The sequence below is a fragment of the Streptacidiphilus sp. EB103A genome (genome assembly GCF_041261405.1).
Lineage (GTDB): Bacteria > Actinomycetota > Actinomycetes > Streptomycetales > Streptomycetaceae > Streptacidiphilus.
This window is the reverse complement of the sequence record NZ_JBGCAQ010000011.1, coordinates 113,757-171,427: the sequence shown is the minus strand read 5'-3', so window position 1 is coordinate 171,427 and position 57,671 is coordinate 113,757. Positions and strand designations below refer to the sequence as shown.

Below are 57,671 nucleotides of genomic sequence, written 5' to 3'. Positions count from 1 at the left end.
TCGTCGTCCTCGTCGTCGCTGTCCGTGTAGTCGCCCTGCGCGCCCTGGACTGCCTCTTCCTGGGCGGAGGCGGCCGCGGGGGCTTCGAAGTCGTCGCCGTCACCGCGACGGCGACGACGGCCACCGCGACGGCGGCGGCGCGAGGGGCGGCCCTCGTCGTCACCGGCGAAGGAGCCCTGGGCGTCCTGCTCCTCGGCCGAGTCCTCGTCGAGTTCCTCGACGTCGAGGTCGGTCTCGTCCTCGGTCTCGTCCTCGTCCAGCACCGGCTGCGGGGCCTCGAGTGTCGCGGCCGGGGAGACCGCGCGGCGGCGGTTGCGGCGGCGGCCGGTCGGCGCGTCGTCCTCGGCGGACTGCTGCTCGGCCGGGGCCGGCTGGACGGCGGCCGGGGCGCGGCGCTCATCACTCAGCGGGGCGCGGCCGGAGGACAGCTGGAACACCGCCGGCGCGCTCGGCGGCGGCGGCGCGGAGGCGCGGCGGCTGCCGCGGCGGGCCGGCGCGGTCTCCTCGTCGGCTGCGGGGGTCTCGACCGGGGCGGTGTCCGCGGCAGGCGCGGCGACCGGTGCGGTGGCCCGGCGGCGGTTGCGGCGGCGCGGGTCCTCGGAACCTTCGGCGGACGTCTCGGCAGGCGTCACGGAGGCCGGCGCGGTGAACGCGGCCTGCGGCACCGCCGGGCGCGACGGGACCACGATCTCGGCGGGCTCCTGGAACACCGGAGCCTGGAAGACCGCTGTGGACGGCCGGACGGCCCGGCGGCGCGAGCGCGGAGCCGTCTCGACGACGGGCTCCTCAGCGGCGGGCGCGGACTCTTCCGCAACCGGCTCCTCGGTGACCGGGGCCGGCTCCGGCACGACGGCCACGCTCTCGGTCTCGGTCTCGACGACCGGCTCGGCCTTCTTGCGGGTACGGCGGGCACGCTTCACCGGCTCGGCGGCCGGGGCCGCCTCCTCGGCGGGGGTCTCGACCGTCGCAGCCTCGGCCACGGCCTCCACGATCGGCTCGGCCTCGGCCTTCTTGCGGGTACGGCGCACCCGCTTCACCGGCTCGGCGGCAGGGGCCGCCTCCTCGGCGGCAGGGGCCTCAGCGGCAGCGCCCTCGCCCTGCGGGGGTCCGGCCGGGCGGCTGGCCGCCCGGCGGCGGCGCGGTGCGGCCTTGGGGGCCGCACCCTCCGTGCCCACCGCTTCGTTTCGTTCGTTCTCTTCGTTCTGTTCGTTGATATCGAGCATCCGGGCGGTTCTCCCGTTCATGCCCCCGGGCGCCGCGCATGGTGAGCGGGCGCCGCACAGGGGCTTGCGTATGTCGATCGGTGCTCCGCTGTGCGGTGCGCCGATAAGTCTTTGGTCGTGCCTGTGGCAGTTCTCAGCGGGTTGTGTCCGGGGTCCCGGGTGGCTCCCAGGGGCCCTGGACGGGCTCCGACGACGCCGGACAGCCGACCGCCACTGCCTACGCGGGCTGCGGCTCGGCCGCCTCGGATGGGAGGGCCGGTGCCGCGCCACGGTCGGGCGCGAACGGGTCGGTCACCGTGCCGGACTCCTCGTCGAGCGGCCCCTGCGCCAGCCTGGTCACCCCAGCGGGGACCGGCAGCGCCAGGTCGGCCGTCACACGGAGACCGGACAGGACGTCATCAGGTCGCACGGCGGGTGTGGCGTGCCGAACAACCAGCCGCAGTATCGCACAGGCACGGCCTGCGGCGATATCGGTACTACTTTCAGGTAGGCCGGTCGCACCAGCGACGACCTGCGATTCGACCACCTGGAGGGCCACCACGGCGCCGCGCGCGTCGAAGGTGCGGACGCCGTTCTTGGTCTGCCGCTGCACCTCGACGCTCTCGGCGGCGAGGAACGCCGCCACAGCCGCCTCAGCCGCCTCCGGGGTCACTCCGTCCAGCCGCAGCTCCCAGACCGACGCCTCCAGCCGCTCCACGAAGTTCGGCGTCCGGACCTCGACCGCGTCGATCACGTCGAGCCCGGTCGGCAGCGACTCGTCCAGCTGCGCCCGCAGCTCCTCCGGGTCCCGCGGTGCGCTCAGGGCCAGCTCGACGTACTCGGCCTCACTGGCGGAGCCGGTGGGCGCCGCGTTGGCGAAACTGATCCTGGGGTGCGGCGAGAAGCCCGCCGAGTACGCCATCGGCACGGCCGAGCGGCGCAGCGCGCGCTCAAGGGCCCGCTGGAAGTCGCGGTGGCTGGTGAATCGCAGACGGCCGCGCTTGGTGTAGCGCAGTCGGATGCGCTGCACCACCGGTGCGGGCGGCGGACCGTCGGGCGTGCGGCGTGCCAGGGCGCTCAGTCCTTAGTGAGTAGTGGGGTACATCCGGACCCCACCAAGGGTACGCGGACCGGACAACGTGCTCTCACCCGCTGAATCCGGAGCAGCAAGGACGGCGACACCGCCCAACGCCTGCCGACAATCGGTAGAGCAAAGCCCCGCCTCCGGATATTCCGGGCGGGGCCGCCGCTGTGACGGTGTCTCAAGCGGCGTCGACACGGCACACTGTGCGCATCACGGTACCTTCACCAAAAGGACGATCGACGGATGATAACGCTCACCAAGGAAGACGGACCCGCGGATCTCGACGGGGTGACCCACCTGTCCATCGGAGCGTCCTGGGACGCCACCGCGGGGAGCAGCGGCAAGCTGGCGGGGATGGTCCGCCGCAAGGTCGGCACCGACCTCGACCTGATCGGCATCGCCATGCAGGGGGCCGACCCGGTGCGCCTGGCCGGTCTGGACTCGCTCAACCCGTTGGGGAACGGCTCCTTGGTCCACAGCGGCGACAACCACACCGGGCACGGGGACGGTGACGACGAGGTGCTGACGGTGGACTTCGCCAACGTCCCGGGCAACATCACCTCGATCGTGTTCGTCGCCGCCGCCTTCAAGAAGGGGAGCTCCTTCCAGAAGGCGCGCAACATCAGCTTCAAGGTCTACGACGCGACCGGGGGAAGCTCCCAGCAGGTCGCCGACATCTGGCCGAGCCTGCTGAGCACGGACAACGGCCTCGCCGTGGCCAAGGCCATCCGCGTGGGCAACGGCTGGAAGCTCCAGGTGGTCAATGAGACCGGCAACATCAAGCAGGGTGACGAGCAGTCCCTGATGCGCTTCGCCATCAGCAAGTAGCAGGCGACAAGACGTCCTGCGGCCGAGCCCGGCCGCAGGACGTTCCGGTCAGTGGCTGTGCCCGCTCCCGCTGGCCGCCGGTTGCTTCACCGTCAGCGGAAGCAGCTTCACCCCGGTCGGGCCGATCTGGATGTCGAGGTCGAGCTGAGGACAGACCCCGCAGTCGAAGCAGGGGGTCCAGCGGCAGTCGTCCACCTCGACCTCCTCCAGCGAGTCCTGCCAGTCCTCCCAGAGCCAGTCCTTGTCCAGGCCGGAGTCCAGGTGGTCCCAGGGGAGGACCTCCTCGTACTGGCGTTCGCGGGTGGTGTACCAGGCGACGTCGACGCCGGTGCCGGCGAAGCCCTTCTCGGCGGCGCGCATCCAGCGGTCGTAGGAGAAGTGCTCGCGCCAGCCGTCGAAGCGGCCGCCGTCCTCGTAGACGGCACGGATCACGGCGCCCACGCGGCGGTCGCCGCGGGAGAGCAGGCCCTCGACGATCCCGGGCTTGCCGTCGTGGTAGCGGTAGCCGATGTTGCGGCCGTACTTCCGGTCGTTGCGGATGGCGTCGCGCAGCTTCAGCAGCCGGGCGTCGGTCTCCTCGACGCCGAGCTGCGGCGCCCACTGGAAGGGGGTGTGCGGCTTGGGGACGAAACCGCCGATGGAGACGGTGCAGCGGATGTCGTTCTGCCCGGTGACCTCGCGGCCCTTGGCGATGACGTTCTTCGCCATCTCGGCGATCTGCAGCACGTCCTCGTCGGTCTCGGTGGGCAGACCGGCCATGAAGTAGAGCTTCACCTGGCGCCAGCCGTTGCCGTAGGCGGCCGCGACGGTGCGGATGAGGTCCTCCTCGGACACCATCTTGTTGATGACCTTGCGGATCCGCTCGCTGCCGCCCTCGGGGGCGAAGGTCAGCCCGGAACGGCGGCCGTTGCGGGTGAGCTCGTTGGCCAGGTCGATGTTGAAGGCGTCGACCCGGGTGGACGGGAGGGACAGGCCGACCTTGTCCTCCTCGTAGCGGTCGGCGAGCCCCTTGGCGATGTCCGCGATCTCGGTGTGGTCGGCCGAGGACAGCGACAGCAGGCCCACCTCCTCGAACCCGGTCGCCTTGAGGCCGCGGTCGACCATCTCGCCGATGCCGGTGATGCTTCGCTCCCGCACGGGGCGCGTGATCATGCCGGCCTGGCAGAAACGGCAGCCGCGGGTGCAGCCGCGGAAGATCTCCACGGACATCCGCTCGTGGACCGTCTCCGCAAGCGGAACCAGAGGCTGCTTGGGGTAGGGCCACTCGTCCAAGTCCATCACAGTGTGCTTGGACACCCGCCACGGCACGCCGGAGATGGTGGGGACGACCCGGCCGATCCGGCCGTCCGGCAGGTACTCCACGTCGTAGAACCGGGGGACGTAGAAGCCGCCGGTCCTGGCCAGCCGGAACAGCAGCTCGTCGCGGGGGCTGCGGCCCTCCGCGCCGGGGCGGCCCTCGGCCTTCCAGGCCCGGATGATCTCGGTCATGTCCAGTACGGCCTGCTCGCCGTCGCCGACCACGGCCGCGTCCAGGAAGTCCGCGACCGGCTCCGGGTTGAACGCGGCGTGCCCGCCGGCCAGCACGATCGGGTCGTCGATCGTCCGGTCCTTCGACTCCAGCGGGATGCCCGCCAGGTCCAGCGCGGTGAGCATGTTGGTGTAGCCGAGCTCGGTGGAGAAGCTCAGGCCGAACACGTCGAACGCCCTGACCGGGCGGTGCGCGTCCACGGTGAACTGGGGAACCCGCTGCTCGCGCATCAGCTTCTCCAGGTCCGGCCAGACGCTGTAGGTGCGCTCGGCGAGCACGCCCTCGCGCTCGTTCAGCACCTCGTACAGGATCATGACGCCCTGGTTGGGCAGCCCGACCTCGTAGGCGTCCGGGTACATCAGGGCCCAGCGCACATCGCACGCGTCCCAGTCCTTGACGGTGGAGTTCAGCTCGCCACCGACGTACTGGATCGGCTTCTGGACGTGCGGGAGGAGGGCCTCCAGGCGCGGGAAGACCGACTCGACAGGCATAGAGGGGACTTTCGTGAAGACGGCAGGGCGGACCCTTCAGGATAACGCGGAGGTGGAGGAGGTCCGGACCGGAAGCAGCCGTCGCAGCAGCGGGGAGGGGTCCAGACCCAGCTCGGACCAGAGCAGTCGGCGGTAGGACTGGTAGTGGCGCAGCGCCTCGGAGGCGTTGCCCTCGCGCAGGTGCACTTCGATGACGGCCCGGTGGGCGCTCTCCCGGAGCGGCTCCATGGCGACGGCGCCCAGGGCCATCTCCAGCGCGCCGGCGCAGTCGCCCTCTTCCAGCAGGGCGGCGGCGAGCCGGTCCAGGGCGTGCAGGCAGAGCTGGCGCAGCTGCTCCTGCTTGGGCAGGACCCAGTCGTCGTACCAGTCCGGCAGCAGGTCGCCGCCGGTGAGGTAGGCGGGCTCGGGGCGAGGCGGGTCGGGCGGGCAGAGCAGGAGGGCGTTGAGCTCGGCGAGGTCCAGCCGGACCTTCTTGAGGTCGAGCACCACCCAGTCGCCGCGGGTGATCAGCAGGGGTTGCAGGCAGCGTTTGATCCGCCACAGGGCCGACCGCAGACAGGCGTGCGCCTGGGCCTCGGGGGCTTCCGGCCAGAGTGCGCCCACCAGGTGCTGGCGGGTCGAGGGGCCCACGACGGCCGTGTACGCGACGATCCGGCGTCCGGCCTCGGGAAGGGCGACCGGCTGACCGTCAGCGGTCAGCCGCCAGCCGCCGAGCAGTGAGAGTTCGATCATTGCGACCTCCGTCCGGTACGTGCTCCGGGTGGCTGTGCTCCGGATTGCTTTCCTGTGGGTGGTTTTCCCGTGGGGGCTCGGCACTGTGCACCCTTGTCTCGCCCGGGGGATGTGTCAACGGTCCGACCGGGCCAGTGCGCGGACGGTGACGGAGCGGTGACGCGCGGGGCCGTAGGCAGGGAGGCGACAGTCGACTTCTCAGGAGGATCCCATGACCGTCGTCAACGATCGTGTGGCACTGATCGGCAGCGAACGGCACATCATGAAGGGGCAGAGCCTGATCGGGCCTGCCGACTCGCACGAGAAGATCACGGTGACCGTGCAGGTCCGCCGCCACCCCGGCGCGGCGCAGACCCCGGACCTGGAGGAGACCGGGCGGCAGCGTCCGAGCCGGCGCACTCCCCTGGACCGCAAGGCCGTGATGGCCTCCCTCGCCGCCGACCCCAAGGACCTGGAGCAGGTCAAGCAGTTCGCCCAGAGCCACAAGCTCAAGGCTGAGCACGCCGACCCGGCCCAGCGCAGCATTCGCCTCACCGGCACCGTGCAGCAGCTCAACCAGGCCTTCGGGGTGCAGCTGAAGCAGTACCGCGAGGGCGAGCACACCTACCGCAGCCGCCAGGGCAGCATCTACGTACCCCGCCAGCTGCACGGAATCGTCGAGCGGGTGTCCGGTCTGACGAACCGTCCGCTCGCCTCGGCGCACCACAAGATGACGCCCAAGGCCGCGCAGGGCGTCACCGCGCAGCAGGTGGCCAGGCTGTACGACTTCCCGCAGGGGGTGGACTGCTCGGACCAGACCATCGCCCTGATCGAGCTGGGCGGCGGCTACAACCAGAAGGACCTGGACAGCTACTTCGGCGCCATGAAGCAGCGCTCGCCCAAGGTCGTCCCGGTCTTCGTGGACGGCGCCTCCAACGGCTACGGCGACCCGAACGGGGCCGACGGCGAGGTGGAACTGGACATCGAGATCGCCGGGTCCATCGCCGAGGGCGCGACCCTCGCGGTCTACTTCGCGCCCAACACCGAGCAGGGCTTCATCGACGCCGTCCAGGCCGCGGCGCACAGCAGCCAGTACCCGCCGACCTGCATCTCCATCAGCTGGGGCGCACCCGAGGACGCGGGCTGGACCGCGGCCGGACGCGCCGGCATGGACTCGGCGCTGCACACGGCCGCGGCCATGGGCATCACCGTACTCGCCGCCTCCGGCGACAACGGCAGCAACGACGGCGTCTACGACGGGCTGGCGCACTGCGACTTCCCGGCCTCCGACCCGTATGTGCTGTCCTGCGGCGGCACCTCGCTGCAGCTCGACGCCAAGGCCCAGCTCAAGAACGAGGTGGTCTGGAACAACGGCAACGGCTGGGCCACCGGCGGCGGCGTCAGCGAGGACTTCCTGCTCCCCGGCTGGCAGTCCGCTGACGAGGTCCCGCGCCAGGTCGACAGCGGGCAGCAGGGTCGCGGCGTCCCGGACATCGCCGGCAACGCCGACGCTCTGCGCAGCCCGTACGAGGTCGTGGTGGACGGCTCCTGGATGTCGGTGGGCGGCACCAGCGCGGTCGCGCCGCTGTACGCGGGGCTGCTGGCCGTGATCGCGGCGAGCAGCGGGACCAGGCCGGGCTTCGTCAGCCCGTACCTCTACCAGCTGTCCTCGCAGCCGAACCTGTACTTCGACGTCGACAGCGGCAGCAACGTCGTGCAGCCGGCGCCGGGCTACTCGGCCGGCAAGGGCTGGGACGCGTGCTCCGGCATCGGCCGGATCAACGGGAACCTGCTGCTCCAGCAGATCTGACCCGATGCGGTCGGAGCGTCCCGGCACCCGGAAGTCACTCGGGTGCCGGGACGCTCATGCCGTTATGTCGCGGTGCATCTTCACCGACTGCAGCAGTCCGATGCCGACCCAGATGGCGAACATCGAGGAGCCGCCGTAGCTGACGAAGGGCAGCGGGATACCGGCCACCGGCATGATGCCCAGGGTCATCCCGATGTTCTCGAAGCCCTGGAAGCCGAACCAGGCGACCACCCCGGCGGCGACGACGGTGCTGTAGAGGTCGTTGGCCTGGCGGGCGATACGACAGGCCCGCCAGAGCACCACGCCGAGCAGCACGATGATCAGTCCGGCGCCGATGAAGCCCAGTTCCTCCCCGGCGACGGTGAAGACGAAGTCGGTCTGCTGCTCGGGAACGAACTGCCCGGTGGTCTGGGTGCCGTGGAACAGGCCCTTGCCGAGCAGGCCGCCGGAGCCGATGGCGATCCTGGCCTGGGCGGTGTTGTAGCCCACGCCGGAAGGGTCCAGGCCCGGGTCGGCGAAGGCCGCGAAGCGGGCGATCTGGTACTGCTTCAGCACATGCAGCTGGACGATGACGAAGGCGCCGGCTCCGCCGACCGCGATCAGGCCGAACAGCCAGCGCTTGGGCGCTCCCGAGGCCAGCAGCACGCCCAGGATGATCACGACCATGACCATGGTGGAGCCCAGGTCGGGCATCAGCAGGATGATCCCGATCGGGACCGCCGCCAGCGCCAGCGCCTGGACGATGGAGCGGCTGTCGGGGAAGGCCCGCTCCCCCGCGTCCACCCGGGCGGACAGCAGGGTGGCCATGCCCAGGATGATCGCGATCTTGCAGAACTCGGAGGGCTGCACCGAGAAGCCGCCGCCCAGCACGATCCAGGAGTGCGCCCCGTTGACGGTGGAGCCCAGCGGGCTGAGCACGGCGAGGACGCCGAGCACGGCCAGCCCGTACACCACCGGCGCGATGGTGCGCAGCCGCTGGTGGCCCAGCAGCACCACGCCGACGCACAGGCCGAGGCCGATGGCCAGGTTCATCAGATGGCGGATCAGGAAGTACTGCGGGTCGCCGTGGTTGATCTCGGTGCGGCTGCGGGTCGCCGACCACACCAGCAGGGCGCCGATGCCGGACAGGGCCAGCGCGGCGAAGGCCAGGATCCAGTCCATCCGGCGCAGCGGGGACTCCCGGGCCACCAGCCTGCTGACAGCGCCGCGCCTGGGCGCGTAGCGGGGCGCGCGGTAGCCGGCGCCCGCCCCGGCGCTCCAGTTTCCCTGGGCGGTCATGCGAGCACCCTCCGCTCCGGGGCGAGCGCGAAGGCAGCCGACAGGCCGGTGCCGGTGCCCGGCAGCGGGGTGGTCGGCGTCGGCGCCAACGGGCTCCCGGCGGCGCTCAGCGTGTAGGCCGTCTGCTGGGCCTGGGTGACGCTGCCATCGGCGTGGAAGGTCGGCAGGTTCTGCTGCGGGACGGGCAGCAGCGCCTTCTTGGGGTCGATGCTGTTGTCCGGCTGGATCCCGTACAGCGCGTTGTAGATGTTGCGGACCGCGGGCCCGGAGCCGCCCGATCCGGTACCACCCTGGGAGATGGTCATGACGACGGCGTAGTCCTTGGTGTAGGTGTCGAACCAGGACGTGGTCTGCTTGCCGACGACCTCCGCGGTACCGGTCTTGGCATGCAGGGCGATCTTGTCCTGCGGCCAGCCCTGGAACTTCCACGCGGCGGTGCCCGAGGTGATGACGTTGGCGGTGGCCTGGTCGATGTACTGGATGGTCCGCTGGGTGTCCGGCAGCTTGCCCTGGACCACCGGCGCGAGGTTCCTGACGACCTTTCCGGTCGGCGAGACCACGGCCTTGGCGATCTGCGGCTGGTACAGCGTCCCGCCGTTGGCCAGGGCCGAGTAGATCCGGGCCATCTGGATCGGGGTGACCAGGGTGTCGCCCTGGCCGATCGCGTAGTTGACCTCGTCACCGGCGCGCAGGGTGGCGAAGTCGGTGCAGTCCTCCTTGGCGATGGCGGTCGCGTAGTCGTTCTTGCCGCTCTGCGCCTGCTTGCACCAGGTGTCCTTCATGGCGTCGTAGTACGCCTGGTGCCAGGCCCGGTCCGGGACCCGCCCGGAGGCCTCGCTGGGCAGGTCGATGCCGGTCCTCTTGCCCAGGCCGAACTGGTGCGCCGTCTTGTAGAGCCAGTCCGCTGGCGCCTTCGGCTTGGTGCCGCCGTCCTTGAGCCACTGGCTGTAGGCGATGTTGTAGAAGACGGTGTCGCAGGACACCTCCAGGGCCTTCGACAGGTTGATGGCGCCGAAGTTCTCGCCCTCGAAGTTCTTGAACACCCGGCCGCCGATGGTCATCGAGGAGGTGCAGGGGAAGGTGTCGCTGTAGCTGTAGCCCGCGTTGAGGGCGCCCGAGGTGGTGACCACCTTGAAGGTCGAGCCCGGTGCGCTCTGACCCTGTATGGCCCGGTTCAGCAGCGGGAAGTCGGAGGAGTTGCTGGTCAGCGCCTTGTAGTCGGTGGCGGAGATCCCGCCGCTCCAGATGTTGGGGTCAAACGTCGGCGCGCTGGCCATGGCCACCACCCGTCCGGTGTGGACGTCCATGACCACGACCGCGCCGGAGTCGGCCTTGAAGTTCTGCTGGGTGACCTTGTCGTAGGTCTTGCGGAGCGTCTCCAGCGCCTGCTGGAGCTGCTTCTCGGCGATGCTCTGGATCCGGGCGTCGATGCTGGTCACCACATCGTCGCCGGGCTGGGCCGCGGTGCCGCCGGCGCTGCCCTGGACCCGGCCCAGGTTGTCGACCTCCAGGTCGTTGGTGCCGGGCTTGCCGCGCAGCGCGCTGTCGTACACCGACTCCAGGCCGGAGCGGCCGATCTGGTCGGAGGCGGCGTAGGCGGACTTGCCGTCGGCGCCGGTCGCGGCGGTGATCTCGTCCTGGGTGACCGGGGAGAGGTAGCCGAGGACCTGGGCCGCGTTGGCGCCGCTGGGCGCCGGGTAGGTGCGGACCGCGGTGGGGTCGGCGGTCACTCCGGGGAAGTCCTCGCGGCGCTCCATGATCTGCATGGCCTGCTGAGTGGTCGCCTTGTCGGTGACCGGGATCGGCTGGTAGGGCGAACCGTTCCAGCAGGGCTGCGGGGTCTTCGCGTCGCAGAGCCTGACCTTGTCGTGGACCTCCGCCGCCGGCATCCCGAGCACCTGGGCCAACCGGTTCAGCACCGCCTTGCCGCCGTCCTTCTGCTGCAGCAGCGAGGTCCGGCTGACCGAGACCACCAGCTGGGTCTCGTTGTCGGCCAGCGGCTTGCCGTTGGCGTCCAGGATCTCGCCGCGCACGGCCGGCACCAGCACCGTGCGGATGTGGTTGGACGAGGCCTGGTCCTGGTACTGCTGGCCGTTGCGGATCTGCAGGTACCAGAGCCGTCCGCCCAGGGTGGCCAGCAGTGACAGCACCAGGACCTGGAGGATCAGCAGGCGTCCGGTGACCCGGCCGGTGCGGCCGGTCTGCGGGATGTTGGTCATGGGTGTCGCTTCCCGCCCCTGGGGGCAACTACTTGCCGCTGGTCTTGACCTTGGTACGGCCGGAACGTGATCCGCCGAAACCGGAGACGGTGCCGAGGCCCGCGCTGCCGCCGCTGCGGCTGCCGCTCTGGCCGAACATCGAGCCGCGCCGGCCCAGGCCGACCTTGGCGGTCTTCTGCGGGCCGCCGCCGGAACCCGCGGTGCCGCCACCGCTGCTGACCGGCACCGCGATCGAGCGTCTGGCCAGCGCCATCACCCCCGGCACCACGAACGGGGCCAGCAGCACGTCGTAGATCACCGAGGTGACCAGCAGGCTGCCGACGCCGACATGCCGCGCCGCCGAGTCGCCGACCAGCGCGCCGACGCCGGCGTAGAGCAGGGTCGCGGTGAACGCCGCGGCGGCGACCACCAGCAGCGGCGTCAGCACCGAGCGGATCTGGCCGCTCTCCGGCCGCAGCAGACCCGCCGCGTAGCCGAGCAGGCAGAGCACCAGCGCGTAGCGGCCCACCGCGTGGTCCGAGGGCGGCGCCAGGTCGGCGAGCAGCCCGGCGCCGAAGCCGACCAGGCAGCCGCCCTGCGGCCCGTACACCAGGGCGAGCCCTATCACCACCAGCAGCATCAGGTCGGGCACGGCGCCGGGCAGCCCGAGCCTGGCGAACACGCTCACCTGGACGACCAGGGCGACGACGACCAGCACGGTGGAGAGCAGGATGCGGTGCAGCCACATGGGACTAGTGGGCCTTCCCGTTGGCGGACTTGCTGGCGGGCGTGCTGGTCGGCTTGGGCGGCAGCACGGCGTCCCTGGGGTCGGTGGCCGGCGGCTGGACCACCACGCCGACCAGGTCCAGGCTGGTGAAGTTGACGAAGGGTCGGACCAGGACGGTGCGGGTCAGCTGGCCCGGGTCGTTCTCCACCTTGATCACCGTGCCGACCGGGACACCGGGGACGAACGGGCGGTCGTTCTGCGAACCGAAGGTCACCATCCGGTCCCCCGCCTTGACGGTGGCCTGCGCGCTCAGCAGCTCCACCCGCAGCGGGCCGGTGCCCTCGCCGGTGGCAACGCCCACCTCGCCGCTGCCCTCCATCCGGGTGCCGACCGAGAAGCCCGGGTCGCTGGCCAGCAGCACGGTGGAGGTGGTGGGGCCCACCGTGGTGATCCGGCCGACCAGGCCGTCGCCGTTGATGACGGTCATGTCGCGCTTGATGCCGTCGTTGCTGCCGATGTCGATGGTGACCGTCCAGGAGAAGCCCTGGGCCGCGCCGATGGCCACCACCTGGGCGGCCTTGACGGTGTACTGGCCCGCTCCGGCGGCGCCCAGCATCCGGCTCAGCTCGGTGGACTGGCCGCGGGCCAGGTCGGAGCTGTTCAACTGCTGCTTGAGCTGCAGGTTCTGCTGCTCCAGCGCGCTGATGCGGTTGTGCTGCGCACTGGCGTCGGTGACGGAGTGGACGGTGTCGGCCACCGGGTTGACCAGACCGGACACCCCGCTCTCGACCGGCCCGAGGACGGAGGCGGCGACATTCCTCGGACCGTTCAGCGGGGAGGCGTCACCGCCCCGGATGTCCACGGTGATCAGCGCGAACGCCACCGCGATCAGCAGGACCAGCAGCAGCCGGCTCTCTCGTGTGTCCCTCACGGTCCTCGGCGGTGCCCTTCGCTGTCGTCGTGTGCGTCTTGGGTGCCCGGCGGACCGGTTGAGCCGGCGTCAGGTCCGGTACGTCAGGTCAGCGGCGCGGCTGGGCGTCCAGCACCTGCTGGAGCACCTCGAAGTCCTCGACCACCTGTCCCGAGCCAAGGGCCACCGAGTCCAGCGGGTTCTCCGCGATGTGGACCGGCATCCCGGTCTCCCGGCGCAGCCGCTCGTCCAGGCCGCGCAGCAGAGCGCCGCCCCCGGTGAGAACGATGCCGCGGTCCATGATGTCACCGGCGAGTTCCGGCGGGCACTGGTCCAGCGTGGTCTTGACGGCGTCGATGATCTGGTTGACCGGCTCCTCGATGGCCTGCCGGACCTCGGCCGCGGAGATCACGATGGTCTTCGGCAGCCCGCTGACCAGGTCCCGGCCGCGCAGCTCGCTGTGCTCCTCCTTGTCCCCGTCGACGGGGTGGGCGGAGCCGATGGTCATCTTGATGTTCTCGGCGCTGCGCTCGCCGAGCAGCAGCGAGTACTCCTTCTTGATGTGCTGGATGATCGCGTTGTCCAGCTCGTCCCCGGCCACCCGGATCGACTGCGCGGTGACGATGCCGCCCAGCGAGATCACGGCGACCTCGGTGGTGCCGCCGCCGATGTCGACCACCATGTTGCCGGTGGGCTCGTGCACCGGCAGGCCGGCGCCGATCGCCGCGGCCATCGGTTCCTCGATGATGTGCACCTGGCGCGCCCCGGCCTGGGCCGCCGCCTCGATCACGGCGCGCCGCTCGACCCCGGTGATGCCGCTGGGCACGCAGACGACGACGCGCGGGCGGGCCAGGTAGCGGCGCCGGTGGATCTTGAGGATGAAGTAGCGGAGCATCCGCTCGGTGATCTCGAAGTCGGCGATCACCCCGTCCTTCATCGGCCGGATGGCCACCACGTTGCCCGGGGTCCGCCCGATCATCCGCTTGGCCTCGGTGCCGACGGCCAGGATGCTGCCGGTGTTGGTGTTCACCGCGACGACCGACGGCTCGTTGAGGACGATCCCCCGGCCCCTGACGTACACCAGCGTGTTGGCGGTGCCGAGGTCGACAGCCATGTCACGACCGATGAACGACATGTTGTTCGCCATGGGTATGCGGGGCCTTCCCGAGGTCGAGGGGTTTGGGGCGGCGGGCCGTCCCCATGGTAGCCAAGTGCGCACTGAGGGTGACGACTGACCCTCTGCCATTGTCGGGGCAGACGATCACATTTCCTGCTATTGGGACGCTGGTGTCGGCTGCGCAGTTCCCAGAGAGTCCGGGGTCAGGAATATGATATTCCGTTTTGTGCATGATCCGACAGAAGCGGGGCCGGAGAAGACGGCGTGTCAGCTCAGACCGGGGAAGAAGATCTTGATCTCGCGCTCGGCCGAAGCCTCCGAGTCCGAGGCGTGGATCAGGTTCTCCCGGGTGATGGTGGCGAAGTCACCGCGGATGGTGCCGGGGCCCGCCTCCAGCGGATTGGTCTTGCCGGCCAGCGCGCGGACACCCTCGATCACGCTTTCGCCCTCCACGATCAGCGCCACCACCGGGCCCGAGGACATGAACTCCATCAGCGGCTCGTAGAACGGCTTGCCCAGGTGCTCGCCGTAGTGCTGCTCCAGCGTGGCGGTGTCCAGGGTGCGCAGTTCCATCGCGGCGAAGGTCCAGTTCGCCTTGCGCTCGATCCGGCTGATGATCTCACCGACGAGGCCACGTCGGGTGGCGTCGGGCTTCAGGAGGACGAGGGTGCGCTGCGGCATGGAGGAACTCCGAGGGGGTCGAGCCGAACGGGTGGGGAGGGTGAATGCGCGGGGGCGGGGCGCACAACCCGGAGGGTGTGCCGAGCCTACCCGAGACGGCCTGGGCACTCGAACGCCAGGTGGACATCAGCTCGCTTGTGCACGTGCTGTTTTGATGATGTCAATCTTTCGGCCGTAGTGGACCGAGGCCCACCAGAGCGCCGCAAAGATGACACCGAGTCCGTACATCATCCCCACCACCGCGCCGCTGGCGATCAGTGCGAGCTGCAGCACCCAGCCGACCGCGACCGCGCCCGGACGGGTGATGACGCCGCAGAGCAGCACGCACAGGGCCATCGCGGCGCCGCAGACCGACCACAGCGTGGTCGAGGAGACATCGGACAGGTGCATCGCGACCAGAGCGGCGAAGCCGACCACCATCGCCTCGGCGATGAGCGTGGACGAGCAGAGGGTGCGCACGGGAGGCCTTTCGGACCGGAAGGTACGGGACGTGGGTGTCAGCGGCGGTTGCGGCTGAGCAGGATGCGGGCCTCGCCCACGGTGATGATCGAGCCGGTGACCAGGACGCCGGAGCCGCCCAGGTCACCCTCCTCCTCCGCCAGGGTCACCGCCGCCTCGATGGCGTCGTCCAGACGGGTCTCCACCAGCACCCGGTCCGGGCCGAAGATCTCGACGGCCTGCTCGGCGAGGGTGTCGATGGAGGTGGCCCGCTGGGTCGAGTTCTGGGTGATCACGACCTCGGCGAGGACCGGCTCCAGCGCCTCCAGCAGCCCGCCGGAGTCCTTGTCACCGCTGGTGCCGATCACCCCGATCAGCCGGCTGAAGCCGAAGGACTCGCCGATGGCGTCGGCGGTGACCCGGGCCCCGGCCGGGTTGTGGGCGGCGTCCAGCACGATGGTCGGGCTGCGGCGGACCACCTCGAGCCGGCCCGGGGAGCTGACCCCGGAGAACGCCGCGCGGACCTTGTCGACGTCCAGCGGCTGCTGGTGCGCGGCGCCGACGCCGAAGAAGCCCTCGACCGCGGCCAGCGCCAGCGCGGCGTTCTGCGCCTGGTGGGCGCCGTGCAGCGGGATGAAGACCTCGGTGTACTCGTGCCCGGAGATGCCGCGCAGGGTCAGCAGCTGGCCGCCGACCGCGACGTCCCGGTGCACCACGCCGAACTCCATGCCCTCCCGGGCCACCACGGCGTCGTGCTCGACGGCGCGCCGCAGGATCACCTCGGCGGCGTCCAGCGGCTGCTGGGCCACCACCGCCAGCGCGCCCTTCTTGATGACCCCGGACTTCTCCACCGCGATCTCGCCGGGCGTGTCGCCGAGCTTGTCGGTGTGGTCCAGCGAGATCGGGGCGATCACCGAGACCGGGGCCTCGATGACATTGGTGGCGTCCCAGGAGCCGCCCATGCCGACCTCGATCACGGCGACGTCCACCGGCGCCTCGGCGAAGGCGGCGTAGGCCATCCCGGTGAGGATCTCGAAGAAGGACATCGGGATCGGCTGCGAGGCGTCCACCATGCCGATGTACGGCTCGATGTCGCGGTAGGTGTGGACGAACAGCTCGGGGCTGATCGGCTCCCCGTCCAGGCTGATCCGCTCGGTCACCGACTCCACGTGCGGGCTGGTGTAGCGGCCGGTGCGCAGCTCGAAGTGGCGCAGCAGCTGTTCGACCATCCGGGCCGTGCTGGTCTTGCCGTTGGTGCCGGTGATGTGGATCGAGGGGTAGGCGCGCTGGGGCTGGCCCAGGATGTCCATCAGCGCCGTGATCCGGTCCAGCGAGGGTTCGATCTTGGTCTCCGGCCAGCGCGCGGCCAGCTCCGCCTCGACGGCACGCAGCTGCGCGGCGGGATCGTTCGAGCTGCGGTCGTTCGAGGTCGCGTCGGCGTCGTTCGGCGGGGTGGTGCGGGATGCGTCGCTCACCCCGCCAGTCTACGGAGCGCGGGAGGGACCGGCCGACGGCGGGGCACGCACGGACGAGGGGGCGCCCCCGACTCGGGAGCGCCCCCTCTGCCTGTGCCTCAGCCGGCCGGCAGCGCCGCGATCTGGGCGGTCAGGCGGGTGATGTCGGACTCGGCCTTGGCCTGCCGGGCGTGGATCTTCTCGACCGCGGCCGGGGCCGCCTTGGCCAGGAATGCCTCGTTGGCGAGCTTGGCCCTGGCCTGGGTCAGCTCCTTCTCGGCGTTGGCGAGGTCCTTGCTCAGACGCTTGCGCTCGGCGGCGACGTCGATGGTGCCGGACAGGTCCAGCGCCACGGTGGCGTCGGCGACCGCGAGGGTCGCCGTCGCGCTGAAGTCCGCCCCGGCCGGCTGGAGCTTGGCCAGCGAGCGCAGCGCGCCCTCGTGCGCCGCCAGCGCGGTGCCGGACAGGTCCAGCCGGGCCGGGACCTTCTGGCCGTCCTTGAGTCCCTGGTCGGCGCGGAACCGGCGGATCTCGGTGATCACCTGCTGCAGCTGGGCGATCTCCGCCTCGGCGGCCGCGTCCGCGCGGGAGGCGTCCACGGTCGGCCACGCGGCGACCACCACGGACTCCCGGCCGGTCAGCGTCGTCCACAGGGCGTCGGTGACGAAGGGGATCACCGGGTGCACCAGCCGCAGGGTGACCTCCAGGACCTCGCCCAGCACCCGGCGCGAGGCGTCGGCCTGCGGACCGCCCTCGGCCAGCACCGACTTGGACAGCTCGACGTACCAGTCGAAGACCTCGTCCCAGGCGAAGTGGTAGAGGGCGTCGCTGAGCTTGGCGAACTGGTAGTCCTCGTAGAGGCCGTCGACCTCGGCGATGACCGTGTTGAGCCGGGACAGGATCCAGCGGTCGGTGGCGGTGAGCTGCTCGGCGGCCGGGAGCGGGCCCTCCAGGGTCGCGCCGTTCATCAGCGCGAAGCGGGTGGCGTTCCAGACCTTGTTGCAGAAGTTGCGGGAGGCCTTGACCCAGTCCTCGCCGATCGGCACGTCGGCGCCCGGGTTGGCGCCGCTGGCCAGGGTGAACCGGACCGCGTCGGCGCCGAACTCGTTCATCCAGTCCAGCGGGTCGACGGCAGTGCCGGAGGACTTGGACATCTTCTTGCCGAACTGGTCGCGGACCAGGCCGGTGAGGGCGATGGTGTGGAACGGCGCCTGGCCGTCCATCGCGTACAGGCCGAACATCATCATCCGGGCGACCCAGAAGAAGATGATGTCGTGGCCGGTCAGCAGGACGTCGGTCGGGTAGAACTTCTCCAGGTCACGGGTCTGCTCGGGCCAGCCCAGGGTGGAGAAGGGCCACAGCGCGCTGGAGAACCAGGTGTCCAGGACGTCGGGGTCCTGGTGCCAGCCCTCTCCGGTGGGCGGCTGCTCGTCCGGGCCGACGCAGACGACCTCGCCGTCCGGGCCGTACCAGACCGGGATCCGGTGGCCCCACCACAGCTGGCGCGAGATGCACCAGTCGTACATGTTGTCGACCCAGCTGAAGTAGCGGCCCTCCAGCTCCTTGGGGTGGATCTGGACCCGGCCGTCACGGACCGCCTCGGCGGCGGGCCCGGCCAGCGGGGCGACCTTGACCCACCACTGCAGCGACAGCCGCGGCTCCACCACGGTGTGACAGCGCGAGCAGTGCCCGACGGCGTGCATGTAGGGGCGCTTCTCGGCGACGATGCGGCCCTGCTCGCGCAGGGTACCGACGACGGCGTCCCGGGCCTCGAAGCGGTCCAGGCCGAGGAACGGGCCGTGCACGGTGATGACGCCGTGCTCGTCCAGCACGTTGATGTTGGGCAGGTTGTGCCGCTGGCCGATGGCGAAGTCATTGGGGTCGTGGGCCGGGGTGACCTTGACCGCGCCGGTGCCGAACTCCGGGTCGACGTGCTCGTCGGCGACGACCGGGATCCGACGGTCCGTCAGCGGCAGGGCGATGGCGCGGCCGACGAGGTGGGCGTAGCGCGGGTCGTCCGGGTGGACCGCGACCGCGGTGTCGCCGAGCAGGGTCTCGGCGCGGGTGGTGGCGACGACGACGGAGTCCTCGCCGTCCCCGTAGCGGATCGAGACCAGCTCGCCGGCCCGGTCCTCGTGCTCGACCTCGATGTCGGAGAGCGCGGTGAGGCAGCGGGGGCACCAGTTGATGATGCGTTCGGCGCGGTAGATCAGGCCGTCGTCGAACAGCTTCTTGAAGATGGTCTGGACGGCCTGGGAGAGGCCCTCGTCCATGGTGAAGCGCTCACGGGACCAGTCGACGCCGTCGCCGAGGCGACGCATCTGGCCGAGGATCCGGCCGCCGTACTGCTCCTTCCACTCCCAGACCTTCTCGACGAAGGCTTCCCGGCCGATGTCGTGCCGGGACAGGCCCTGCTCGGCGAGCTGTTGCTCGACCTTGTTCTGGGTGGCGATGCCGGCATGGTCCATGCCGGGAAGCCACAGGGCCTCGAAGCCGAGCATGCGCTTGCGCCGGGTCAGCGCGTCCATCAGCGTGTGCTGGAAGGCGTGTCCCAGGTGCAGGGCGCCGGTGACGTTGGGCGGCGGGATGACGATGGTGTACGGCGGCTTCTCGCTCTTGGCGTCGGCCTCGAAGTAGCCCCGCTCGATCCAGCGCTTGTACAGCGGGCCTTCTACCTCCGCCGGCGAGTACTGGGTCGGCAGGGTGTTCGGCTGGGCGCTGTGGTCCCCGGCGTTCGCGTCGTGCGCGTCAGGCTCGGGGCGCTGGTTCGTGTCGGTCACGACGCACAGTTTACGAGGCGTGGGGGCGTGGTAACGAACGGCTTACTCCAGCTTCCCGGGGCGCGACGCCCCGTACCCCTGCGGAGCCCCGGTCGGCGTTGATCCCCTCGCTCACCCCCACTCGGGTGCGGGGTCCGCTGGCTCGGCCGCGCCTCCCGCGCGGTGGGGCTGCGGCTGGATTCACTTGAGCACGGCGTGAACGACAGGAGGACTCAGGTGAGCAGCGGAGACGGCGGCAACGAAAGGGGCGGCGCTGCGGAGCGGAACGCGGCGCGGCGCCGGCGGATCGAGGAGCTTCGGGCCGCCGAGAAGGCGAAGCTCAAGAAGCGGCGGTCGCTGTTCGCGCTGGCCGGTGTGGTGGTGGTCGCGCTGGTCGCCGGCGGCATCGTCTGGGCGACGACCCGGCCGGTCTTCTGCGGTGACGCCGCCTCGGGCGGTCCCAACGGCAAGCAGTGGACGACCGCGCCGGCCATGTCGATCGACACCTCCGCCGCCTACTCCGCGACGCTGAAGACCTCCTGCGGCGACATCGGCATCAAATTGGACGCCAAGAACGCGCCGCAGACCGTCAACAGCTTCGTCCACCTGGCCCAGCAGGACTACTTCGACCACACCAAGTGCCACCGGCTAACCAGCAGCGGCATCTATGTGCTGCAGTGCGGCGACCCGACCGGCACCGGCAGCGGCGGCCCCGGCTACACCCTCCCCGACGAGTACCTCAAGGATCCGGCGATCCAGGGCGGTACCTACCCGGCCGGAACGGTCGCGATGGCCAACACCGGGGCCGCCCACACCGGCGGGAGCCAGTTCTTCCTGGTCTACCAGGCCAGCCAACTCGCCGCGAGCTACACGCCGTTCGGCACCATCACCTCGGGGCTGGACATCCTGCGGCACATCGCCAGGGACGGGGTCCAGGGCGGCGGCACCGACGGCAAGCCCAAGGACAATGTCGTGATCAACAGCGTTCCGGTGACCAAGGACTGACCCGGGATCAGACATGCGGGAACCCCGCCCGGACACACGGTCCGAGCGGGGTTCTGACCCACTGACGCAGACGGAAGACCGCGGCTACGCCGACTTCTCGCGGCGCTCCCGCTGGGTGCGCAGATCGCGCGGGACCAGCGTCGGGTTGACGTGCTCCAGGACGACGTCCTCGGTGACCACCACGCGGGCGACGTCCTTGCGCGAGGGCACCTCGTACATCACGGACATCAGCACCTCCTCCATGATGGCGCGCAGACCGCGGGCGCCGGTGGAGCGCTTGATGGCCTGGTCGGCGATGGCGTCCAGCGCGGTGTCGGAGAACTCCAGCTCGACGCCGTCCAGCTCGAACAGCCGCCGGTACTGCTTGACCAGGGCGTTCTTGGGCTCGGTGAGGATCTGCAGCAGCGCGTCCCGGTCCAGGTTGTGGACGCTGGTGATGACCGGCAGACGGCCGATGAACTCCGGGATCATCCCGAACTTCACCAGGTCCTCCGGCATGACCGCGCGGAACTGGTCGCTGGACTCGATCTCGTGCTTGGACCGGATCGTCGCGCCGAAGCCGATGCCCTTCTTGCCGGCCCGCGACTCGATGATGCGCTCCAGGCCGGAGAAGGCGCCGCCCACGATGAACAGCACGTTCGTCGTGTCGATCTGGATGAACTCCTGGTGCGGGTGCTTGCGGCCGCCCTGCGGGGGCACCGAGGCGGTGGTCCCCTCCAGGATCTTCAGCAGCGCCTGCTGCACGCCCTCGCCGGAGACGTCGCGGGTGATCGACGGGTTCTCGCTCTTACGGGCGACCTTGTCGATCTCGTCGATGTAGATGATGCCGGTCTCGGCCTTCTTGACGTCGTAGTCAGCGGCCTGGATCAGCTTCAGCAGGATGTTCTCGACGTCCTCGCCGACATAGCCGGCCTCGGTCAGCGCCGTGGCGTCCGCGATCGCGAAGGGCACGTTCAGCATCCGGGCCAGGGTCTGCGCCAGCAGGGTCTTGCCGGAGCCGGTCGGGCCCAGCAGCAGGATGTTGGACTTGGCCAGCTCGATGCCCTCGTCCCGGCCGTGCTTGCCGTTCTCACCCGCCTGCACGCGCTTGTAGTGGTTGTAGACGGCCACGGAGAGTGACTTCTTCGCCGCCTCCTGGCCCACCACGTACCCGTCGAGGAACTCGTAGATCTCGCGGGGCTTGGGCAGCTCCTCGAACCTCACCTCCGAGGTCTCCGCGAGCTCCTCTTCGATGATCTCGTTGCACAGGTCGATGCACTCGTCGCAGATGTACACGCCGGGCCCGGCAATGAGCTTCTTCACCTGCTTCTGGCTCTTTCCGCAGAACGAGCACTTGAGCAGGTCGCCACCGTCACCGATGCGTGCCACGAGGTGAATCCCCTTCGCCAAAGGCTCCGTGGGGCAGGAGCCTGGTGCTTGGTTTCCGACGGTACTCCGTCAGGAGCCCCGATCCGCCGACTTCGGCGGTCTTCCCTCTTCCGCCCTGGGCGAAGTGCCGTCAGGGTGAGCGATGCAGGGCGCGGCAATTTTGAGAGTGCCTGTCACCGATGGTGCCAGGCCGGGGCCCCCGCTCCAATAGCCGGGGGCCGACGGACTGCGTGGTACTCGTCTCAGTGACTGGACCGGAACCGGTCTCAGTCGTTGAGCGAGCTCTTTCGGGTCGAGGTGATCTGGTCGATCAGCCCGTACTCCAGCGCCTCGGCGGCAGTGAGGATCTTGTCGCGCTCGATGTCCTCGCTGATCTGCTGCGGGGACTGGTGCGAGTGCTTGGACAGCATCTCCTCCAGCTGCTCCCGCATCCGCTGGATCTCCGCGGCCTGGATCTCCAGGTCGGAGACCTGGCCGCGGCCGGTCTCGGTGTACGGCTGGTGGATCAGGATCCGGGCGTTCGGCAGCGCCAGGCGCTTGCCGGGGGCGCCGGCCGCCAGCAGCACCGCGGCGGCGGAGGCCGCCTGGCCCATGCAGACGGTCGCCACGTCGGGCTTCACGAACTGCATGGTGTCGTAGATCGCGGTCAGCGCCGTGAAGGAGCCGCCGGGCGAGTTGATGTACATGGAGATGTCCCGGTCCGGGTCCATCGACTCCAGGCAGATCAGCTGCGCCATGATGTCGTTCGCGGAGACGTCGTCCACCTGGGAGCCCAGGAAGATGATGCGCTCCTCGAAGAGCTTGGCGTACGGGTCGTACTCACGCACGCCCTGCGAGGTGCGCTCGACGAAGCGCGGGACGATGTAGCGGCCCTCGGCGCGCATGTCCTCGATGCGCCGCTCGGCGCTGGACAGGCTGGGGATGTTCATAACGGGTGTGGCCTCTCCGGAAGCGTACGGACTTGGTTCGTGGGCGGGGCGGTGCCGATCGGCTCGACGAGCCGGTCAGGCGCCGGTGCCGCCGCCGCCGGGGACGTCCGCGGCGCTGTGCATGATGCCGTCGATCAGGCCGTACTCCATGGCCTCCTGCGGCTGGAACCAGCGGTCGCGGTCGGAGTCCTTGGTGACCTGCTCGACGGTCTGACCGCTGTGCTCGGCGATCAGCTCGGCCATCCGGTGCTTCAGGCGGACCAGCTGCTGGGCCTGGATGCGGATGTCGGTGGCGGAGCCGCCGAGGCCGGCCGAGGGCTGGTGCATCAGGATCTCGGCGTTGGGGAGCGCGAAGCGCTTGCCCTTGGCGCCGGCCGTGAGCAGGAACTGCCCCATCGAGGCGGCCATGCCCATGGCGATGGTGACCACGTCGTTCTTGATGTACTGCATCGTGTCGTAGATCGCCATGCCCGCGGTGACCGAGCCGCCGGGCGAGTTGATGTACAGGAAGATGTCCCGGTCCGGGTCGGACGCGAGCAGCAGCAGCTGCGCGGTGATCTTGTTGGCGATCTCGTCGTCGACCTGCTGGCCGAGGAAGATGATGCGCTCGTTGAGCAGACGGTTGAAGACCTGGTCGCCGAGACCGCCGCCGCCGATGTCACCGGCTGCGGTGGGGGCCATCAGGCCGGGCATCTGGAACTGGGGAGTCATCACGTAATCCACCCGCTCATTGTGTTCGGACGGCTGATCGTCCACCGTCACTGCGTCTCTTACGAAGGCCGGTACGGAGGCCCGGTTGCACCGGGAAAGCCTGACGGACAGTCCTGATGGACCGACAGTCACCCTGCCCCTCGTACCAAGGACCCTAACGCGCAGGCAGGGCCTGGCCATCCCCTACACAGAACTGTTCGCTGTGAGCGCAGGGTGACCGGCGACGCCGGAAGGGCCCGGACGCATGCCGCGTCCGGGCCCTTCCGTGGGTGCTGCTGCAGGGCTCGGTGAGACTCAGGCCTCGGTCGTCCCGGTCACCTCGGCGACGGTCTCCGCGGCGGCCTCGACGATCTCGTCCTCGTCCTCATCGTCCTCGAAGTCGACGACCTCGCCGTTGGTGTCGACCACCTTGGCGGACTCCACGACGACCGCGAGGGCCTTTCCACGGACGACCTCGCCGACCAGCAGCGGGACCTGGCCGCCCTCGACGACCTGCTGGGCGAACTGGTCGGGCGTCATGCCCGAGCCGGCCGCGCGGCGCAGCAGGTGCTCGGTGAGCTCCTCCTGGTTGACCGCGAGCTCCTCCTTGGACGCGATGGCGTCCAGGACGAACTGGGTCTTGATGCCCTTCTGGGCCTGCTCCAGCAGCTCGGTCTCGAACTCCTCGGCGGTCTTGCCCTGGAGCTTGAGGTAGCCGTCCAGGTCGATGCCCATCTGCGGCAGCTGGTGGTGCTCCAGGTTGTGCTTGCGGGTCTCCAGCTCGTCCGCGAGCAGCTTCTCCGGGTACGGCATCTCGATGAGCTCCATGAGCTTGTCGAGCACGCGCTCCTGGGCCTGGGTGGCCTGGTCGAACTCCTTCATCCGGACCAGCCGCTTGCGGGAGTCGTCCTTGAGCTCCTCCAGGGTGTCGAACTCGCTGGCGAGCTGGGCGAACTCGTCGTCCAGGGCCGGGAGTTCCTTCTCCTGGACGGTGGTCAGGCTGACCGTGACCTCGGAGTCCTTGCCCTCGGCGCTGCCGCCCTTGAGCTCGGTGGTGAAGGTGGCGGTGCCGCCGGCCTCCAGGCCGGTCAGGGCCTCGTCGATGCCGTCGAGCAGGCGGCCGGAGCCGATCTCGTAGCTGACGCCGGTGGCGGTGCCGTCCTCGGGGACCTCACCGTCGACCTTGGCCTCCAGGTCGACGACCACGACATCGCCCTCGGCCGCGGCGCGCTCGACGGTCTTCAGCGAGGCGAAGCGGTCGCGGAGCTGGTTCAGGCTCTCCTCGACGTCCTCGTCGGACACGGCGATCGGGTCGACCTCGACCTCGATGGCGCTGTAGTCCGGGAGGGTGATCTCGGGGCGGATGTCCACCTCGGCGGTGAACTTCAGGTCGCCGCCGTCCGCGATCTTCTCGACGCCCTCGAGGCCGTCGATGTCGGGCTGGCCGAGGACATCGAGCTTGGACTCGTCGACGGCCTGGGTGTAGAAGCGCGGCAGGGCGTCGTTGACAGCCTCTTCCAGCACCGCGGCACGGCCGAAGCGCTGGTCGATGACGCGAGCCGGGATCTTGCCCTTACGGAAGCCCGGCACCGTGACCTGCTGGTTGATCTTCTTGTACGCCGCGTCGAGGCTGGGCTTGAGCTCCTCGAAGGGCACCTCGACGGTGAGTCGAACCCGGGTCGGGTTCAGAGTCTCCACGGCGCTCTTCACGGTTGGGTCTCCTTGGGGGCTTGCGGTCGGGGTGTCCGCCGCCCACCCCGTTTTCACCGGAGTACGGCGAGCACGGGGCGCACGGCGAGACGGGTGATGAGTCAGAGGCGACTTCGCCCGCCGGGGTGGGTGGACGGTGAGCTCGCTCCTCGCCCTCGGGCGAGTGTCCGCACCGCTTCTCCCTGCGGAGACGCGCACGTGGACAGCCGCCAGCGGTCCATCCTACCGGTACCACAATCTGCATTGGTCCCGCCGGGAGGGGTCAGCTGTCCCGGCTCTGCGCCGGGACCATCGCGGGACCCTTCGCCCGGGGCTTCCGCACCATGGTGGGGGCCGCGTCCCGGTCGGAGACGAACAGCGACAGCACGGCCGCGACCAGGGCGAGACCGGCCGCGACCAGGAACGCCGTGTGGTAGGCCGCCAGGTTCGCGCTCGGCGTACCGGCCGGGCCCGTGGTCACCGTCCCGACGGCGCTCAGGACGGTGCTGAGCAGGGCCACCCCCAGCGCCGGCCCGAGCCGGCTCTGGACGTTGAAGAGGGTGGAGGCCCGGCCGGTCGCGGCCGACGAGACGGTCGCGAAGGCGGCCGTCTGGGTCGGCATGAAGATGTGGGCCATGGAGAACCCGGTCGCGAACATCAGCGCGCGGGCCGCCCAGACGCTGGTCGCCGGGGTGAGCAGCGACAGCAGCCCGACGGCGACGGCGACCCCGACGGCGCCCGCGGCCATCAGTCGGCGTGGCCCGATCCGCGGATAGAGCCGGCTGACGATCTGCGAGGCCAGCATCACCCCGAGCGCCTCGGGGAAGGTGTTGAGGCCGGTCCGGAAGGCGGTCGCGCCGACGGCGTCCTGGTAGAAGAGGGGGAAGGTGAAGAGCGTGCCCAGGAACGCGGCACCGGAGACCAGGCTGACCAGGTTGGTGGCGCGGAACAGGCGGTCCTTGAAGAGCCGCAGGTCCAGCATCGGGTCGTCGGTCCGCAGTTCCACCACGACCAGCGCGGCCACGGCGGCGATGCCGACGACCGCGGGGAGCACGATCCCCGCGGTCCCCCAGCCCTTGTCCGCCCCCTCGGCGAGGGCGTAGGTGGCCGCACCGAAGCCGACGGCGGCCAGCAGAAAACCCGCGGCGTCGAAGCGGCCGGCCCGCTCGGAGCGGAAGTCCGGCAGGAACAGCAGCCCGAACACCATGGCGACGATGCCGATCGGGACGTTGACGATGAACACCCAGTGCCAGGAGGCGGCGTCCACCAGCCAGCCGCCCAGCACCGGCCCCAGCGCCGGGGCGACCGCGGTCGGCACCATCAGCACCCGGTTCGCCCGCATCCGCTCCTCCTGCGGGAAGGCGCGCAACAGCATCGTCATGCCGACCGGGTTGAGCATGCCGCCGCCGGCGCCCTGGAGGATCCGGTAGAGGCTGAGCTGCTGGAGGTCAGCGGCGGTCCCGCAGAGCAGTGACGCGAGAGTGAAGACGGCGAGCGCGGTGAGGAAGACCCTGCGGGTGCCGAAGCGGTCGCCGAGCCACCCGGAGAGCGGCACGAAGACCGCGAGGCTGACCAGGTAGCCCACATTGACGACGCCGATGGAGGCCGCGTCCACATGGAACTGGTCGCCGATGGAGGGGAGCGCCACATTGACGATCGTGGTGTCCATGATCGACATGAACAGCGCGGAGACGAAGACGACCGCGACGGCGGTCTTGGCGGCTATCCGCGGACGGCGTGGCTGCGCTGCTGCGGACATGGCTGGGGCACGCCTTCCGGGTCATCCGGGTACGACAGATACGTGGTCGGGGTGACCGGATTCGAACCGACGACCTTCCGCTCCCAAAGCGGACGCGCTACCAAACTGCGCCACACCCCGTACCGTCCGACGTGCCGAACGACACGTAGCGTACATGCAGATCCCCGGCGCTTCGCCCGCTTTTCCCCGCGCCGCCCCCATCCGGCCGACGTCCGGCCGCCACGCCGGACAACCGGTGTGCATCCGCCCGACCAGGTCCGCTAGGCTGTCCCCCGAACGCGCCGCACCGGTGCGCTCTGCGGGCGTAGCTCAATGGTAGAGCCCTAGTCTTCCAAACTAGCTACGCGGGTTCGATTCCCGTCGCCCGCTCCACACGGATCGGCCCCAGTTCAGCGAGATGATCGCTGGACCGGGGCCGATCTGTTTTGCACGCGTCAGAACTGGTGCGAGGGGCGGGCGGGGGCGGGTACGCTCCCGGAAGCGAGATGTTCACCCGGTTTCCCCCCACAATCTCCACAGGGCCTGCTCCGCCCAGGGGTTGTGCGGGCGGAGCAGGGGTTGCTCTCCGGAGCGTTCAGGTACGGCCCTCACACACACGGAGAGACCCTGTGCGCAGGCTCCAGGTCATACAGCGCAGCGTGGTGCGCGAAATGGCTTGCCTCGGGCGGGAGTTCCAGGCTGAGGAAGGCATCGTCCGCGGTCCCGGGACAACCGCCGTGGCGGTGCGGGAGCACGTCGGGCAGGGCGGCGGGCATGTCGACCTCGGGTATGTGCTGAGGATCGGCGAGGGCGGCGGGCCGGTGGTGTGGGACTGCGCCGCCGGGCTCGGGCGGACCGAGGAGGAGCAGCTCCAGAACGCCGTACGGATGTGGCGGACCACGACCGCGTCCGCGGTGGTGGAGATGCTGGACCGGCGTGGCGTCCACGGCGACCATGTGGCGCCGGGTGCGGCCGGGGGTGTCGCCGGGTGGCATGCCGTGCAGGGGCCTGCCTGTGTGTTCGGGTTCCGGAGCGGACCGCTGGGCGACTGGGTGGCGGAGCATCAACTGCTGCCCGCGGTCGCGGAGGTGGTGCTCCCCCATCTGAACGACCCGGTGCTGAACGGGGTGAAGTTCTTCTTCGGCGGGCGTTCCGGTGACGAGGTCGCCGAGGTTCGGGTGAACGGCGAGCCGGTCGCCGAGGCGTCGGCCGCGCTGCGGCGGCTGTCATGGCCGCGTGGCGAACGGCTGGCCTGGGCCCGCTGTTTTGTCCTGCTGGCAGCCGATCCGCTGAGCCTGCGCGGGGCGGAGGGTGGCGCGGAGCCCGCCGGCGCCGCCGTGGACGGGCGGCGCGCCGCGGCAGGGGCGCTGCTGCGGCGGTGGCGGGAACGCTGAAGCCGACTCTTGCTGAAAACCGTTACTTCGTCAGATTGTTGATGGTGGTGGCGATCTGGTTCAGGAAGGTCTGGATGGGCGCCGCCGCAGAGGTCTTGGCCAGAAAGAATCCGAAGAGCATCGCGAGGATGGCGTAGCCGATCTTCATGCTCCCGTTCCTGATGAACACGATCAACAGGATGCCCAGCAGGACAACTGCGGAGAAGGAGAAGGTTGTCACGCGGTTCCACTTCCTCGTTCATGACATGCTCGGGGCCCGGGCCACCCGGCAGGCCGGTCCGCCGCGCCGTGCATCGACACTGCCTCCCCCCTCCCCATGGCCGACAATCAGTGTCTCCGGAGCAGCAGGTTCCGTAAAGCATTTCCGGAAGACAGCTCCGCAAGTGATCACTATTCGGCCGAGATTGGCCGAACAGCACGTCGGAGCTCATGCGGGTGATGTTACAGGTGTGGCGAACTGGGCATCGGGGGACGGCTATTCGCGCCAGATCAGCAGCAGCGCGCGGTCGTCGTTGAGGTCCTTGGCGACGGTCTCGATGAGCCGCCAAGCCGTCCCGACGAAGGGCGAGCCGATCAGCCGATCCGCCTCACCCATCAGCCGGTCCATGCCCTCGGAGAGATCGCGGCCCGGGGCCTCGACCATGCCGTCGGTGCAGAGCATCAGGACGTCGCCGCGCTCCAGCCGGCCGCGCAGCCCGGTGAACTTGGCGCCCTCGAAGATGCCGAGGAGCGGGCCCTCGGCCTCCTTGGTCTCCCAGTGGCCCTTGCCCATGCAGCGCTGCATGCCGGGGAGGTGGCCGGCCGACAGCAGCTCGTACTCGCCGGTGTCCAGGTCCAGGACCAGGTGGACGGCGCTGGCGAAGCCCTCGTCCCACTCCTGGCGCAGCAGGTAGCCGTTGGCGGCCGGGAGGAAGTCGTGCGGCGGCAGAGAGCCGAGCAGCCCGCCGAAGGCGCCGGAGAGCAGCAGCGCCCGGGAGCCCGCGTCCATGCCCTTGCCGGAGACGTCGGCCAGCACCGCCTCCAGGACCCGGCTGCCGTCGCCGGTGCGGGCGGCGACCAGGAAGTCGCCGGAGAAGGACTGGCCGCCGGCCGGGCGCAGCGCCATCTCGGCGTGCCAGCCGTCGGGCAGCGCCGGGATCTGTGACTGCACCTTGAGGCGCTCGCGCAGGTCGAACAGCATGGTGCCGCCGCCGCGCCAGGGGACGCCGACGCGACTGCGGAGCTGGGCGACGAGCAGGCCGCCGGCCCCGACCGCGCCCACGACCAGCACACTGCCCGGGGTGACCCGGCCCGGACCGAGGTGGTACGGCCCCAGCATGGCCGCCTCCACGGCCAGCGCGGAGGCCGCGGCGGCGTAGAGCAGCACCAGGCTGCTGGGCCGCAGCAGCAGCGCCCCGGCGAGGACCGGCAGGACCAGGGCGGTCGGCGGGCACCAGATCGAGTCCAGCAGGGTGACCGCGGTGATGAGGGGCACCAGCAGGAACAGCACCCCGAAGGCGAACCAGTCCGAGGCGTCGCCGCGGAAGTAGTCGACGGCGGATCGGCGCAGCCGACGTCGGGCCCGGTAGAGCGCCCTGCGCCCCCGTGCCGACTTCGTATCCCGAGGTGGCGCCCCGGACGCTCCGTCCGTCATCCAGGTCGACCCTACCGAGCGGGCGCGGTCCGCGTCGACGCTCCCCGGGAACTACGGCCGGTAGTGGGGTGTGGAAGGCTGACAGGTGGGGCACCAGAACAGGTTGCGGCCGGCGTGGGTGGCGGCGCTGACCGGGGTCGCGCAGACCAGGCAGGGCTGGTCTGCGCGCCGGTAGACGTACACCTCACCGCCATGGGCGTCCTCGCGGGCCGGGCGGCCCATGGCCTGCGGGGTGTGCTCGGGGCGGACCGTGTCGATCCAGCCGTCGCGGACGCCGTCGGCCATCAGCAGGGTGAGGTCGGTCCAGACCGCGTCCCACTGGGCCCGGGTGAGGGCCCGGCCGGGCAGCCGCGGATCGATGCCCTGCCGGAACAGCACCTCGGCACGGTAGATGTTGCCGACGCCGGAGAGGACCTTCTGGTCCATCAGCAGGGCGGCGACGGTGGTGGTGCTGCGGCTGACCCGCTGCCAGGCCCGCTCCGGGACCGAGTCGCCGCGCAGCGGGTCGGGGCCCAGCCGCCGGTGCACCTCCTGCTTCTCCGGGTCGCTGATCAGGGCGCAGGTGGTGGGGCCGCGGAGGTCGGCGTGGGCGGTGTCGGCCGCGGTGCTCATCCGGAGCCGGATCTGGCCGGTGGGGGCCGGTGCCGGGCCCTCGCCGAAGCGGACCTTGCCGTAGAGGCCGAGGTGGATGTGGATCCAGTCGGCAGTTCCTGTGGGGCCGGAAGCGGACTCGGACGCGGTCGTGGGGCCGCCGAAGCCGAGGAAGAGGTGTTTGCCGTGGGCCTCGGTGCTGGTGAGCGGGCGTCCGTCGAGGCGGAGCGCGGCCTGGGCGAAGGGCCCCTGCGGGCTGGAGACGCGCACGGACTCGCCGCCGAACACCTGTCGGTATGCGGCGGCGAGTCGATGGAGGGTGTGGCCTTCGGGCATCTGAGGTGCGGTCAGCCCTGCGGGTGGTGGGCGGGGACCGGCGGGAGCTCGCCGGTGGTCTCGTACTCGCTGATCATGTCGATCCGGCGGATGTGGCGCGGGTCCTCGGAGAACGGGGTCGCCAGGAAGACCTCGACGAACTTGGTGGCCTCGTCCAGGGAGTGCATCCGGGCCCCGACGCTGATCACATTGGCGTTGTTGTGCTGACGGCCGAGGGTGGCCGTCTCGGTGCTCCAGGCCAGTGCCGCGCGGACGCCCTTGACCTTGTTCGCGGCGATGGCCTCACCGTTGCCGGAGCCGCCGATCACGATGCCCAGCGCCTGCGGGTCGGCCGCGGTGCGCTCGGCGGCGCGGAGGATGAACGGGGGGTAGTCGTCCACCGCGTCGTAGATGTGCGGCCCGCAGTCGACCGGTTCGTGACCGGCGGTGGTCAGCCACTCGACGAGGTGCTGCTTGAGTTCGTATCCGGCATGGTCGGATCCCAGGTACACGCGCATGGCGTCAGTGTGGCACGAGCCGGTGACGGTGCGCTGGTCAGCCCTGGCCGGGACCTAACGGCCGAGCAGCTTCCAGGAGGCGGGGAGCAGGCCCATGGCGAGGGCGACCTTGGCGGCGTCGCCCAGGAGGTAGGGGTAGAGGCCGAGCGAGGCGGCCTCGCCGAGGCCGATGTGGAGCGAGACGGCCAAGTAGGGGACGCCGACGGCGTAGATGGCCAGATTGCCCAGCACCATCGCACCGGCGGTGCGCAGCGGGCTGCGGTCGGCGCCGCGCCGGGCCAGCTCGCCGACGAGGGCTCCGGCGAGGACGAAGCCGATGATGTAGCCGAGGGTGACCCCGCTGCCAGAGCTGCCGGCCGCGAACCACGGCACGCCGGCCAGGCCGGCCACCAGGTAAAGGCCCATGGCGGCGACTCCGCGGCGGGTGCCGAGGGCGGTGCCGACCAGCAGCGCGGCCAGGGTCTGGCCGGTGACCGGGACGGGCGAGCCGGGGACGGGCACGGAGAGCTGTGCGGCTATGCCGGTGAGGGCGGCGCCGCCGAGGACCAGGGCGAGGTCGCGGGCCAGGGCGCGGGCGCGGGTGGCGGCGGGCAGCAGGTCGGCCAGGACGGCGGCGGGGCGGGTGGCCGCAGGGGCGGCGGTGGCGGCGAGGGCCATGGGGGTCTCCGGGCAGGGGGAGGGACGGAGTCTGTGTTAACGACTGTGAACCTATCCGCCTGGCGGGCTGTGCGGGTATGGCGTTCCCCACAAAAGGGCTGGTCAGTACGTTGGTGCCTCCGGGCAGTCGGGGCGCGGGGGACTGTGCGCGGTTGTGCGTGGCTGGTCGCGCAGTTCCTCGCGCCCCTGTCGGGGCCCGAGATCTACTCGAAGCTGGGGCCGGCGGTGCGGGTGCGCTTGATCTCGTAGAAGCCCGGGGTGGAGGCGACCAGGAGGGTGCCGTCCCAGAGGCGGGCCGCGGCCTCGCCGCGCGGGGTCGGGGTGACCACCGGGCCGAAGAAGGCGACGCGCTCGCCGTCCGCGCCGGGGACCGCTATCACCGGGGTGCCGACGTCCTGGCCGACCAGGTCGATGCCCTCCTTGTGGGAGGCGCGCAGGGCCTCGTCGTACTCGGTGGAGTCGGCGGCCTCCGCCAGCTCGACCGGCAGACCCGCGTCGGCCAGCGCCGCCGCGATGGTCTCCTTGGTGCGCGGCTCGGCCTGGTTGTGGAAACGGGTGCCGAGGGCGTTGTAGAGGTCGCCGAGGACCTTGTCGCCGTGCGCCTGGGCAGCCGCGATGCAGACCCGGACCGGGCCCCAGGCCTCGGTCAGGAACGCGCGGTACTCCTCGGGGATGTCCTTGTCCGCGTTGAGCACAGCGAGGCTCATCACATGCCAGCGCACCTGGACGGGACGCTGCTGCTCGACCTCCAGCATCCAGCGCGAGGTCATCCAGGCCCACGGGCAGAGCGGGTCGAACCAGAAGTCAGCGGTCACAGGGGTGGCGGTTGTTGCGGACATGGGTCCTCCGGTGCCAGGAACGTGCGGTCAACGTGGCGAACAGAGGGAAGCGCACGGGCATTCCCGCCTTCGCGGCCGCACACCGGTGTTGTCGGTGGACCGTGAAAGGATGCCGGGAACAGGTGACAGTCCGGGGTTCACACCTGACCGAACCGGACAGGCAGCCACAAGCTCGCACGCCACCGCATGCACCAGTAGGGAGTACCGCAGTGCCCGGGACCAATCTCACCCGTGACGAGGCCCGCGAGCGGGCCCGCATCCTCAGCGTGGACAGCTACGAGGTCGAGCTCGACCTCCGCTCGGCTGTGCTGCCCGTGGCCGAGGCGGAGGGTGCAGGCAGGTTCCGCTCGCGCACGGTGCTGCGCTTCCGCTGCTCCGAGCCGGGAGCGGACAGCTTCGCCGACCTGCTGGCACCAGAGGTGCGCAGCGTCGTCCTCAACGGCACCGCGGTCGACCCTGAGCAGGTGTTCGACGGGTCCAGGATCGCCCTGCCCGGTCTGGCCGAGAGCAACGAGCTGGTCGTCGAGGCCTTCTGTGCCTACAGCCGCACCGGCGAAGGGCTGCACCGCTTCACCGACCCGGTCGACGGCGAGACCTACCTCTACACCCAGTACGAACCGGCTGACGCGCGACGGGTGTTCACCACCTTCGAACAGCCCGACCTCAAGGCGCCGTTCAGCTTCACGGTCACCGCGCCCGCGCACTGGCAGGTGTTCTCCAACTCCCCCGCCGGCGGCGACCCGGTGGCCGTGGAGTCCGGCCTGACCTGGCAGTTCGCCCCCACCCCGCGGATCTCCAGCTACATCACCGCGGTGGTGGCCGGTCCGTACCACGTGGCCCGTGACCACTACACCCGGCTGCTGCCGGACGGCCGCCGGCTGGAGATCCCGCTGGGCGCGCTCTGCCGGGCCTCGCTGGCGCAGTACTTCGACTCCGACGAGATCTTCACGGTCACCAAGCAGGGCCTGGACTTCTTCCACCAGGAGTTCGACTACCCCTACCCCTTCGGCACGTACGACCAGGCGTTCGTGCCCGAGTACAACCTCGGCGCGATGGAGAACCCGGGCCTGGTCACCTTCCGCGAGGAGTACGTCTTCCGCTCCAAGGTCACCGAGGCCGCCTACGAGGGCCGGGCGAACGTGATCCTGCACGAGATGGCGCACATGTGGTTCGGCAACCTGGTCACCATGCAGTGGTGGGACGACCTGTGGCTGAAGGAGTCCTTCGCCGACTTCATGGGCGCGTTCGCACAGGTGGAGGTGACGAAGTACCAGGCGGGCTGGATCACCTTCGCCAACCGCAGGAAGACCTGGGCCTACCGGCAGGACCAGCTCCCCACCACGCACCCGGTCACCGCCGACATCCGCGACCTCGAGGACGCCAAGCTCAACTTCGACGGCATCACCTACGCCAAGGGCGCCGCGGTGCTCAAGCAGCTGGTGGCCTACGTGGGGCGCGACGCCTTCTTCGAGGGCGCGCGGCGCTACTTCAAGCGCCATGCGTTCGGCAACACCACGCTCGCGGACCTGCTCGCCGTTCTCGCGGAGACCTCCGGGCGGGGCGGGGAGGCCATGGCCGCGTGGTCGCGGGCCTGGCTGGAGACGGCAGGCGTCAACGCCCTGACGCCGCAGCTGGTCACGGACTCGACCGGGACCGTCACCGCGTTCACGGTGCTGCAGGAGGCCGCGGTCGAGACCCCGACGCTTCGGCCGCACCGGATCGCGGTGGGGCTGTTCGACCGGGACCCGGTCAGCGGGGCGCTGGTGCGAACGCACAAGGTCGAGCTGGACGTCACCGCCGGGGCCAGGACCGAGGTGCCGGAGCTGGTCGGGCTCCCCCGCCCGGCGCTGGTGCTGGTCAACGACGAGGACCTGACGTACTGCAAGATCCGTTTTGACGAGGCGTCACTGGCCACGCTGCGGGAGTCGCTGGGTGAGCTGGAGGATCGTCTGGCCCGGGCGCTGAGCTGGTCCGCGCTGTGGAACCTGACCAGGGACGGGCTGATGCCGGCCCGCGACTACCTGGAGATCGTGCTGCGGTTCGCCGGCCGCGAGAGCGACATCGGTGTGCTCCAGTCGCTGCACCAGCAGGCGCGCACGGCGCTCGACCTGTATGTCACGCCCGGCGCGCGGGACGAGTGGTCCGCGCGGCTCGCCGAGGGCGCGCTGCGCGAGCTGCGGGCCGCAGAGCCGGGCGGCGACCACCAGTTGGCGTGGGCGCGGTTCTTCGCGCAGACGGCCGGGTCGGAGTCCGACCTGCAACTGGTCCGGGGGCTGCTGGCCGGGACCGCGCGGATCGACGGCCTGGACGTCGACCAGGAGCTGCGCTGGACGCTGCTGCACACGCTGGCCGCAGCCGGGGCGGCCGACGAGGCGGCGCTGACCGCGGAGCTGGCCCGGGACGACACCGCCAGCGGCAAGCGGCTGCTGACGGTCTGTCTGGCAGCGCGGCCGACGCCGGAGGCCAAGGCGGCGGTGTGGCGGGAGGTCGTCGACTCGGACCAGCTGCCGAATGCGCTGGTCGAAGCGCAGATCACCGGGTTCCAGTCGGCGGCGGGCACGGGGCGGCGGGAGCTGGTGGCGCCGTACGCCGAGCCGTACTTCGAGGTGCTGGAGAAGGTCTGGAGCGAGCGGTCGATCGAGATCGCGCTGCGGATCGTCAGCGGGTTGTTCCCGAGGCTGGTGACGACGGAGGCGACGCTGGAGCGGGCGGACCTGTGGCTGCGGGAGCATGCGGCTGCGGCGCCGGCGTTGCGGAGGCTGGTGCTGGAGGGGCGGGATGATCTGGCGCGGGCGTTGCGGGCGCAACGGCGGGATGCGGCTCGGGGGTAGGGCGCGGGAGGGGAGTGGGGGTGCGGTGGATGGGCGAGTGACCGTGGGGGGTGGTTGCTCGCGCAGTTCCTCGCGCCCCTAGGGTGCTGCCTAGTTGAGGCGTCGAGGGAAGGGTGTACGGGGGAATGGCGGACAACGTGGCGGGGCCAGGGGCCGACGGTCGGGGTGTTGACGGTTCGTCGAACGTACCGCCGCCGCCTGGGTATGCGCCGACGCAGACCTATACGCCCGGGGTGCCCCAGCAGGCGCCGCCGGGCTCGGCGGATGGCGGGATGGCGTACGCGCCGACGCAGACGTACAACGCCGGTGGGGCCCCCGGGACTCCGCCGCAGCAGCCCGCGGCCTGGCCGGCCGGCGGGGCGACCGGGGCGTACCCGTCGGTGCAGCACGGGGGTTACGGCTATCCGCAGCCGCAGACGCCGCAGGCTCCTCCGCCCGTCTACCCACAGGGCTACCCGCCGCAACAGCAGGGATATCCGCCGCAGCAGGGCTATCCGCAGGGGTACCCGCAGCAGGGGTATCCCCCGTACGGCTACGCGCCGCCGCCCCCGCCGCCGCAGCGGAAGCTTGGTGGGGGTGCGATCGCCGGGATCGTCGCCGGTGTCGTCGTCCTCGCTTCCATCGCCGTGGTCGGGGTGATGATCGTCAACGGCGGCGGCAAGAAGAACGGCTCGACGCTGTCCAAGGCGTGGTCGGTGCCGGCCTTCGGCTCCGACGACAGGCTGATCGGCTCCTGGATGACCAGCACCGGGCTGGTGCGGGCCAGTTCGTCGGGCGGCGTCACCTCCTACGCCATCGCCGACGGCAGCAAGAGCTGGACGCTCACTCCGCCGTCCTCGGCCGCGACGCCCTGCGCCATGTCCCCGACCACGACCGCCGACGGCATCGGGACCATGGCCTTCGGCAGCGACGCCAACTCCTGCTCGGTCTTCGCCGGGGTCGACTCGCACACCGGGAAGATTCTCTGGACGTTCCCGCTCACCAGTGCGACCGACTCGGTCGCGATGGCGGCGAGCACCTACATCCAGGGCTCGGTGGCCACCATCGTCAGCGGCGACCGGGTCGGCGGGTTCGACACCGCGACCGGCAAGCAGGTCTGGGGGCTCAAGCCGCGCGGGAACTACTGCAACGAGTCGTCGGTGGCGACGACCGGCATCGTCCTGGTGGACGACTACTGCGCCGACGTCAGCCCGTCGTACACGCTGACCGCTGTCAACGCCGCCACCGGCGAGCAGATGTGGCGCAAGACCGAGAGCGACCACACCACCATCAGCAGCCTGCTCAACGGCTCGCCGCTGGTCAGCGTCCTCTCCACCAGCGGCGCCGCCTCGCTGCACGTGTACGACGGCAGCGGCAACAGCACCGCGACCCTGGCGGCCCCCAATCTGAGGCTGAACGAGTACCACGAGGTGACCGCGTCGCTGCCGGGGCAGCTCCTGGTGGTGCAGGGCGAGGAGGACCTGAGCTCCAGCAACGGCAGCACGGCCGGGAACATCGTCGCCTTCAACCTCGCCACCGGCGCCGAGGCGTGGACCTACGACGGCGAGAGCAACCACGGCGCGCTGCTGGCCCAGTCCACCGGGGACGGCAAGCTCTACGCCCTGTCCACCGGGACCTACAGCGGCTCACCGCACTTCGTCAGCCTCGATCCGGCGACCGGCAAGTCCACCGTGCTGGGCGCGCTGCCGTCCGACACCAACGGCTGGACCTTCTCGGGCGGGATGCTCTACGCGACCTCCGACGGCGGCCTCATCGCGCTGAGCAGCTACGGCGACGAGGCCGCGGTGTCCAAGTACCACAAGTAGCCCCTACTGGACCGTTCGCACCTCCGGGCCGAGCGCCCACTCCGCCACCGCGTCGGTGATCCGGGCCAGCAGCTGCTCTCCGCTTACCGGGGCCGACTTGAGGACGGCGAAGGAGTGGTTGCCGTAGGGGAGCGCAAGCAGCCGCTGGTGCGCCGGGAGCGGCGGGAAGTCGGCCCCGCCGCCGAAGGGGTCGGTGGCGCCCTGGACGACCAGGACCGGGCGCGGGCAGGAGAGCAGCTCCTCGGCCCGGCTGCGCTCCGGCTTGCCCGGGGGATGCAGCGGGAAGGCCAGCGCGAGGACGGCGTCCGCACCGGCCTGTTCGGCGGTGCGGCAGGCGACCCGGGCGCCGGCGCTGCGGCCGCCGCTGATCAGCGGGATGTCTGCGGCGGGGCCGGCCCGCAGGTGGGCGAGGACCGGCAGCCAGCCGGCGTCCAGGGTCTTCGGGGCCGGGGCGACCCGCTTGCCGGCCACCCGCCAGGGCTGCTCCACCAGCGCGATGGTCACGCCGAGCGGCGGCAGGGCGGCGGCCAGGGCCCGCAGGTCGGGTGCCTCGATCCCGCCTCCGGCGCCGTGCCCCAGCGCGAGCAGGGCCAGCGGGCGGGCGGTGCCCGCGGGGTGGGTGGTGATCCGGGCGTCCCCGGCGGGCGTGCTGACCAGGGTCTGGCTCACGGCGTTCATGGGGGAACCCTAGATCGACGGCGTTCGCCGTGCGCGGAGGCACGGTCGGCGGTCGGTGCGACATGGGAGGATGCCGGGCAGACACCCAGACGAAGGAGTCATGCAGCGTGCCTGGCACCAACCTGACCCGTGAGGAGGCCCGTACCCGGGCCCAGCTCCTCCATGTGGACGCGTACGAGATCGAGCTCGACCTGAGCACGGCCGCCGACGGGGGCACGTTCCGGTCCACCACCGTGGTCCGATTCAGCGCCACCACTCCGGGCGTTTCCAGCTTCATCGACCTGGTCGCACCCGGTGTGCGCGAGGTCGTCCTGAACGGCGCCGTGCTGGACCCCGCCGACGTCTTCCAGGACAGCCGGATCGCACTGCCGTCGCTCGCCGCCGAGAACGAGCTGCGCGTGGTCGCCGACTGCGCGTACTCCAACACCGGCGAGGGCCTGCACCGCTTTGTCGACCCGGTCGACAAGGAGACCTACCTCTACACCCAGTTCGAGGTGCCGGACGCCCGGCGCGTGTTCGCGTCGTTCGAGCAGCCCGACCTCAAGGCGACCTTCCGGTTCACCGTCACCGCCCCGACCGGGTGGAAGGTGATCAGCAACGAGGTCTCCCCCGAACCGGAGAAGGGCGCGACCGCGGGCACCGAGGTGCACCGCTTCGCGGCCACCCCCCGGATCTCCACCTACATCACCGCGCTGATCGCCGGCCCCTACACCGGTGTCTTCGACAGCTACCAGGGCGCGGGCGGCCAGAGCGTGCCGCTGGGCGTCTACTGCCGCCCCTCGCTGGCGCAGTACCTGGACGCCGAGGCGATCTTCGAGGTGACCAAGCAGGGCTTCACCTACTTCCAGGAGAAGTTCGACACGGTCTACCCGTTCAGCAAGTACGACCAGCTGTTCGTGCCGGAGTTCAACGCCGGCGCGATGGAGAACGCGGGCGCGGTCACCATTCGCGACCAGTACGTCTTCCGCTCCAAGGTGACCGACGCGGCCTACGAGGGACGCGCGGCGACGATCCTGCACGAGCTGGCGCACATGTGGTTCGGCGACCTGGTCACCATGGAGTGGTGGAACGACCTGTGGCTGAACGAGTCCTTCGCGACCTTCGCCGAGGGCATCTGCCTGGCCGAGGCGCCCGGGACCAAGTGGCCGAACTCGTGGACCACCTTCGCCAACCAGATGAAGACCTGGGCGTACCGGCAGGACCAGCTCCCGTCCACGCACCCGATCATGGCCGACATCAACGACCTGGAGGACGTCCAGGTCAACTTTGACGGCATCACCTACGCCAAGGGCGCCTCGGTGCTCAAGCAGCTGGTGGCGTACGTCGGCCAGGACGCCTTCTTCGCGGGCGTGCAGGCCTACATGAAGCGCCACGCCTGGGGCAACGCCCGGCTCAGCGACCTGCTGGGCGCGCTGGAGGAGACCTCGGGCCGCGACCTGGCCTCCTGGTCCAAGGCCTGGCTGGAGACGGCCGGGATCAACATCCTGCGACCCGAGCTGGAGGTGGACGCCGACGGCGTGCTGACCTCGTTCTCGATCCGCCAGGAGGCCCCGGCACTGCCCGCAGGCGCCAAGGGCGCTGTGCTCGATGATGCGGCTCCGCCGCGTGGCGTCCTGCGGCCGCACCGGATCGCGGTCGGCATGTACGACCTGGACGCGGACGGCGCGCTGGTGCGCGCCGAGCGGATCGAGCTGGACGTCGACGGCGAGCTCACGGCTGTGCCGGTGCAGGCCGGACGCAGGCGCCCCGCCGTGGTGCTGCTGAACGACGACGACCTGTCCTACGCCAAGGTGCGCCTGGACGCCGGGTCGCTGGCCAACGTCACCGCGCACATCGCCGACTTCACCGAGTCGCTGCCACGCGCCCTGTGCTGGGCCTCCGCCTGGGACATGACCCGCGACGGCGAGATGGCCACCCGGGACTACCTGACCCTGGTGCTCAGCGGCGTCGGCCGGGAGTCCGACATCGGCGTGGTCCAGTCGCTGCAGCGGCAGGCCAAGCTGGCCGTCGAGCTCTACGCCGACCCGGCCTGGCGGGCCGAGGGCCTGACCCGCTTCGCCGACACCGCGCTGGAGCTGCTGCGCTCCTCCGAGCCCGGCGGGGACCACCAGCTGTCCTGGGCGCGGACCTTCGCCGCGCTGGCGAGCACCGGCGAGCAGCTGGACCTGCTCGCCGGGCTGCTCGACGGCAGCGCCGGCGTCGAGGGCCTGACCGTCGACGACGAGCTGCGCTGGACGTTCCTGGAGCGGCTCTCCGCGACCGGCCGCGCCGGCGAGGACGCCATCGCGGACGAGCTGGTGCGCGACAACACCGCGGCCGGGTTGCAGCACGCGGCGACCTGCCGGGCCGCGCGCCCGACCGAGGCCGCCAAGGCGGCGGCCTGGGCCGCGGTGGTGGAGGCCGAGACGCTGACCAACACCGTCCAGGACGCGGTGATCGCCGGCTTCGAGCAGACCGACCAGCGGGAGCTGCTGGCCCCCTACACCGCGAAGTACTTCGCCGCGATCAAGGGCATCTTCGAGGAACGTTCGCACGAGATGGGCCAGCAGATCATCGTCGGGCTCTACCCGTCGCTGCAGGTCGAGCAGGCGACCCTGGACGCCACCGACGCCTGGCTGGCCTCCGCCGACCCGGCGCCGGCGCTGCGCCGGATGGTCGTCGAGTCCCGCGCCGGCGTGGAGCGCGCCCTGCGCGCCCAGGCCGTCGACCGTGCGGCGGGTCAGCGCTGAGCTGTCACAGTGACAGTTCCGAGCTGACGACTGCTCAGCTGTAGTTGGACTCCTGTCCCGGCCCCTGCTCCCCCACCGCTTCCCCAAGGCGGGGGGCGGGGGCCGGCTCGTTCATGACGGCGGTGAGGGCGTCGGTCCTGGGCGAGGCGGTGACCTGCTCCAGCGAGGCCGGACGGCCCTGGGCGTCGGCGAGCGGGAGGCGCCAGTTGGGGTACTCGCTGGAGGTGCCCGGCAGGTTCTGCGGACGGGGGTCGCCCAGGGTGTCCGGGAGCCAGACGCCCAGCAGCCGGGCCGGGGTGCGCAGCAGATAGCGGTGCAGCGCGGCGACCGCCTCGGGGACGACCTCGCCCTCGGCCGGCTCGGCGAGGTCGGCGGCCGGTCCTTCGCCGTACGGGGAGACCGAGAGCAGCCCCTCCCCCGCCAACTCGCCGAGCCACTCCTCGACGTCCGACTCGGCGTCGGCCTGCTCCTCCGCGAGCGGACGGGTGAGCAGGCCCAGCCGGTGCCGCAGCTCGACGTGCTCGCCGCTGAGCCGGGAGGCGGTGCTGGGGAGGTCGTGCGTGGTGAGGGTGGCCAGGCACTGCTCGCGCCACTGCTCCGGCGGCAGCGGGGTGCCCTTGGCGTCGTCGCTGTAGTCGCGCTCGAACCAGAGCACCGAGGTGCCGAGGATGCCCCGGTCAGCGAGCTGCTCGCGGACGCCCGGTTCGACCGTGCCCAGGTCCTCGCCGATGACGACCGCACCCGCGCGCTCGGCCTCCAGGGCCAGGACGCCCAGCATCGCCTCATGGTCGTAGCGGACATAGGTGCCCTCCGTCGGCGGGCGGCCCTCGGGCACCCACCAGAGCCGGAACAGGCCCATGACATGGTCGATCCGCAGCGCGCCCGCATGCCGGACCACGCCACGCAGCAGCGCCGCGAAGGGCTCGTAGGCGGCGTCGGCGAGGGCGTCGGGGCGCCAGGGCGGGAGGCCCCAGTCCTGGCCGCGGGCGTTGAAGGCGTCCGGGGGCGCGCCCACCGAGATGCCGGTGGCCAGGCAGCTCTGCAGGGCCCAGGCGTCGGCCCCCTCGGGGTGGCAGCCGACCGCGAGGTCGTGGATCAGGCCCACCGGCATCCCGGCGCCGCGGGCGACGGACTGGGCGGCGGCGAGCTGATCGTCCACCAGCCAGGCCAGCCAGCGGTGGAACTCGACGCGTCCGGAGAGATCGGACGCCGCCCGGCGGACCGCGGCCGAGCCCGGGTCGCGCAGCCCGGCGGGCCAGGAGCGCCAGGCCGGACCGTGCACCTCGGCCAGCGCGCACCAGGTGGCGTAGGCGTCCAGGCCGGCCCCCTCCCGGCGGAGGAAGGCCCGGTAGGCGGCCTCCCGACCGGGGCTGCGGCGGACCTGGTGCAGGAGTGTCAGTGCCTCGTGCTTGAGTGTCCAGGTGGCGTCGCGGTCGATCAGTCCGTCGCTGAGCAGCACCGCGTCGCGCAGGGCCGCGCCGTGCCGGGCCAGCTCGTGGACCCGGTCGCGGGCGGCCGCGTCGAGGTAGGGGTACTCGGGGACGGCCTCCACCCGCAGATGCACCGGGTCGGCGAAGCGACGGGAGGAAGGACGGTAGGGAGAGGGGTCGGTCATGGCCCCCGGAGTGGCGGGCAGGCCCGCGTGCAACGGGTTGACCTGGACGAACCCGGCGCCGTGGGCATGGCCGGCCCACTGCGCCAGATCGGCCAGGTCGCCCAGGTCGCCCATGCCCCAGGAGTGTTGCGAGAGCACGGAGTAGAGCTGGGCCAGGAAGCCCCAGCTGCGCTGCCGCACGCCCGGCAGCCGGGCCGGGGTGACCAGCAGCGGGGCCGCCGAGGCGCGGCCGTTGCGGCGGGCGCACAGGGTGTGGCGACCCGGGGGGAGGTCGCCGGGGATACGGCCGGTGGCGGGACGGTGGTCCAGGTTGCGCGGCGGGTGGCCGTCCGAGAACTCGATCCAGACCTCGGCGTCCATCGGGACGGTGAGGTCGTGCGGCTGGCCGACCCGGGTGACCACGACCCGCGGCAGCAGCCGGGACGCGGTGCGGCGGTGCAGCGCGTCCAGGGCCCGGGCGGCGGCGTCCGGGGTGGAGGCGTCGACGTCCAGCGCGGCCAGGACCGCGACCAGGGTGTCGCCGGAGACGGCGGCACGCCCCTCCGGGCCCTCCCGGACGGAGTCGACACCGTGCGCGCGGGCGAGCGCGAGCAGCGCGGGGCCGGCTGCGCCGGGCTCGGCGGATGCTGACGGCACGTCGGCGGGTACGGGGGCGGCAGTGGCCACGGAGGCTCCTCGGCGCAGGGAGGGAGGTGGGGCACGGGCGGGCGGGGTGCGGGTGAGCGGGTGCGGGCGGGCGGAGTGCGGGCGGGTCGGGCACGGGGGCGAGCACGCGAGTGCTGCTCAGCCTCCTACCCGGGTAAGGGGTACAACGACACCGGGTGCGACAGGGTTCACCCTCGGATCGCGGGCCGGTCGGAGGGAGGACGCGATCGTTGACAGTGGACACGGCTCTCTGATGGTCTTAGCCCCGCCCACCCACCGACCGCAGGCACCAGGAGACCGCGTGGACCACCGGCCTTCCCTCCCCGCCACCGTCGGCAGCGGCCTGCGGCGGCAGTTGGAGCAGAGCGCCGCGCTCCAGTCGGTGGTGTACTCGGGACCCGCCCTCAGCGCTCGGCGCACCGCGGCCCGGACCGCGCGGCGGCTGGCGCCGACCACGGCGGACCGACTGATCTCGGAGTTCAAGGGCACCGAACCGCTGCTCGACCGGGTGCGCGTCGCAGCGGGCCGGACCCGGCGACGCGGGGCGGCGCTGCGGGCCAGCGCGGCACTGACCGTGGCGGCCGTGGTGGGCGGGATGGTGGCGGCCGGACCGCAGACCGCACTCGCCGCGGCCCCGTCTGCGGGGGCGACCGCGGGTGCGGGTGCGGGTGCGGCGCGTACGGCGACGACGAGTGCGGCGGCAACGGTGAAGACCGGAACGCCGATCTACCCGCGCCCGCAGTCTCAGGAGTCCTACGGCGCGGCGGTGACCGTACCCGCGCGGGTCGAGCTCGTGGTCGCGCCGAAAGCCGACCCCGGCGCCCTGCAGCAGGTGCGCACCGCTCTGACGGCGGCCGGGGTGCGGCAGATCGACGAGTCGACCGCGACGGCCACGACCGACCCGGTGCCGGGCAGCCTCACCGTCTACGTCGGCGGGCTGGCCGAAGGAGCCGGCGGCGCCACCGACCGCGCCCTGCGCGGGATCGCGGCGTCCGGTGGCGTGGAGGAACCGCTGAGCCCGGCCGGGCTGCCCGCCGGCGGCTACGTCCTGGCAGTGGGTCAGCGGCAGGTGGCCGGGGGCACCGCGGGCACCGCCGTGCTGGCCGGGGTCGACGCCGACGGCACCTACAACGCGGCGCAGTCGCTGCGGCAGCTGTTCGTCACAACCGGAACGGGGACCGAACTCCCCGGCGTCCGGGTCAGCGACTGGCCGACGACACCGGTGCGCGGCACCGAGGAGGGCTTCTACGGCACTCCCTGGACGGCCAGGCAGACCCTGGACGAGGTGGACTTCCTCGGGCGCACCAAGCAGAACTACTTCCTCTACGCCCCCGGCGACGACCCGTTCCGCTCCTCGCGCTGGCGCGAGCAGTACCCCGCCGACCAGCAGCGACAGCTGCGGATGCTGGGGCAGGCGGCGTCGCTGAACCATGTGACCCTGGGCTACGGCCTCGCCCTGGGCGGCTCGGTCTGCTTCAGTTCGAAGCAGGACCAGGACGCGCTGATCAGCAAGCTGGAATCACTCTGGGCGCTGGGCTTCCGCTCGTTCCAGCTGCAGTTCCAGGACAGCAGCTTCAGCCACTGGCACTGCGAAGCGGATGTGGCACAGTACGGCCGGGGCGCGGCCGCGATGGCACAGGCCCAGAGCGACCTGGCCGCGGTGGTGCTCAAGCGCTTCCTCGCCGGGCATCCGGACGCGGCCCCGCTGACGCTGCTGCCGACCGAGTACTACCAGGACGGCGCGACGCCCTACCGCACGGCGCTGGCCAAGGACCTGGACCCGTCGGTACAGGTGGCCTGGACCGGCGTGGGGGTGCAGCCCACGACCATCACCAGCAGTCAGACGACCACCGCCGCCCAGGCGTTCGGGCACCCGCTGATCACCCAGGACAACTACCTGGCGAACGACTCCACCCCGGACCGCCTCTACCTCGGTCCCTACACCGGCCGGGACAGCGGTGTGGCCATCGGTTCGGCGGCGCTGCTGGTCAATGCGATGCAGCAGCCGGTCATCTCGCGGATACCGCTGTTCACGGCGGCCGACTTCGCCTGGAACCCGACCGCCTACGACGCCCAGGCGTCCTGGCGCGCAGCGGAGCAGGACCTGGCGTCGGGGCAGCCGAAGGCCGCGGCGGCGCTGGCGGCACTCGCCGGGAACAGCGCCTCGCCGGCGCAGAACCTCGCACCGCAGGCGGCGAAGACCGGCGACTTCCAGGCGAGTGGGACGCAGACGGATCTGACGCCGACTCCGGACCAGGAGGAATCGGCCTATCTGCGTCCGCTGCTCAGCGCCTTCTGGTCCACTCTGGGCGGCAAGGGCTCCGCCGCCGCGCTGCGGGCAGCCTTCACGACGATGGCGCAGGCGCCTGCCACTCTCACCGCCGACGCCCCGGCGGACTCGGGCGGCAGCGACGTCGCGGCCGAGGACGGCGACTGGCTGGCCCAGCTCGCGCTCTACGGCCAGGCCGGACAGACCGCCGTGGACATGCTCACGGCGCAGCGCTCCGGCGCCGGCGCCGCGGCCTGGGGGGACCAGCTGGCGCTACGTCAGCTGATGCAGCAGCTGGCCCAGTCGGACGCGACCATAGGGAGCGGGGTGCTCGACGCGTTCCTCAAGCGGGCCCTGGCGGCGTCCAACAGCTGGGCGGGGCTGGGCGGCTCCCCGGCGATCCCGACCGGCACCCTGGGCACCGCGCAGGACCACGACCCCTCGCTGATGGTCGACGGCGACCCGAGCACCTACTACTGGAGCGACGCGCCGCCGCAGGTCTCCGACACCATCGGCGTGGACCTGGGCAGCGCGCAGCGGGTCGGCACCGTCTCGGTGCAGATGGGCTCGGGCGACAGCGGCCCGGCGGCCGAGGACTACCTGCACGACGCGGTCCTGGAGTACTCGACCGGCGACGGCGGCTGGCACACCGTCGGCACCTACTACGACCAGAAGACCATCGAGGCGACCCTGCCGGCCGGCGCCACCGCGCGCTATGTGCGGCTGCGGGCGACGGCGACGCAGAGCAACGCGGTGGCGGTGCGCGAGTTCACCGTGACGGCGCCGAGCACCACGCTGACTGCGAGCGGCGGCCCGGTGGGCCAGCCCGGATTCGCGGTCTCGAATGTGACGGACGGTGATCTCACCACCGCGTACAAGGCGGTGGCCGCGCCGCAGGCGGGGGACGGGCTCACGGTGACCCTGGGCACCGCGCGGGCGCTGAACCGGGTCGTGGTGCTGACCGATCCGACGGTGGCGGCCAAGGGCTGGATCGAGGTGCACCAGCTGCCGACGAAGACGGCGACGGCTACGGCGGGCAAGGCTACGGCGGGCAAGGCTACGGCGGCGGGAAAGACTGCGGCGCCGGGGAAGACTGCGGCGCCGGGGAAGACCGCGAGTACCAAGGCTGTGACGCCGGCCGCGCCTGCGACCGGATGGGTCCGCCTCGGCCCGCTCAGTCCCGGCTACACCGAGCTGGCCACCGACCCCCGGGCCGACATCGACCAGATCCGCCTGGTCTGGGCCGCCGGCAGCCCCGCGCCGGTGGTCAACCAGGTGGTGCCCTGGTATGCGGGCACTCCGGCGGCCGCGCTGCAGCTGCCCGACCAGAGCGTCGACGTCGAGGCGGGCGGCGCCGCGGTCGACCTGACCGGCGACCTCCAGGCGCTGGGCTTCTCCGGAGCCTCCGGAACCCTCGCTGCCGAACTGCCCAAGGGCCTCAAGGGCCTGGCCGTGACCACGTCGGGAGCGGTGGTGCTGCCACGCGGCGGCACTGCGGCGACGGCCGTGCACATCACCGCAGCCGCCGGTACTCCGCTGGGCACGTACGCCGTGCCGGTGGTGTTCACCCCGACCGCGGGCAGTCAGAAGATCAGCAGGACCGTGCAGGTGCATGTGTATCCACGCACCTCCGGCCCCGATCTGGCACTCACCGCCACCGCTACCTCCTCCGGCGACGAGAGCTCGGCCTTCCCGGCGAGCAATGTCAACGACGGCGACGCGACCACCCGCTGGTTCTCCCCGGCCAAGGACGATGCCTGGGTCCAGCTGGAGCTTGCGCAGCCGGCCACGCTCGGCGCCGCGGTGCTGCACTGGCCGGACATCTTCCCGGCGCAGTACCGCATCGAGACCTCGACCGACGGCGTGACCTGGACCACGGCCGCCACCGTGCTGGACGGTCAGGGCGGCGACGAGACCGTCCACTTCAATGCCGCGAATGTCCGGTTCGTGCGGATGCAGGGAGTGCAACGGGCGACCCGCTTCGGCTACTCGCTCTTCGGTATCGAGCTCTACGCCGTCGACGGGAGCCAGTCCACGGGCGCCTCCGGATCCTCGCCGACCGGTCCCGGCGGAACCGCCTCCGTGGCACCGGGCGCCGGTGCGAGCACGACACCGTCCGCCTCGCCGACTGCGACGCCGTCGGCCGGCTCCTCGCCGACGCCCACGACCTCGACGCCGCCCACCACCAGCCCGACCGGGGCGGGCGGAGCGACGACCGGCGCGAGCCCCAGCGCGTCGGCCGGCACGCCGACTCCGGGAGCCGAGGGGTGACCCCCGTCCCCGGGCCGGTGCACGCGGTGAACGAGGGCCTTGCCTTCCTGCTGGAGCTGGCCGCCTTCGCGGTCCTGGCCTGGTGGGGTTTCAGCGCCGGGAGCGGGCTGCCGGTGCACCTGCTGCTCGGGCTCGGCACGCCTGTCGCGGCGATGGTGCTGTGGGGGCTGATCGCCGCGCCCAAGGCGAGGTTCCGGGTGCCGTTGGCCGGAGTGCTGCTGCTGAAGGCGGCGGTCTTCGGCGGCGCGACGGCCTGCCTCGCCGTGCTCGGTCACGGCGGGTGGGCGATCGCCTTCGGCGCCGTCGCCCTGGTCAACACCGTGTTGGCGACAGTGGACCGCAACGCGCTGTTCCACAGCCGGCGCGCCGACGTGTGACGGGACAGCAGCGAACCCTCCGTCACCGGCCTGGGCGGGTGACGAAGGGTTCGATGTGGGAGCCTCGCCGCTGCGACGGCTAGGCAGACAGTCGTTCGGTCGGTGCCTCCGGTTGAGGGACGTCGGGGGCGACGTGGGAGACCTCCTCACGGGAGCCGTAGGGCTCCAGATAAGGGCGCCAGCGGGGGTCCCGGTGGCCGGTGCCGATGATCCGCCAGGCGAGGCCGCTGGGCGGGGCCGGTGGTCGCTTCATCCGCCAACCGAGGTCGGCGAGGTGGCGGTCGGCCTTGACGTGGTTGCAGCGGCGGCAGGCCGCCACCACGTTGTCCCAGCGGTGCTGCCCGCCCCGGCTGCGCGGCACGACGTGGTCGACGCTGGTTGCGACGGCACCGCAGTACACGCACCGGCCCCCGTCGCGGGCGAAGAGCGCACGGCGGGTAAGCGGAACAGGACCACGAAAAGGGACCCGCACGAAGCGGGTCAGTCGAACGACGGACGGCGCCGAAATGGCGCTGGTGGCGCTATGCATAAGTACCCCGGAGTCCTCAAGGCTGACAGCCTTCTTGTCGAGGACCAGAACGAGGGCGCGGCGCATCGATACGACGCCGAGTGGCTCGTATGACGCGTTGAGGACCAGGACATGCGGCACGAGGGCCTCCCTTTACGCCGACGGCGCGTGGCTCGCGCCGGGACGAGCACGCAGTCCGGATGGACTCCGTACCGGTCACACATGGTTCACTTCACGATCTCCCCTCAGTGTCGCCGTAGGCCTCCCCGCAGCGCCACTAAACCGGAAGAACAAGGGCAGTGTGTCCTGCCCCACATCCTTCATGCCCCGGATCATCACTCGCTGCACTTCCTGCCTGACGGGGAGGCATCTTCGTACCTCCGAACGGCGTGCGGGAGGTTCGCTGAACGCTGCGGGAGGGCTGTGGGAGCGCTGCGGAAGGAGGGAGGGTGGGGTAACCCTCGGTAGGGTGTGGTGATGGCTACGCAGACTCCCTCTCCCACCCCGTCGGCTCCCACGATCGACGACGCGACGAAGAGCGCAGGTCAGGCCGTCGGCTACCTCAGCAGCCACTGGGAAGGCTGGGTCACCGGCGGAGTGAAGATCATCTTCATCCTGGTGATCGCACTGGTCGTGCGGGCGGTGATCCGCACCATGATCAGCAAGATGGTGACCCGGATGGCCCAGGCCCACCGCGAGAACCAGCCCGCGCTGATCACGAACCTGCTGGAGAACGCGGAGCGCCGCAAACAGCGCTCGCAGGCGATGGGGTCGGTGCTGCGCAGCGTCGCCTCATTCCTGGTCCTCGGCACCGCCGCGCTCACCGCGCTGTCCGTGCTGGGCATCAATCTGGCCCCGCTGCTGGCCAGCGCGGGCGTGGCCGGCGTCGCGATCGGTTTCGGCGCGCGCAACCTGGTCACCGACTTCCTCTCCGGCGTGTTCATGATCCTGGAGGACCAGTACGGCGTCGGAGACCAGATCGACACCGGCGTCGCGTCCGGGACGGTGCTTGAGGTCGGCCTGCGGGTGACCAAGCTGCGCGGCGACGGCGGCGAGATCTGGTACATCCGCAACGGCGAGGTGAAGCGGATCGCCAACATGAGCCAGGGATGGGCCACCGCGACGGTCGAGGTCCCGCTCGGCTACCACGAGGACCTGCACCGGGTGGAGGCGCTGATCCTGACCGCCTCGGAGGAGATGGCCAAGGACGACCCCTGGACCGAGCAGCTCTGGGAGCCGGTGAAGGTGCTCGGCGTGGACTCGCTGGGCTCGGACACGGTGGTCGTCAAGGTCGCCGCGAAGACCATGCCGGGCAAGGCCACCCCGGTGGCACGGGAGCTGCGCCGCCGGATCAAGACGGCGCTGGACGAGAACGGCATCCAGGTCGGGACGGTGTCCGTGCCTACGGCGAGGATCGGTGACACGGGGGCGGGATCAGCATCGGCATCGGCATCCGCATCGACGGACATCGCCGCCCCGTCGGCGCTGGGCGACCCCAACTCGGCCCAGTCACGCGCAACCGCTGCGATAGCGCCGACCCCGGCGACGGTCGCGCAGGCGGAAGCGAACACCCGGCAGCCAGGGCACGAGGACGGGCGGTAGCTGGGCGGGGCGCGCGGCGCGCCCGGGGGAGGCGGGGCGCCGCCGTGGGCTTCGGCGGGATCCCTCTCGCTGCCGAGCCCCCGTCCCGCCCCCGTCTCCGACGTGCGCGTTCGCTCCCGCTGAAGCACCGTCACCTCCCTGGGGCACGCCGATCCGTGCCTGGCTGGGGTGGCTCGGCTCCGCCTCGCGGCAACCACGAGGAGCGGGGGCGGTCGGCGGGGCGTGCGTTGCCGGGCGGCGCGCCGGTGCCGGGCTGCAGAAACGTTCATTCGGGCCGGATTGCCTGTGCTGGGGGGAGTTACAACCACACTGGGGTGAATTACACCCATATATGGTTGCTACGCCCCCCAGCGTGGGTGTAACTCCCCCCAGCTAACCCAAATGGGGGATACAGTCGCCCCGCCCCGCGCCCCTGGCGAGCGCTCCGCGCGGACCCAGGCCGCCCCCGGCCCCTGTCGCGCATGGGGTATCCCCTGCACGAAGTGCTTGGGGAGGGAGCCGCTTCGGTCCGGGCGCGAGCCCGGGAGGCGGCGCCCAGCACGCCCCACCACACGCTGCCGTTGCAACCGTGGAGCGCCACCCCCGCCCACCGCCAAACACTGCGCGCCAGAGCCCCCCACCCCCCGCCCCAGTTGCCGGCGCGAAGCGCCTTCCTTCCGGGCGGAGCCCGGGAGACGGTGGGCAAGGTCGCGGCACGGGGGTTGCCGTTGCAGGCGTGGGGCGGGGTCCCGCCCCCAGGTAACGCTTCGGTTTCCTGGGCGTTCGAGCGCCCTCGGGCCATTGACACGCTCTCGTCGGGGGCCGTACGTTCCTGCCCATAGTTAGGAAAGTTTCCTAATAGTTCATGCGTGGGTCGAAGTCGGCAGAGTGTGCGACGGGACGTAATTCTCCTCCGAACGCTGGAGTATGTCTCCCGTCCCCCGGTAGTTCGGTGTGAGGAGTGAAGAGGCAGATGTCCGCCACAGGCCACAGCAGCAGCAACGGCAACGGAGTGACCGGCGGCAGCAATCCCGGGCAGCCGGGGACTCCGAGCCTGCTGCGCGCCATCAACGACCGGGCCGCGCTGGAGCTGCTGCTGGAGCAGGGGCCGCTGTCGCGGAGCCAGCTCGGCGGGCTGACCGGGCTGTCGAAGCCGACCGCTTCGCAGTTGCTGGCGCGGCTGGAGAGCGCGGGGCTTGTGGTACCGGTCGGCACCACCGCGGGGCGGCCGGGGCCCGGGGCGCAGCTGTACGAGATCAACCCCGAGGCCGCCTTCGTCGCCGGGCTGCACGTCAACCCGTGGCGGATCCGCGCCTCGGTCGCGGACATCACCGGTCAGGTCGTCGGCGAGTACCGGCTGGCCACCCCGGGGCGGCATGCCGCCGGGACGGTCGAGCGGGTCCGCGAGGCCGTCTCGGGGGCCGCCGAGGCCGCCGGGCTGGATCCGGCGGTGCTCGGGCAGGTCGTGATCGGCACGCCCGGCGCGTTGGACCCGACCACCGGGAAGCTCCGCTACGCCCCCCACCTGCCGGGCTGGCACTCGCCGCGCCTGCTGGCGGAGCTGACCGAGGGGCTGGGCGTCCCGGTCGCGCTGGAGAACGACGTCAACCTGGCCGCGGTGGCCGAGCAGCGGGTCGGGCAGGCCCGCGGGGTGGACGACTTCGTCCTGCTGTGGGTCGAGGACGGGGTCGGCGCGGCGGTCGTGCTCGGCGGAAAGCTGCACCGGGGCCACACCGGGGGCGCGGGCGAGGTCGGCTACATGCCGCTTCCGGGCGCGCCGCTGGTCCGGAACGTCCGTCGGGAGAACGCCGGCGGATTCCAGATGCTGACCGGCGCCCCCGCCGTGCTGGCGCTGGCCAAGGAGCACGGCATCGGCGCACGGACCGCGGCGGAGGCCGTGGCCAGGGCCGTGGAGGCGGCGGAGCGGGGCGACGACGCCATGCTGGCCGCGCTGGCGCGGCGGCTGGCGACCGGTCTGGCCGCGATCGTCGCCGTGGTGGACCCGGAACTCGTCCTGCTCAGCGGTGACATTCCACAAGCGGGCGGGGAGCGCCTGCGCTTCCTGGTCCAGGAGGAGCTGACCGGTCTGGCCGTGTCCCGGCCGCGGCTGGGGATCAGCACCGTCGAAGGCTCACCGGTTGTCGTCGGGGCGCTGCAGTCGGCGCTCGCGACTGCCAGGGAGCGCGTTTTCAGTACCCATTGACCACTGGTAACCGACCAACCACCCCACCCCCACGAATTTCCTCGGACCGGCGCGCGGCGCCGGGGCCGTGGATCAGCACACCCAGACGCAGCACCAGCCAGGTCCACACAGCAGCACTGGAGGAAACCCGTGACGACCTCTCCCTCCGAGAGAATCCGCAGCGCCGGCTTCCGGCGTGCCACCGCCGCGTTCGCCTGTACCGCCGCCCTGACCCTGACCGCCGCGGCCTGTACCGGCAGCAGCAACGCCGGTTCGGCCGGCAATGTCGGCAGTTCGTCCGCCCCGGTGACCATCACCTTCTGGCACGGCTGGAGCGCCCCGAACGAGCTCAAGGCGATCAACACCAGCATCGCCGCGTTCGAGGCGGCCAACCCCACCATCAAGGTCAAGGCCGTCGGCAACGACACCGACGACAAGGTCAACCAGGCGCTGCGGGCCGGCGGCGACAACGCGCCCGACGTCGTTTCGACCTTCTCCACCAACAACGTCGGGCAGTACTGCAGCAGCCACGCCTTCGCGGACCTGACGCCGTTCATGAAGGCCGACGGTCTTGACCCGGCCAAGACGTTCCCCAAGTCGATGCTGGCCTACACGAACTACAAGGGTGACCAGTGCGCGCTGCCCGAACTGGGCGACGCCTACGGCCTCTACTACAACACCGACATGTTCAAGGCCGCCGGAATAGCCTCCCCGCCGAAGACCCTGAGCGAGTTCGACGCCGACGCGGTCAAGCTGACCAAGGTCAGCGGCAGCGGGTACAGCCAGCTCGGCTTCATGCCCAACTTCCACGGCTACGAGAACCAGTCCGAGCACCTGATGGGCCAGTGGGGCCCGACCTACTTCACCGCGGCCGGCAAGTCCAACGTCGCCGCCGACCCGGCCTTCACCCAGATGCTGACCTGGGAGCAGAGCCTGGCCCAGAAGCTGGGCGGTTTCACCAAGCTGGAGAAGTACCGCAACACCTTCGGTGACGAGTTCAGCGCCAAGAACCCCTTCGAGATCGGCAAGGTCGCGATGGCGATGGACGGTGAGTGGCGGGTCTCGATGATCAAGAGCGACGCCCCCGACCTGCACTACGCCACGGCGCCGTTCCCGGTCCCGGACGCGCTGGCCAGCACCTACGGGCGCGGCTACCAGACCGGCACCATCATCGGCATGAACGCCAAGAGCACCAAGCAGGCCGCTGCCTGGAAGTTCCTGAAGTTCATGACCACGGACACCAAGATGCTGGTCCAGTTCGCCAACGCGATCTCCAACGTCCCGAGCACCTTCGCGTCGCTCCAGGACCCGGGGCTGGACCACTCGGCGCAGTTCCAGACCTTCCTGAACGTCGCCAACAACCCCGACACCAACACCACTCCGGCCACCGTCAACGGCGGCAAGTACCTGACGTCCATTCAGAACTTCGAGTACGACTTCGAGTCCGGCAAGGCGTCCAACCTGCAGGCCGGGCTCAAGGGCCTGGACACCACCATCGACAACGACCTGGCGCAGGCCGGCCAGTAGGACGGAGGACACCGGGGCCGGTGTCCGCGAGGGCACCGGCCTCCTCCCCCACTGCTCCCCCAACCGTCCTGACCTGGTGGTGACACTCAGATGGCAACCGTCCTCGGAATCGGCAGGGGCTCGCGCGGCTCCGGCAGCGCAGCGAGCCTGCCGGTTCCGCCCGCCCTGCGCCGCAAGCGCCGCAAGGAGCTGTCGACCGCGGTCGGCTTCCTCTCCCCCTGGCTGATCGGCTTCGCGGTGTTCTTCGCGTATCCGCTGATCTCCACCGTGTACTTCTCCTTCACCCACTACGACGGCTTCAACGCGCCGACCTTCGTGGGCTTCAAGAACTACACCTACATCCTCACCAAGAACGCCGACTTCTGGCAGGCCGCCCGCAACACCGCCTGGCTGGTCGTGGTGATGGTCACGCTGCGCACCGTCTTCGGGCTCGGCATCGGGCAGTTGATCGTCAAGGTGCGCAGCGGGTCGGGGTTCTTCCGCACCGCGTTCTACCTGCCGTACCTGGCCCCGCCGGTGGCCGCGACCATCGGTTTCGCCTTCCTGTTCAACCCCGGTACCGGTCCGGTGAACCACTTCCTCGGCGACGTGGGCCTGCCGCAGCCGGGCTGGTTCACCAGTCCGACCTGGTCCAAGCCCTCGCTGGTGCTGCTCACGCTGTGGGGCATCGGCGACCTGATGGTCATCTTCATGGCCTCGCTGCTGGACGTGCCGACCGAGCAGTACGAGGCGGCGTCGCTGGACGGGGCCAACGCGTTCCAGCGCTGGCGCTACGTCACCCTGCCCAACATCACCCCGATCATCATGTTCGCGGTGGTCACCGGGGTGATCCAGACCATGCAGTTCTACACCCAGGCGATCGTCGCGGGGCAGGTCGCCTCGGGCGTGGTCGGCAACTCCGGGCAGCAGTTCCAGCCCGGCTACCCGAGCGGCTCCACCTGGACGCTGCCGCAACTGGTCTACAACATCGGCTTCCAGAACTTCGACTACGGCTCCGCCTGTGTCATCTCGATCATCCTCTTCGTGGTCGCGATGGCCTTCACCGCCCTGCTCATGCGCCGCCGGGCCGGTCTCGTGGGCGAGGACTGAGCTGTGTCCAGCAGAAGGCAGCTGTCCTCCCCGACGCCGCAGTTCACCGAGCCGCAGTTCCCCGAAAGGACGGGTCCCCCCACCATGAGCGACACAGCAGTCCAGACCCCGGGCGAGACCCCCGGGAGCGCCCCGGTCACCGTCCGGTCCCGCAGCGGGGTCCCGTCCAGCTCGGACGCGGCATGGCGCAAGGCCAAGCGGCAGCGGCGACTCGAGTGGATCGCGGTCCACTCGATCGCGATCACGGTGGCGCTGATCTTCATCCTGCCGTTCGTCTTCCTGTTCCTCACCTCGGTGATGACGGACAGTCAGGCGCTCACCACCAACTTCTGGCCGCAGCACTGGGTCTGGAGCAACTACCGGACCGTCTTCAACGTCCCCGGCTTCGGCACCTGGTGGAAGAACACCATCGAGTACGCGGTGCTGGGGACCGCGCTGACGGTGCTCTCCTCCGTGCCGGTGGCCTACGCGCTGGCCAAGTTCCGCTTCCCCGGCCGCCGTCTGGCGATGCTGCTGGTCATCTCGATGATGATGCTGCCGCCGCAGGTCATCATCATCCCGATGTACCTGTTCTGGGCGAAGCAGATGCACCTGGACGGCACCCTGTGGCCGCTGATCATCCCGATGGCCTTCGGGGACGCGTACTCCATCTTCCTGCTGCGCCAGTTCCTGCTGACCATCCCCAAGGAGTACCTGGACGCGGCCAAGGTCGACGGCTGCGGCGAGGTCCGCACCCTGCTCAGGGTGGTGCTGCCGATGGCCAGGCCGGCCATCTCGGCGGTCGCCCTGTTCCAGTTCTTCTCCTGCTGGAACGACTACTTCGGCCCGCAGATCTACGCCTCCGACAACCCCTCGGCCTGGACCCTCTCCTACGGGCTCCAGTCCTTCCACGGGGCGCACCAGACCAACTGGAACATGACCATGGCAGCCACCCTGCTGGTCATGGCACCGGTGATCGTCGTCTTCTTCTTCGCACAGAAAGCCTTCATCGAAGGCGTGACACTGACAGGGGTCAAGGGCTGATGAGCCGCACCACCACGACAAGCCCGCCCACCTCCGGCCTGCTCAAGCTCGTCGTCGTCGGCGGCGGGTCGACCTACACACCGGAGCTGATCGACGGGTTCGCCCGGCTCCGGGACACCCTGCCCATAGGCGAGTTGGTGCTGGTCGACCCGGCCGCGGACCGGCTGGAGCTGGTCGGCGGGCTGGCCAGGCGGATCTTCGCCAAGCAGGGGCACGCCGGCGCCATCACCACCAGCACCGACCTGGACGCCTCGGTGCAGGGCGCCGACGCCGTGCTGCTGCAGCTGCGGGTCGGCGGCCAGGCCGCGCGCAACCAGGACGAGACCTGGCCGCTGGAGTGCGGCTGCATCGGCCAGGAGACCACCGGCGCCGGCGGCCTCGCCAAGGCGCTGCGCACGGTGCCGGTGGTGCTGGACATCGCCGAGCGGGTCCGCCGGGCCAACCCGGACGCCTGGATCGTCGACTTCACCAACCCGGTCGGCATCGTCACCCGCGCCCTGCAGACCGCAGGCCACAAAGCCGTCGGACTGTGCAACGTCGCCATCGGCTTCCAGCGCAGGTTCGCCGGGCTGCTGGGCGTCGTGCCGGAGCGGATCAGGCTCGACCACGTCGGGCTGAACCACCTCACCTGGGAGCGCGGCGTCCATCTGCTCGACGAGCCGGGCGGCACTGCCGGCCGGGACGTGCTGCCCGAGCTGCTGCAGCGGTTCGGCCCGGAGATCGCCGAGGACCTGGAGCTTCCGCTGTCGCTGGTACGGCAGTTGGGCACGGTGCCGTCGTACTACCTGCGCTACTTCTACGAGCACGACCGGGTGGTGGACGAGCTCAGGGTCAAGGGCTCGCGCGCCTCCGAGGTCGCCGCGATCGAGCGGCAGCTGCTGGAGATGTACGGGGACCCGAACCTGGACGAGAAGCCCGAGCTGCTGGCCAAGCGCGGCGGCGCGTACTACTCCGAGGCGGCGGTGAACCTGGTCGCCTCGCTGCTCGGCACCGGGTCCCCGGCGGGGGCGGTGCAGGTGGTCAACGTCCCCAACAACGGCACCCTGCCGTTCCTGCCGGACGACGCCGTGATCGAGGTCCCCGCCACGGTCGACGCCACCGGTGCGACGCCGCTGCCCGTCCCCGCCGTCGAACCGCTGTACGCCGGGCTGATCGCCCATGTGACGGCCTATGAGCAGCTGGCACTGACTGCGGCGCTGCACGGCGGGCGGGACCGGGTCTTCCAGGCCCTGCTGGCGCACCCGCTGGTCGGCCAGATCGACCTCGCCGACGGACTGACGGACCGTCTGATCGCGCACAACCATGAGCATCTGGCATGGGCGTGACCACGATCGACGAGCGGCCGACTACCGGTACGGAGAGCGGAAACCCAGTGGGGCAGCAACAGGTGAGTGACGAGGAGAGCACCGTCGGCAACCCGCTGGGGGCCGGCAGCATCGGGGCGGTGGGGCGCGAGCTGGTCCCCGGGGTGCTCGCCGTCGACGCCGGGAACAGCAAGACGGACGTGGCCCTGGTCAGCGCCGACGGGCAGGTGCTGGGCACCGCCCGCGGCGGCGGTTTCGTCCCGCACATCGTCGGCAGCGAGGTCGCGGTGGCCGGCCTGGCGCCACTGGTCGCAGCGGCCGCCGCTGACGCCGGTTTCGACATCAGCTCAGGTCAGGGCCCGCTTGCCACGCATGTCTCGGCCTGTCTGGCCAACGCCGACCTGCCGGTCGAGGAGCAGCTCCTGCAGGAGCTCATCGCCGGCTACGGCTGGTCGCGGACCACCGTCGTCGCCAATGACACCTTCGCGCTGCTGCGCTCCGGCACGGACGCCCCGCGCGGCGTCGCCGTGGTCTGCGGCGCGGGCATCAACTGCGTGGGGCTGCTCCCGGACGGGCGCACCGCACGCTTCCCGGCCCTCGGCATGATCACCGGGGACTGGGGAGGCGGTGGCGGCCTGGCCAACGAGGTCATGTG

43 protein-coding genes and 2 tRNA genes (2 of these 45 cut by a window edge) are annotated in these 57,671 nt (G+C 71.0%); 17 read left to right on the top strand and 28 right to left on the bottom strand.

Going from position 1 to position 57,671, the window contains the following annotated elements; translation table 11 throughout:
* Both ABH941_RS19765 and ABH941_RS19760 read right to left on the bottom strand, forming a co-directional pair.
* Nucleotides 1-1,223, bottom strand: partial view of an Rne/Rng family ribonuclease gene (locus ABH941_RS19765; protein ID WP_370130735.1) — the 5' portion only. Its footprint begins 2,434 nt before the window's first position; the window shows 1,223 of its 3,657 coding nt (coding positions 1-1,223); it begins with the start codon at nucleotides 1,221-1,223; its stop codon lies beyond the left edge, outside the window.
* Nucleotides 1,224-1,440: 217 nt separating this feature from the next.
* A complete protein-coding gene (locus ABH941_RS19760) occupies nucleotides 1,441-2,232 on the bottom strand; it encodes a TIGR03936 family radical SAM-associated protein (RefSeq protein WP_370130734.1) in 792 nt (263 codons plus the stop codon).
* 297 nt (nucleotides 2,233-2,529) lie between these two features.
* Between ABH941_RS19760 and ABH941_RS19755 the strand changes: the two genes are divergently transcribed.
* A complete protein-coding gene (locus ABH941_RS19755) occupies nucleotides 2,530-3,114 on the top strand; it encodes a TerD family protein (protein WP_370130733.1) in 585 nt (194 codons plus the stop codon).
* A gap of 48 nt (nucleotides 3,115-3,162) precedes the next feature.
* Here ABH941_RS19755 and ABH941_RS19750 read toward each other — a convergent pair whose 3' ends face one another.
* Nucleotides 3,163-5,133, bottom strand: a complete 1,971-nt coding sequence (locus tag ABH941_RS19750; protein ID WP_370130732.1) for a TIGR03960 family B12-binding radical SAM protein — start codon at nucleotides 5,131-5,133, stop codon at nucleotides 3,163-3,165.
* 36 nt (nucleotides 5,134-5,169) lie between these two features.
* The gene (locus ABH941_RS19745; protein WP_370130731.1) at nucleotides 5,170-5,865 is read right to left on the bottom strand and encodes a BTAD domain-containing putative transcriptional regulator; all 696 of its coding nucleotides are present in this window, start codon (nucleotides 5,863-5,865) and stop codon (nucleotides 5,170-5,172) included.
* Nucleotides 5,866-6,076: 211 nt separating this feature from the next.
* Here ABH941_RS19745 and ABH941_RS19740 point away from each other — a divergent pair, with 211 nt between their 5' ends.
* On the top strand, nucleotides 6,077-7,654 hold the full coding sequence (locus ABH941_RS19740) for a protease pro-enzyme activation domain-containing protein (protein WP_370130730.1): 1,578 nt from the start codon (nucleotides 6,077-6,079) through the stop codon (nucleotides 7,652-7,654).
* A 54-nt stretch (nucleotides 7,655-7,708) separates the two neighbouring features.
* Here the strand turns inward: ABH941_RS19740 and rodA are convergent, their stop codons facing one another.
* The 9 genes from rodA to ABH941_RS19695 form a co-directional block, all read right to left on the bottom strand.
* Nucleotides 7,709-8,932, bottom strand: coding sequence for a rod shape-determining protein RodA (gene rodA, locus ABH941_RS19735; RefSeq protein WP_370130729.1), 1,224 nt, complete (start codon nucleotides 8,930-8,932; stop codon nucleotides 7,709-7,711).
* The gene (mrdA, locus tag ABH941_RS19730) at nucleotides 8,929-11,151 is read right to left on the bottom strand and encodes a penicillin-binding protein 2 (protein WP_370130728.1); all 2,223 of its coding nucleotides are present in this window, start codon (nucleotides 11,149-11,151) and stop codon (nucleotides 8,929-8,931) included. The genes rodA and mrdA overlap by 4 nt, the downstream gene beginning before the upstream one ends.
* Nucleotides 11,152-11,179: 28 nt before the next feature.
* Nucleotides 11,180-11,878 (bottom strand): rod shape-determining protein MreD, encoded by a 699-nt coding sequence (gene mreD, locus ABH941_RS19725; protein WP_370130727.1) that lies wholly within the window; start codon nucleotides 11,876-11,878, stop codon nucleotides 11,180-11,182.
* Nucleotides 11,879-11,882: 4 nt separating this feature from the next.
* The gene (gene mreC, locus ABH941_RS19720) at nucleotides 11,883-12,788 is read right to left on the bottom strand and encodes a rod shape-determining protein MreC (RefSeq protein WP_370130726.1); all 906 of its coding nucleotides are present in this window, start codon (nucleotides 12,786-12,788) and stop codon (nucleotides 11,883-11,885) included.
* A gap of 88 nt (nucleotides 12,789-12,876) precedes the next feature.
* On the bottom strand, nucleotides 12,877-13,902 hold the full coding sequence (locus ABH941_RS19715) for a rod shape-determining protein (protein WP_030250637.1): 1,026 nt from the start codon (nucleotides 13,900-13,902) through the stop codon (nucleotides 12,877-12,879).
* Nucleotides 13,903-14,151: 249 nt separating this feature from the next.
* Complete coding sequence (gene ndk / locus ABH941_RS19710) at nucleotides 14,152-14,565, bottom strand: nucleoside-diphosphate kinase (RefSeq protein ID WP_370130725.1); 414 nt, start codon at nucleotides 14,563-14,565, stop codon at nucleotides 14,152-14,154.
* 126 nt (nucleotides 14,566-14,691) lie between these two features.
* Entirely contained in the window at nucleotides 14,692-15,024 is a 333-nt protein-coding gene (locus ABH941_RS19705; protein ID WP_134005098.1) for a DUF4233 domain-containing protein, read from the bottom strand.
* A 38-nt stretch (nucleotides 15,025-15,062) separates the two neighbouring features.
* Entirely contained in the window at nucleotides 15,063-16,478 is a 1,416-nt protein-coding gene (locus tag ABH941_RS19700; RefSeq protein ID WP_370130724.1) for a folylpolyglutamate synthase/dihydrofolate synthase family protein, read from the bottom strand.
* 98 nt (nucleotides 16,479-16,576) lie between these two features.
* Nucleotides 16,577-19,159: a valine--tRNA ligase gene (locus tag ABH941_RS19695; RefSeq protein ID WP_370130833.1), complete on the bottom strand. Its 2,583-nt coding sequence runs from the start codon at nucleotides 19,157-19,159 to the stop codon at nucleotides 16,577-16,579.
* Nucleotides 19,160-19,453: 294 nt separating this feature from the next.
* Here ABH941_RS19695 and ABH941_RS19690 point away from each other — a divergent pair, with 294 nt between their 5' ends.
* Complete coding sequence (locus tag ABH941_RS19690) at nucleotides 19,454-20,221, top strand: peptidylprolyl isomerase (protein ID WP_370130723.1); 768 nt, start codon at nucleotides 19,454-19,456, stop codon at nucleotides 20,219-20,221.
* 84 nt (nucleotides 20,222-20,305) lie between these two features.
* Here ABH941_RS19690 and clpX read toward each other — a convergent pair whose 3' ends face one another.
* The 6 genes from clpX to ABH941_RS19660 all read right to left on the bottom strand — a co-directional run bounded on the left by clpX (nucleotide 20,306) and on the right by ABH941_RS19660 (nucleotide 26,776).
* On the bottom strand, nucleotides 20,306-21,589 hold the full coding sequence (gene clpX / locus ABH941_RS19685; RefSeq protein WP_134005092.1) for an ATP-dependent Clp protease ATP-binding subunit ClpX: 1,284 nt from the start codon (nucleotides 21,587-21,589) through the stop codon (nucleotides 20,306-20,308).
* A 266-nt stretch (nucleotides 21,590-21,855) separates the two neighbouring features.
* Complete coding sequence (locus tag ABH941_RS19680; RefSeq protein WP_134005090.1) at nucleotides 21,856-22,518, bottom strand: ATP-dependent Clp protease proteolytic subunit; 663 nt, start codon at nucleotides 22,516-22,518, stop codon at nucleotides 21,856-21,858.
* 75 nt (nucleotides 22,519-22,593) lie between these two features.
* Nucleotides 22,594-23,211 (bottom strand): ATP-dependent Clp protease proteolytic subunit, encoded by a 618-nt coding sequence (locus ABH941_RS19675; RefSeq protein ID WP_370130832.1) that lies wholly within the window; start codon nucleotides 23,209-23,211, stop codon nucleotides 22,594-22,596.
* 312 nt (nucleotides 23,212-23,523) lie between these two features.
* Nucleotides 23,524-24,918 carry a trigger factor gene (gene tig / locus ABH941_RS19670; RefSeq protein ID WP_370130722.1) on the bottom strand — a complete coding sequence of 465 codons (1,395 nt, stop codon included), beginning with the start codon at nucleotides 24,916-24,918 and terminating at the stop codon, nucleotides 23,524-23,526.
* A 262-nt stretch (nucleotides 24,919-25,180) separates the two neighbouring features.
* A complete protein-coding gene (locus tag ABH941_RS19665; protein ID WP_370130721.1) occupies nucleotides 25,181-26,656 on the bottom strand; it encodes an MDR family MFS transporter in 1,476 nt (491 codons plus the stop codon).
* 43 nt (nucleotides 26,657-26,699) lie between these two features.
* A tRNA-Pro gene (locus ABH941_RS19660) sits at nucleotides 26,700-26,776 on the bottom strand.
* A gap of 178 nt (nucleotides 26,777-26,954) precedes the next feature.
* On the opposite strand from ABH941_RS19660, the gene ABH941_RS19655 reads away from it, so the two are divergent.
* Both ABH941_RS19655 and ABH941_RS19650 read left to right on the top strand, forming a co-directional pair.
* A tRNA-Gly gene (locus tag ABH941_RS19655) sits at nucleotides 26,955-27,028 on the top strand.
* A 236-nt stretch (nucleotides 27,029-27,264) separates the two neighbouring features.
* Nucleotides 27,265-28,029 (top strand): DUF6348 family protein, encoded by a 765-nt coding sequence (locus ABH941_RS19650; RefSeq protein WP_370130720.1) that lies wholly within the window; start codon nucleotides 27,265-27,267, stop codon nucleotides 28,027-28,029.
* 22 nt (nucleotides 28,030-28,051) lie between these two features.
* Here ABH941_RS19650 and ABH941_RS19645 read toward each other — a convergent pair whose 3' ends face one another.
* The 6 genes from ABH941_RS19645 to ABH941_RS19620 form a co-directional block, all read right to left on the bottom strand.
* Nucleotides 28,052-28,249: a hypothetical protein gene (locus tag ABH941_RS19645; protein ID WP_134005082.1), complete on the bottom strand. Its 198-nt coding sequence runs from the start codon at nucleotides 28,247-28,249 to the stop codon at nucleotides 28,052-28,054.
* A gap of 255 nt (nucleotides 28,250-28,504) precedes the next feature.
* Nucleotides 28,505-29,662 (bottom strand): PP2C family protein-serine/threonine phosphatase, encoded by a 1,158-nt coding sequence (locus ABH941_RS19640; RefSeq protein WP_370130719.1) that lies wholly within the window; start codon nucleotides 29,660-29,662, stop codon nucleotides 28,505-28,507.
* 51 nt (nucleotides 29,663-29,713) lie between these two features.
* Complete coding sequence (locus ABH941_RS19635) at nucleotides 29,714-30,589, bottom strand: Fpg/Nei family DNA glycosylase (RefSeq protein WP_370130718.1); 876 nt, start codon at nucleotides 30,587-30,589, stop codon at nucleotides 29,714-29,716.
* Nucleotides 30,590-30,600: 11 nt separating this feature from the next.
* Nucleotides 30,601-31,086 (bottom strand): ribose-5-phosphate isomerase, encoded by a 486-nt coding sequence (locus ABH941_RS19630; RefSeq protein ID WP_134005075.1) that lies wholly within the window; start codon nucleotides 31,084-31,086, stop codon nucleotides 30,601-30,603.
* A 54-nt stretch (nucleotides 31,087-31,140) separates the two neighbouring features.
* Nucleotides 31,141-31,743, bottom strand: a complete 603-nt coding sequence (locus ABH941_RS19625) for a biotin transporter BioY (RefSeq protein ID WP_370130717.1) — start codon at nucleotides 31,741-31,743, stop codon at nucleotides 31,141-31,143.
* A 203-nt stretch (nucleotides 31,744-31,946) separates the two neighbouring features.
* Complete coding sequence (locus ABH941_RS19620) at nucleotides 31,947-32,582, bottom strand: DsbA family protein (RefSeq protein WP_134005071.1); 636 nt, start codon at nucleotides 32,580-32,582, stop codon at nucleotides 31,947-31,949.
* Between the two features lie 209 nt (nucleotides 32,583-32,791).
* On the opposite strand from ABH941_RS19620, the gene pepN (ABH941_RS19615) reads away from it, so the two are divergent.
* Nucleotides 32,792-35,413, top strand: coding sequence for an aminopeptidase N (gene pepN / locus ABH941_RS19615; protein WP_370130716.1), 2,622 nt, complete (start codon nucleotides 32,792-32,794; stop codon nucleotides 35,411-35,413).
* Between the two features lie 272 nt (nucleotides 35,414-35,685).
* A complete protein-coding gene (locus ABH941_RS19610; protein ID WP_370130715.1) occupies nucleotides 35,686-37,218 on the top strand; it encodes a PQQ-binding-like beta-propeller repeat protein in 1,533 nt (510 codons plus the stop codon).
* Between the two features lie 3 nt (nucleotides 37,219-37,221).
* On the opposite strand, the gene ABH941_RS19605 is transcribed toward ABH941_RS19610, so the two are convergent.
* Complete coding sequence (locus tag ABH941_RS19605; protein ID WP_370130714.1) at nucleotides 37,222-37,896, bottom strand: alpha/beta family hydrolase; 675 nt, start codon at nucleotides 37,894-37,896, stop codon at nucleotides 37,222-37,224.
* Between the two features lie 107 nt (nucleotides 37,897-38,003).
* On the opposite strand from ABH941_RS19605, the gene pepN (ABH941_RS19600) reads away from it, so the two are divergent.
* A complete protein-coding gene (gene pepN / locus ABH941_RS19600) occupies nucleotides 38,004-40,625 on the top strand; it encodes an aminopeptidase N (protein WP_370130713.1) in 2,622 nt (873 codons plus the stop codon).
* A gap of 34 nt (nucleotides 40,626-40,659) precedes the next feature.
* Here pepN (ABH941_RS19600) and malQ read toward each other — a convergent pair whose 3' ends face one another.
* Nucleotides 40,660-42,906 (bottom strand): 4-alpha-glucanotransferase, encoded by a 2,247-nt coding sequence (gene malQ / locus ABH941_RS19595; RefSeq protein ID WP_370130712.1) that lies wholly within the window; start codon nucleotides 42,904-42,906, stop codon nucleotides 40,660-40,662.
* A gap of 280 nt (nucleotides 42,907-43,186) precedes the next feature.
* Between malQ and ABH941_RS19590 the strand changes: the two genes are divergently transcribed.
* Together ABH941_RS19590 and ABH941_RS19585 are read left to right on the top strand one after the other, a co-directional pair.
* Nucleotides 43,187-47,425, top strand: a complete 4,239-nt coding sequence (locus tag ABH941_RS19590) for a beta-N-acetylglucosaminidase domain-containing protein (protein WP_370130711.1) — start codon at nucleotides 43,187-43,189, stop codon at nucleotides 47,423-47,425.
* Nucleotides 47,422-47,802: a YrdB family protein gene (locus ABH941_RS19585; protein WP_370130710.1), complete on the top strand. Its 381-nt coding sequence runs from the start codon at nucleotides 47,422-47,424 to the stop codon at nucleotides 47,800-47,802. Before ABH941_RS19590 ends, ABH941_RS19585 begins: the two co-directional genes overlap by 4 nt.
* Nucleotides 47,803-47,881: 79 nt before the next feature.
* Here ABH941_RS19585 and ABH941_RS19580 read toward each other — a convergent pair whose 3' ends face one another.
* The gene (locus tag ABH941_RS19580; protein ID WP_134005059.1) at nucleotides 47,882-48,451 is read right to left on the bottom strand and encodes an HNH endonuclease; all 570 of its coding nucleotides are present in this window, start codon (nucleotides 48,449-48,451) and stop codon (nucleotides 47,882-47,884) included.
* A gap of 336 nt (nucleotides 48,452-48,787) precedes the next feature.
* Here ABH941_RS19580 and ABH941_RS19575 point away from each other — a divergent pair, with 336 nt between their 5' ends.
* The 7 genes from ABH941_RS19575 to ABH941_RS19545 all read left to right on the top strand — a co-directional run.
* Nucleotides 48,788-49,912 carry a mechanosensitive ion channel family protein gene (locus ABH941_RS19575; protein ID WP_370130709.1) on the top strand — a complete coding sequence of 375 codons (1,125 nt, stop codon included), beginning with the start codon at nucleotides 48,788-48,790 and terminating at the stop codon, nucleotides 49,910-49,912.
* A gap of 952 nt (nucleotides 49,913-50,864) precedes the next feature.
* Entirely contained in the window at nucleotides 50,865-52,094 is a 1,230-nt protein-coding gene (locus ABH941_RS19570; RefSeq protein WP_370130708.1) for an ROK family transcriptional regulator, read from the top strand.
* A gap of 129 nt (nucleotides 52,095-52,223) precedes the next feature.
* Complete coding sequence (locus ABH941_RS19565) at nucleotides 52,224-53,600, top strand: extracellular solute-binding protein (protein ID WP_370130707.1); 1,377 nt, start codon at nucleotides 52,224-52,226, stop codon at nucleotides 53,598-53,600.
* 90 nt (nucleotides 53,601-53,690) lie between these two features.
* Nucleotides 53,691-54,689, top strand: coding sequence for a carbohydrate ABC transporter permease (locus ABH941_RS19560; protein ID WP_370130706.1), 999 nt, complete (start codon nucleotides 53,691-53,693; stop codon nucleotides 54,687-54,689).
* Between the two features lie 84 nt (nucleotides 54,690-54,773).
* On the top strand, nucleotides 54,774-55,712 hold the full coding sequence (locus tag ABH941_RS19555; RefSeq protein WP_370130705.1) for a carbohydrate ABC transporter permease: 939 nt from the start codon (nucleotides 54,774-54,776) through the stop codon (nucleotides 55,710-55,712).
* Nucleotides 55,712-57,037, top strand: coding sequence for a 6-phospho-beta-glucosidase (locus ABH941_RS19550; RefSeq protein ID WP_370130704.1), 1,326 nt, complete (start codon nucleotides 55,712-55,714; stop codon nucleotides 57,035-57,037). The genes ABH941_RS19555 and ABH941_RS19550 overlap by 1 nt, the downstream gene beginning before the upstream one ends.
* A protein-coding gene (locus tag ABH941_RS19545) for an N-acetylglucosamine kinase (protein WP_370130702.1) crosses the window boundary here: on the top strand, nucleotides 57,028-57,671 show its 5' portion. It continues 514 nt past the right edge of the window; the window shows 644 of its 1,158 coding nt (coding positions 1-644); the start codon lies at nucleotides 57,028-57,030; its stop codon lies off the right edge, out of view. Before ABH941_RS19550 ends, ABH941_RS19545 begins: the two co-directional genes overlap by 10 nt.

Excerpts from the sequence above, each read along its gene's own strand:
- ABH941_RS19630 (WP_134005075.1), bottom strand. The coding sequence starts at position 31,086 with ATGCGCGTGTACCTGGGATCCGACCATGCCGGATACGAACTCAAGCAG.
- ABH941_RS19570 (WP_370130708.1), top strand. The coding sequence starts at position 50,865 with ATGTCCGCCACAGGCCACAGCAGCAGCAACGGCAACGGAGTGACCGGC.
- ABH941_RS19575 (WP_370130709.1), top strand. The coding sequence starts at position 48,788 with ATGGCTACGCAGACTCCCTCTCCCACCCCGTCGGCTCCCACGATCGAC.
- ABH941_RS19620 (WP_134005071.1), bottom strand. The coding sequence starts at position 32,582 with ATGTCCGCAACAACCGCCACCCCTGTGACCGCTGACTTCTGGTTCGAC.
- ABH941_RS19740 (WP_370130730.1), top strand. The coding sequence starts at position 6,077 with ATGACCGTCGTCAACGATCGTGTGGCACTGATCGGCAGCGAACGGCAC.
- mreD (WP_370130727.1), bottom strand. The coding sequence starts at position 11,878 with ATGTGGCTGCACCGCATCCTGCTCTCCACCGTGCTGGTCGTCGTCGCC.
- ABH941_RS19555 (WP_370130705.1), top strand. The coding sequence starts at position 54,774 with ATGAGCGACACAGCAGTCCAGACCCCGGGCGAGACCCCCGGGAGCGCC.
- ABH941_RS19715 (WP_030250637.1), bottom strand. The coding sequence starts at position 13,902 with ATGTCGTTCATCGGTCGTGACATGGCTGTCGACCTCGGCACCGCCAAC.
- ABH941_RS19550 (WP_370130704.1), top strand. The coding sequence starts at position 55,712 with ATGAGCCGCACCACCACGACAAGCCCGCCCACCTCCGGCCTGCTCAAG.
- ABH941_RS19610 (WP_370130715.1), top strand. The coding sequence starts at position 35,686 with ATGGCGTACGCGCCGACGCAGACGTACAACGCCGGTGGGGCCCCCGGG.
- ABH941_RS19640 (WP_370130719.1), bottom strand. The coding sequence starts at position 29,662 with ATGACGGACGGAGCGTCCGGGGCGCCACCTCGGGATACGAAGTCGGCA.
- rodA (WP_370130729.1), bottom strand. The coding sequence starts at position 8,932 with ATGACCGCCCAGGGAAACTGGAGCGCCGGGGCGGGCGCCGGCTACCGC.
- ABH941_RS19750 (WP_370130732.1), bottom strand. The coding sequence starts at position 5,133 with ATGCCTGTCGAGTCGGTCTTCCCGCGCCTGGAGGCCCTCCTCCCGCAC.
- ABH941_RS19635 (WP_370130718.1), bottom strand. The coding sequence starts at position 30,589 with ATGCCCGAAGGCCACACCCTCCATCGACTCGCCGCCGCATACCGACAG.
- ABH941_RS19680 (WP_134005090.1), bottom strand. The coding sequence starts at position 22,518 with ATGAACATCCCCAGCCTGTCCAGCGCCGAGCGGCGCATCGAGGACATG.
- ABH941_RS19665 (WP_370130721.1), bottom strand. The coding sequence starts at position 26,656 with ATGTCCGCAGCAGCGCAGCCACGCCGTCCGCGGATAGCCGCCAAGACC.
- ABH941_RS19605 (WP_370130714.1), bottom strand. The coding sequence starts at position 37,896 with ATGAACGCCGTGAGCCAGACCCTGGTCAGCACGCCCGCCGGGGACGCC.
- ABH941_RS19755 (WP_370130733.1), top strand. The coding sequence starts at position 2,530 with ATGATAACGCTCACCAAGGAAGACGGACCCGCGGATCTCGACGGGGTG.
- ABH941_RS19675 (WP_370130832.1), bottom strand. The coding sequence starts at position 23,211 with ATGCCCGGCCTGATGGCCCCCACCGCAGCCGGTGACATCGGCGGCGGC.
- ABH941_RS19625 (WP_370130717.1), bottom strand. The coding sequence starts at position 31,743 with ATGGCCCTCGCCGCCACCGCCGCCCCTGCGGCCACCCGCCCCGCCGCC.
- mrdA (WP_370130728.1), bottom strand. The coding sequence starts at position 11,151 with ATGACCAACATCCCGCAGACCGGCCGCACCGGCCGGGTCACCGGACGC.
- ABH941_RS19560 (WP_370130706.1), top strand. The coding sequence starts at position 53,691 with ATGGCAACCGTCCTCGGAATCGGCAGGGGCTCGCGCGGCTCCGGCAGC.
- ABH941_RS19745 (WP_370130731.1), bottom strand. The coding sequence starts at position 5,865 with ATGATCGAACTCTCACTGCTCGGCGGCTGGCGGCTGACCGCTGACGGT.
- ndk (WP_370130725.1), bottom strand. The coding sequence starts at position 14,565 with ATGCCGCAGCGCACCCTCGTCCTCCTGAAGCCCGACGCCACCCGACGT.